At 42.8% G+C, this 57,671-nt stretch carries 50 protein-coding genes (1 of these 50 cut by a window edge); 10 read left to right on the top strand and 40 right to left on the bottom strand.

Annotated features, from left to right (window positions below; genetic code table 11):
- The 22 genes from R7Q47_RS12030 to tagH all read right to left on the bottom strand — a co-directional run.
- Positions 1 to 464 carry the start of an AAA family ATPase gene (locus R7Q47_RS12030; protein WP_248486306.1) on the bottom strand. The gene continues 2,593 nt to the left of window position 1, outside the view, so the window shows 464 of its 3,057 coding nt (coding positions 1-464); it begins with the start codon at positions 462 to 464; its stop codon lies off the left edge, out of view.
- Between the two features lie 9 nt (positions 465 to 473).
- Positions 474 to 1,607, bottom strand: coding sequence for an exonuclease SbcCD subunit D (locus R7Q47_RS12025; protein WP_248486304.1), 1,134 nt, complete (start codon positions 1,605 to 1,607; stop codon positions 474 to 476).
- Between the two features lie 359 nt (positions 1,608 to 1,966).
- The gene (locus R7Q47_RS12020) at positions 1,967 to 2,806 is read right to left on the bottom strand and encodes an NAD/NADP transhydrogenase subunit beta (RefSeq protein ID WP_248486302.1); all 840 of its coding nucleotides are present in this window, start codon (positions 2,804 to 2,806) and stop codon (positions 1,967 to 1,969) included.
- Positions 2,807 to 3,097 (bottom strand): PAAR domain-containing protein, encoded by a 291-nt coding sequence (locus tag R7Q47_RS12015; RefSeq protein ID WP_248486300.1) that lies wholly within the window; start codon positions 3,095 to 3,097, stop codon positions 2,807 to 2,809.
- A gap of 11 nt (positions 3,098 to 3,108) precedes the next feature.
- The gene (gene tssI, locus R7Q47_RS12010; protein ID WP_318089049.1) at positions 3,109 to 4,944 is read right to left on the bottom strand and encodes a type VI secretion system tip protein TssI/VgrG; all 1,836 of its coding nucleotides are present in this window, start codon (positions 4,942 to 4,944) and stop codon (positions 3,109 to 3,111) included.
- Positions 4,945 to 4,993: 49 nt separating this feature from the next.
- Positions 4,994 to 5,473 (bottom strand): Hcp family type VI secretion system effector, encoded by a 480-nt coding sequence (locus tag R7Q47_RS12005; protein ID WP_005375967.1) that lies wholly within the window; start codon positions 5,471 to 5,473, stop codon positions 4,994 to 4,996.
- Between the two features lie 208 nt (positions 5,474 to 5,681).
- A complete protein-coding gene (gene tssH, locus R7Q47_RS12000) occupies positions 5,682 to 8,249 on the bottom strand; it encodes a type VI secretion system ATPase TssH (RefSeq protein ID WP_248486298.1) in 2,568 nt (855 codons plus the stop codon).
- Positions 8,250 to 8,259: 10 nt separating this feature from the next.
- Positions 8,260 to 9,225, bottom strand: coding sequence for a type VI secretion system baseplate subunit TssG (gene tssG / locus R7Q47_RS11995; protein WP_154203878.1), 966 nt, complete (start codon positions 9,223 to 9,225; stop codon positions 8,260 to 8,262).
- Complete coding sequence (gene tssF / locus R7Q47_RS11990; protein ID WP_248486296.1) at positions 9,222 to 11,045, bottom strand: type VI secretion system baseplate subunit TssF; 1,824 nt, start codon at positions 11,043 to 11,045, stop codon at positions 9,222 to 9,224. The genes tssG and tssF overlap by 4 nt, the downstream gene beginning before the upstream one ends.
- Positions 11,042 to 11,506, bottom strand: coding sequence for a type VI secretion system baseplate subunit TssE (gene tssE / locus R7Q47_RS11985; protein WP_042520997.1), 465 nt, complete (start codon positions 11,504 to 11,506; stop codon positions 11,042 to 11,044). Before tssE ends, tssF begins: the two co-directional genes overlap by 4 nt.
- Positions 11,507 to 11,513: 7 nt before the next feature.
- The gene (locus tag R7Q47_RS11980; RefSeq protein WP_005387519.1) at positions 11,514 to 12,308 is read right to left on the bottom strand and encodes a type VI secretion system accessory protein TagJ; all 795 of its coding nucleotides are present in this window, start codon (positions 12,306 to 12,308) and stop codon (positions 11,514 to 11,516) included.
- A gap of 10 nt (positions 12,309 to 12,318) precedes the next feature.
- Positions 12,319 to 13,830, bottom strand: coding sequence for a type VI secretion system contractile sheath large subunit (gene tssC, locus R7Q47_RS11975; RefSeq protein WP_025767712.1), 1,512 nt, complete (start codon positions 13,828 to 13,830; stop codon positions 12,319 to 12,321).
- 52 nt (positions 13,831 to 13,882) lie between these two features.
- The gene (gene tssC, locus R7Q47_RS11970; protein WP_005375950.1) at positions 13,883 to 15,376 is read right to left on the bottom strand and encodes a type VI secretion system contractile sheath large subunit; all 1,494 of its coding nucleotides are present in this window, start codon (positions 15,374 to 15,376) and stop codon (positions 13,883 to 13,885) included.
- Positions 15,376 to 15,906: a type VI secretion system contractile sheath small subunit gene (gene tssB, locus R7Q47_RS11965; protein WP_005387524.1), complete on the bottom strand. Its 531-nt coding sequence runs from the start codon at positions 15,904 to 15,906 to the stop codon at positions 15,376 to 15,378. Before tssB ends, tssC (R7Q47_RS11970) begins: the two co-directional genes overlap by 1 nt.
- A 15-nt stretch (positions 15,907 to 15,921) precedes the next feature.
- Positions 15,922 to 17,037 carry a type VI secretion system protein TssA gene (tssA, locus tag R7Q47_RS11960; RefSeq protein ID WP_213867750.1) on the bottom strand — a complete coding sequence of 372 codons (1,116 nt, stop codon included), beginning with the start codon at positions 17,035 to 17,037 and terminating at the stop codon, positions 15,922 to 15,924.
- Complete coding sequence (locus tag R7Q47_RS11955) at positions 17,030 to 17,824, bottom strand: PP2C family protein-serine/threonine phosphatase (protein WP_005375947.1); 795 nt, start codon at positions 17,822 to 17,824, stop codon at positions 17,030 to 17,032. Before R7Q47_RS11955 ends, tssA begins: the two co-directional genes overlap by 8 nt.
- 9 nt (positions 17,825 to 17,833) lie before the next feature.
- Entirely contained in the window at positions 17,834 to 18,529 is a 696-nt protein-coding gene (gene tagF / locus R7Q47_RS11950) for a type VI secretion system-associated protein TagF (RefSeq protein WP_053349939.1), read from the bottom strand.
- Complete coding sequence (tssM, locus tag R7Q47_RS11945; RefSeq protein ID WP_248486281.1) at positions 18,511 to 22,029, bottom strand: type VI secretion system membrane subunit TssM; 3,519 nt, start codon at positions 22,027 to 22,029, stop codon at positions 18,511 to 18,513. The genes tagF and tssM overlap by 19 nt, the downstream gene beginning before the upstream one ends.
- A 16-nt stretch (positions 22,030 to 22,045) precedes the next feature.
- Positions 22,046 to 23,338 carry a type VI secretion system protein TssL, long form gene (gene tssL / locus R7Q47_RS11940; RefSeq protein WP_053307737.1) on the bottom strand — a complete coding sequence of 431 codons (1,293 nt, stop codon included), beginning with the start codon at positions 23,336 to 23,338 and terminating at the stop codon, positions 22,046 to 22,048.
- An 11-nt stretch (positions 23,339 to 23,349) separates the two neighbouring features.
- Positions 23,350 to 24,675 carry a type VI secretion system baseplate subunit TssK gene (gene tssK / locus R7Q47_RS11935; RefSeq protein ID WP_080276943.1) on the bottom strand — a complete coding sequence of 442 codons (1,326 nt, stop codon included), beginning with the start codon at positions 24,673 to 24,675 and terminating at the stop codon, positions 23,350 to 23,352.
- Between the two features lie 21 nt (positions 24,676 to 24,696).
- Positions 24,697 to 25,152 carry a type VI secretion system lipoprotein TssJ gene (tssJ, locus tag R7Q47_RS11930; RefSeq protein WP_318089041.1) on the bottom strand — a complete coding sequence of 152 codons (456 nt, stop codon included), beginning with the start codon at positions 25,150 to 25,152 and terminating at the stop codon, positions 24,697 to 24,699.
- An 11-nt stretch (positions 25,153 to 25,163) separates the two neighbouring features.
- On the bottom strand, positions 25,164 to 26,357 hold the full coding sequence (gene tagH / locus R7Q47_RS11925; RefSeq protein WP_238967145.1) for a type VI secretion system-associated FHA domain protein TagH: 1,194 nt from the start codon (positions 26,355 to 26,357) through the stop codon (positions 25,164 to 25,166).
- Between the two features lie 312 nt (positions 26,358 to 26,669).
- On the opposite strand from tagH, the gene R7Q47_RS11920 reads away from it, so the two are divergent.
- From R7Q47_RS11920 to R7Q47_RS11910, 3 genes are all read left to right on the top strand, one after another.
- Positions 26,670 to 28,820, top strand: coding sequence for a serine/threonine-protein kinase (locus tag R7Q47_RS11920; RefSeq protein WP_213916917.1), 2,151 nt, complete (start codon positions 26,670 to 26,672; stop codon positions 28,818 to 28,820).
- A 446-nt stretch (positions 28,821 to 29,266) separates the two neighbouring features.
- Complete coding sequence (locus tag R7Q47_RS11915) at positions 29,267 to 29,602, top strand: Hpt domain-containing protein (protein ID WP_031781126.1); 336 nt, start codon at positions 29,267 to 29,269, stop codon at positions 29,600 to 29,602.
- Positions 29,603 to 29,636: 34 nt separating this feature from the next.
- On the top strand, positions 29,637 to 29,828 hold the full coding sequence (locus R7Q47_RS11910) for a hypothetical protein (RefSeq protein WP_025767706.1): 192 nt from the start codon (positions 29,637 to 29,639) through the stop codon (positions 29,826 to 29,828).
- A 70-nt stretch (positions 29,829 to 29,898) separates the two neighbouring features.
- Here the strand turns inward: R7Q47_RS11910 and R7Q47_RS11905 are convergent, their stop codons facing one another.
- The 4 genes from R7Q47_RS11905 to R7Q47_RS11890 form a co-directional block, all read right to left on the bottom strand.
- Positions 29,899 to 30,276: an ATP-binding protein gene (locus R7Q47_RS11905; RefSeq protein ID WP_318089038.1), complete on the bottom strand. Its 378-nt coding sequence runs from the start codon at positions 30,274 to 30,276 to the stop codon at positions 29,899 to 29,901.
- A 64-nt stretch (positions 30,277 to 30,340) separates the two neighbouring features.
- The gene (locus R7Q47_RS11900; RefSeq protein WP_005387548.1) at positions 30,341 to 31,570 is read right to left on the bottom strand and encodes a PP2C family protein-serine/threonine phosphatase; all 1,230 of its coding nucleotides are present in this window, start codon (positions 31,568 to 31,570) and stop codon (positions 30,341 to 30,343) included.
- Between the two features lie 29 nt (positions 31,571 to 31,599).
- A complete protein-coding gene (locus R7Q47_RS11895) occupies positions 31,600 to 31,860 on the bottom strand; it encodes a hypothetical protein (protein WP_017820228.1) in 261 nt (86 codons plus the stop codon).
- 220 nt (positions 31,861 to 32,080) lie between these two features.
- A complete protein-coding gene (locus R7Q47_RS11890) occupies positions 32,081 to 32,695 on the bottom strand; it encodes a glutathione S-transferase family protein (protein WP_005375905.1) in 615 nt (204 codons plus the stop codon).
- A gap of 284 nt (positions 32,696 to 32,979) precedes the next feature.
- On the opposite strand from R7Q47_RS11890, the gene R7Q47_RS11885 reads away from it, so the two are divergent.
- Both R7Q47_RS11885 and R7Q47_RS11880 read left to right on the top strand, forming a co-directional pair.
- Entirely contained in the window at positions 32,980 to 33,555 is a 576-nt protein-coding gene (locus R7Q47_RS11885) for a TetR/AcrR family transcriptional regulator (protein WP_005387553.1), read from the top strand.
- A gap of 1 nt (position 33,556) precedes the next feature.
- Complete coding sequence (locus R7Q47_RS11880; RefSeq protein WP_064354658.1) at positions 33,557 to 33,961, top strand: PPC domain-containing DNA-binding protein; 405 nt, start codon at positions 33,557 to 33,559, stop codon at positions 33,959 to 33,961.
- A gap of 98 nt (positions 33,962 to 34,059) precedes the next feature.
- On the opposite strand, the gene nirD is transcribed toward R7Q47_RS11880, so the two are convergent.
- The 11 genes from nirD to R7Q47_RS11825 form a co-directional block, all read right to left on the bottom strand.
- The gene (gene nirD / locus R7Q47_RS11875) at positions 34,060 to 34,395 is read right to left on the bottom strand and encodes a nitrite reductase small subunit NirD (RefSeq protein ID WP_248486279.1); all 336 of its coding nucleotides are present in this window, start codon (positions 34,393 to 34,395) and stop codon (positions 34,060 to 34,062) included.
- Complete coding sequence (gene nirB, locus R7Q47_RS11870) at positions 34,396 to 36,915, bottom strand: nitrite reductase large subunit NirB (protein WP_318089035.1); 2,520 nt, start codon at positions 36,913 to 36,915, stop codon at positions 34,396 to 34,398.
- A 10-nt stretch (positions 36,916 to 36,925) separates the two neighbouring features.
- A complete protein-coding gene (locus tag R7Q47_RS11865; RefSeq protein WP_213969365.1) occupies positions 36,926 to 37,762 on the bottom strand; it encodes an ABC transporter ATP-binding protein in 837 nt (278 codons plus the stop codon).
- A gap of 11 nt (positions 37,763 to 37,773) precedes the next feature.
- On the bottom strand, positions 37,774 to 38,739 hold the full coding sequence (locus R7Q47_RS11860) for an ABC transporter permease (protein WP_134645734.1): 966 nt from the start codon (positions 38,737 to 38,739) through the stop codon (positions 37,774 to 37,776).
- Between the two features lie 73 nt (positions 38,740 to 38,812).
- Positions 38,813 to 40,177, bottom strand: a complete 1,365-nt coding sequence (locus R7Q47_RS11855) for a CmpA/NrtA family ABC transporter substrate-binding protein (RefSeq protein WP_053349948.1) — start codon at positions 40,175 to 40,177, stop codon at positions 38,813 to 38,815.
- A 264-nt stretch (positions 40,178 to 40,441) separates the two neighbouring features.
- Entirely contained in the window at positions 40,442 to 41,023 is a 582-nt protein-coding gene (locus R7Q47_RS11850; RefSeq protein ID WP_213961499.1) for an ANTAR domain-containing response regulator, read from the bottom strand.
- A 73-nt stretch (positions 41,024 to 41,096) separates the two neighbouring features.
- Positions 41,097 to 42,014, bottom strand: coding sequence for a dienelactone hydrolase family protein (locus R7Q47_RS11845; RefSeq protein WP_213969364.1), 918 nt, complete (start codon positions 42,012 to 42,014; stop codon positions 41,097 to 41,099).
- Between the two features lie 229 nt (positions 42,015 to 42,243).
- A complete protein-coding gene (locus tag R7Q47_RS11840; RefSeq protein WP_213914828.1) occupies positions 42,244 to 43,197 on the bottom strand; it encodes a glycosyl transferase family protein in 954 nt (317 codons plus the stop codon).
- Entirely contained in the window at positions 43,194 to 44,099 is a 906-nt protein-coding gene (gene cobA, locus R7Q47_RS11835) for a uroporphyrinogen-III C-methyltransferase (RefSeq protein ID WP_318089029.1), read from the bottom strand. Before cobA ends, R7Q47_RS11840 begins: the two co-directional genes overlap by 4 nt.
- A 20-nt stretch (positions 44,100 to 44,119) precedes the next feature.
- Entirely contained in the window at positions 44,120 to 46,783 is a 2,664-nt protein-coding gene (locus tag R7Q47_RS11830) for a nitrate reductase (protein ID WP_318089027.1), read from the bottom strand.
- A 292-nt stretch (positions 46,784 to 47,075) separates the two neighbouring features.
- Positions 47,076 to 47,510 (bottom strand): GNAT family N-acetyltransferase, encoded by a 435-nt coding sequence (locus tag R7Q47_RS11825; protein WP_031781129.1) that lies wholly within the window; start codon positions 47,508 to 47,510, stop codon positions 47,076 to 47,078.
- Between the two features lie 380 nt (positions 47,511 to 47,890).
- Here R7Q47_RS11825 and R7Q47_RS11820 point away from each other — a divergent pair, with 380 nt between their 5' ends.
- The 5 genes from R7Q47_RS11820 to R7Q47_RS11800 all read left to right on the top strand — a co-directional run bounded on the left by R7Q47_RS11820 (position 47,891) and on the right by R7Q47_RS11800 (position 54,520).
- The gene (locus R7Q47_RS11820; RefSeq protein ID WP_318089026.1) at positions 47,891 to 49,147 is read left to right on the top strand and encodes an aromatic amino acid transport family protein; all 1,257 of its coding nucleotides are present in this window, start codon (positions 47,891 to 47,893) and stop codon (positions 49,145 to 49,147) included.
- A 612-nt stretch (positions 49,148 to 49,759) separates the two neighbouring features.
- Complete coding sequence (locus tag R7Q47_RS11815) at positions 49,760 to 51,673, top strand: tetratricopeptide repeat-containing diguanylate cyclase (RefSeq protein ID WP_318089024.1); 1,914 nt, start codon at positions 49,760 to 49,762, stop codon at positions 51,671 to 51,673.
- Positions 51,674 to 51,683: 10 nt separating this feature from the next.
- Positions 51,684 to 52,025, top strand: a complete 342-nt coding sequence (locus tag R7Q47_RS11810; RefSeq protein WP_033906993.1) for a hypothetical protein — start codon at positions 51,684 to 51,686, stop codon at positions 52,023 to 52,025.
- A gap of 248 nt (positions 52,026 to 52,273) precedes the next feature.
- Entirely contained in the window at positions 52,274 to 54,052 is a 1,779-nt protein-coding gene (locus R7Q47_RS11805) for a S8 family peptidase (RefSeq protein WP_213962412.1), read from the top strand.
- A 12-nt stretch (positions 54,053 to 54,064) separates the two neighbouring features.
- Entirely contained in the window at positions 54,065 to 54,520 is a 456-nt protein-coding gene (locus R7Q47_RS11800; protein ID WP_213962411.1) for a hypothetical protein, read from the top strand.
- Positions 54,521 to 54,666: 146 nt separating this feature from the next.
- Here the strand turns inward: R7Q47_RS11800 and R7Q47_RS11795 are convergent, their stop codons facing one another.
- From R7Q47_RS11795 to R7Q47_RS11785, 3 genes are all read right to left on the bottom strand, one after another.
- On the bottom strand, positions 54,667 to 55,596 hold the full coding sequence (locus R7Q47_RS11795) for an SRPBCC family protein (protein ID WP_151515497.1): 930 nt from the start codon (positions 55,594 to 55,596) through the stop codon (positions 54,667 to 54,669).
- A gap of 137 nt (positions 55,597 to 55,733) precedes the next feature.
- Positions 55,734 to 56,975, bottom strand: coding sequence for a sensor histidine kinase (locus R7Q47_RS11790; protein WP_053303697.1), 1,242 nt, complete (start codon positions 56,973 to 56,975; stop codon positions 55,734 to 55,736).
- A complete protein-coding gene (locus R7Q47_RS11785; protein WP_151515496.1) occupies positions 56,947 to 57,615 on the bottom strand; it encodes a response regulator transcription factor in 669 nt (222 codons plus the stop codon). The genes R7Q47_RS11790 and R7Q47_RS11785 overlap by 29 nt, the downstream gene beginning before the upstream one ends.
- Between the last annotated feature and the right edge of the window lie 56 nt (positions 57,616 to 57,671).

The raw sequence follows: 57,671 nt of genomic DNA, 5'->3' as shown, positions 1-57,671 counted from the left end.
AACACCATAACTTGACGAAATTGAGTTTCATTCAAGCCAATAATATTGCTAACTTCAGTTTTAACCTGAGTCGTCTTGCTGGTGATAAGCGTTTCAGTCTCACCGAGTTCATAAAGAGCCGCAGTGTGCTTTTTAATCGTCATCCCTTCACCACGGGCCTTGGGCGCTTCCTGCTCAGGGGATCGAACAACTCGGTATTGTTTGCCGTGTAACGAAAATTCGAGAACTACTTCGGTTGGTAAGTCTTGCGCGGATAAGTCACACCGCATCTGAATACCTTGTCGCTCATTACCTGTGGTTTCACCATAAAGGGCGAAGCAAATGGCATCTAAGATCGACGTTTTACCGGAACCTGTAGGACCATTAATCAAAAATAGAGGGTTACTGCCAAGCTTCTCAAAATGAATGATTTCAGTTTTTGCAAACGGACCAAAGGCTTGCATGGTTAGTTTAATTGGTTTCATCTTTGGTCCCTATTGCTGTGATAATTGCTTAATAATGTCAGTAACAGCCTGCTCTTGCTCTTTAGACAACTGGCTATCTTGCGCCTCAATAAAAAAATCTCGGAACATATCAATTTCGCTTCGCGCCAACTTTGCTTGCGCCATTTCCTGCTCTACCCCAATTAACATGCCAGGTTTCTCAAGGTGTAAAACGTTTGGATACACTGAACGAAGTTTTTCCATTGGGTTTAAAATCGCATGTTTATCCATCAAACGAACTAACAAATAATCTTCATTCTTGGGGTCTGTTTTCCCTTGATCAATAACTTTATCCAGCTCGCCCTCTACAATACGCATTTCATGAGGAGCCGTAAGATCAATATGCTCTGCAGAAACGAATCCTTTCTTGTCCAGTTCAACTAACGTGAAACCTTTTCTCTGGTTCTGTTCACCAAAGCTATACTTCATGAGAGAGCCAGAGTAACGGATATGCTCTGCGCCTTTCTTTTGAGGCTGATGCAAATGACCAAGTGCGACGTAGTCAAAATCTAAGAAGTGTTCATGACTCACGCGATCAGAACCACCAATAGATAATGGTCGTTCAGAGTCTGACTCGATAGCCCCATCAACAAAACAGTGACTCACGAGCACGCGCTTTTGCTTAGAGATAAAGCGCTCTTTAATTTGCTCAACAAGCAATCGATGAGCCTCATCATGAGTGGATACCGAGGCTTTGTATGCAAACCTGACCTGTTCAGGGTCGTTATAAGGCATACCATAAAACGCGACCTCATCCGCAGAGTCCGTTTTTATGATGATGGGAGTGAGCATCTCTTCAAAGTTGCTAACAATATGGAGACCTGCATTTTTCATTTGCTCTGAGCCGAAACCTAGCCTTTCTGCACCATCATGGTTGCCAGATATCAATATCATTGGTGTTTCTAACTCGGTACAAATGCGTTTCACGACTCGATTTAACAGTTCTATTGCAACCGTTGGTGGCACCGAACGGTCATAAATATCTCCCGCCACTACAACCGCATCAACGGGATTGTGTTCAATATAGTTAATCAGTTGTTCGAGTACTGCTTGTTGATCTTCGAGTAGTGATACGTTGTGGAATTGTCGACCAAGATGCCAATCTGAGGTGTGGATAAACTTCATTCGAATTCACTTTCCGCCAATTCTATGAGTAGGCTTGCTTCTGTCAGAGTCCATGTACCGTTTATAAAAAGGAATGCGTCACGGGTGGGATCTCGAACAAGCCAAAACTCAAGTTATTTTATATCGGTAAGGATATCTTGAGTCGAACAGCTTTTCATGTGGTTTGTGTTCTATGGCTGGCTATTTAATCAGAAAGCGAGAAGAACACTGTAAAAACGCGGTGAGCAAAGTTATTTTGAAAAGCAAGCTGCGCCTAGTCATTGTCCAAACATCATTAAAGGGCAAGTTTCGAGTCAATCCCCCCATAACATTTGCATCACTATAACCTCAGCTACTAGAAGGAAAAGCAATAGCCAGACCTATTCGCTACGCCAATTGTATATTACTCCTACCGCATAGCCATCTGACTCGATGTCGGCTTGCAACACGTGAAAGTCTGGGCAGGGGCTGCTTCTTTGAAGCTCATCAATCACTAACGCTTTTAAAACGCCGCCACATGCACCCAATCCGCCAAGTTTGATATCAACAAATTGATACTGAGTTTGATCGGTCACCCACGGAGACAAGAATTGCATTGAGTTTAACCATTGCGGCTCTTCCTCATTAACGGATAAATACAATTGACTGAGTGGATGTTCACAACTTACTCCTAATTGCTTAAACACCTTGTCCACGGCGATGCGTTGTTGTTTGGCATCTAAATCAATTCGAACAACATCAGGCACAAGACCTGAATGTCGAAAAAAACACTTGGTTAAAATGATAGAGCTTTGAGGTTTGACATGCCCTTCTACATCGCTCGTAACCTCTATAGCCAGTATCCAAGTCGCTTGCGTTTCATTAACTTCACGATTTATCCGATTTAGTGCCATCAAAAATGCAGCTTGGCCATAAGGATAAAAGTAAATTTCAGTATTGACAGTTTGGCCAACGAAAATAGAAAGCTCGCTTATCAATGCTTTAAGCAAGCTTTTGTCTACCGAAGATGGTAAAAGAACACAGAGATTCCCTTTGATATCAACTTGCTCAAGACTCTCGCGCTCAGAGCGCACGAGGCTTAATATATGCTCATCTATTGATTGAGCAAAGTCAGGGGGTCGGATTTCCTCGGACAATCTAAAAGAATCATCAGCTATCTCGCGAACGGTGTGTGAACGGCCATTAAAGGATAGAAGATGCGTTTGAAATGCGAGTGGCATCTAGCCTCCGATTAAAACCGTAGGCATACCAGATAGAATTTTGCCACCATGAGACGTTGAATCGCCGACTCTTGCGGCTTGTTTACCGTTGATTGTTACGCTAGAAGAACCTGCTGAGATACTATCCGGAGGACCGATACAAATAAGCTTGTCGCCTTGTCTTGCCGCAGGTATCCCGCCAATCGTTACGTTTGGTGAACCAACAACGACGGGACCACCGACATGCGGTATCTTTCCTGTTTTTTTAGGGCAAAGATGAAAGCTGCCCAAAATTGCGGCTGGTTTACCCACTTTAAATCACCTTAGTTCAATGAAATTTGCCCAGCTTTAAGAGCAATAGCTGAGCCGTTAATGGATATTTTATTACCTTTGATATTGATTTCTCCAGAGCTAGACATCTGAATAGAAGCACCACCTACTTTGATCTCGACGCTCTTTCCTGCATTAAAAGACAGTACTTCACCCGTTTCATTCGAAAAGTTTTTACCTACTTTCAAGCTCGCGTTCTGACCAACCTCTTGATTAACATCATTGGTCACTTTTTCGGTTTTACTGTTTTCAACGGCGATATCAACACAGTCTTCAACTAGCATTTGGAACAGTTTTTCAGCATGAAGATAAATGTGCTCTTCACCAGGCTTATCATCGAAGCGCAACTCATTAAAATTGGATGTACCTTTTTGTACAGAGCGTGATTTATAACCACTCTGAGAACTTTGCTCTGGTAAAGCGTAAGGAGGGAGTTGACTACCGTTATATAGTGACCCCGTAACGATTGGTTGATCAGGGTCTCCGTTAACAAACTCGACGATGACCTCTTGTCCGACTCTAGGGTGAAACACCGACCCCCATCCGTTACCTGCAATATTTTGCGCAACACGAATCCAACATGAACTATTTACATCGTATTTACCAACACGGTCCCAGTGAAACTGAACTTTGATACGGCCATGTTTGTCTATGTAAATTTCACCATCTTTGTTCCCCGTAACTACTGCGGTTTGCAAACCTTTCATCTGAGGTTTAGAGTAGTTAACTGAAGGACGCAGGATTGTCTTTGAGTCAACACAACTAAACGAGACTTTGACACCTTGCGCACCGGTGCCACCTTGACCAGTCTGGTTATAAACAGCAGCAGACAAAAAAACAGAAGACAGTACATATTCTTTGCCGACTCGAGATTTATCTTCATGCTTTTTAAACTTGAAGCACTTGCCCACACTGAATGTTCTGCACGTAGCCACGCCACGACACAAATATGCATTTTGCTGTAGTGCTTCTATTGCATGCGTGTTTCTCAGTGCGTATTGATCATTGCTCTCCATTTCACCCATGTATTCAAAATACTCGCTTCCAGGTACTGTAAAAAAATCACTTTCACCCTTTGCAGTATTTTTAGGATTCGAAGAAGGCTTGAGCATGTTATAGCCTGACTTTTGACTCGCTTTAGTAGTCAGAATTTGCGTTTCATGCCAAGAAGAAATGTGGCTAGATTTCGCCGTACCTGTATCAAAATCGACTAAAAACTCAGTACCCGGCTTATAAAAACTGATGTCATCAAAAATATTGAGCGTATGGGCAGACTTAGTATGTGTAAAACAAAATGATAGCCCCTCCTCCGATAACAGACGTCGAACAAATTCAAGATCTGATTCTTCATATTGTACTTTGTATGTGTATTTAGGATAGGACTTGGTTAATTCAAAACTAAAGGCAACACTATGCTCCGATAGTACTTCAGAGATAATTTCCTTTATATCTTTATGCTGAAATATTCTGCAATTTTTTCGATATTCAGCGAAACGTAATTTAGGCTCTATTAATAATTCTATGTTTTTATAATTTTCGCCTTTATGTGTATTAGAAACCCTTTTCCCTTCTAATCTTGCAGCAGAAACATAACCATGCATATAACGAGGATTTGAAGAAACATCCTCATTATTTTCAAGGGTAATGGTAACTTCCTTACCAATAATTTCGTTTAACTCACTTCGTTGATCATTAAAGTAAGCTTTAGCACGCAATGAAAAAAGTTCTGAGATCTCTTCTCTATACTCAAACGAGTTTAGTATGATGGCATCTTTACCGAATGGGGAAGAAATTCGGATGAAATTGTTATCTTGAGTTGCTCTTTTCATTAAATACTTCTTTCAAAAAAATGCGGAGGAATATTCCCCCGCATGAAAATTACATTTGTTGACCTTTAACACCGCTGTAGCCGTATACCAATGGAGCAGAAGTGTTGTTCTTATCGTCAGTAGGAGTCACTGTCATCATCATTTCTGTGTAAGAAATTGTGATAGTTTCAACTGGACGATCGTCTTGGATAGAAACTGAGTAGTTAGAAATCATCGCATCAGTCAGTTCGATCTTCATGATCTCTTCAACCTTCTCACCCTGCTTAGTAATATGGAAAACCGCTGGTTTACCTTTACCAATCGTCGCTTCTTTAAATAAGTCAGGAGAAGAACGGTCTTGAAGTTTAGTGATAGTCAAATCATATAGACGAGTAGCGCTCGCTTCACGGTCCATCGCTGTACCAGTGTATGATGAGATCTCACGACCTACACTCCAATCTACAGATAGTAGTGTAATCAAATCTTTGTATTGCTCGGCTGTTGCCTCACCCTTAATATCTGCGTATTTAAGATACGTATTAGACTGCATGCTAATCTCCTATAGCATTATTAATTGACATATATCGTAATAATTTAATTATCTGACGTTTGGTGATAATTAGTGATTAATGTATCAAAAACTTCATTTTAAATACGCCCTGTTATATCTTTAAATAAGATTTAATTTAAGCGTTTTTTATAAAAAATAATAGTTAATATGAACCAACTCCCAATTATTATTGAGAGTGTAAAGGATGTTAAACTATTGAGACATCAAGTCCACTAGTTGTACCTTTAACAATAATTTCATCAAACGTCTTATCATTAAGAATTGCATGCAATATTTCATGAGAAATCTTCGGAAGCAATGTATTTTCTATGGTTGTTTGTACCACACGCGCACCACTCCCAGACTCATTGCTATTGTCTACAATATCATTAATTAGTTCCTCATCAAAAAACAGGTCAGCGTTATAGTGCTTACGAATACGAGTCGTAATTTTATCCAACTTTAATTTTGTTATTTCTATCAATACTTTTCTTGATAGAGGCAAATAAGGTAATACATTCACACGCCCTAAAAATGCTGGTTTAAAGTCAACCAACAAATCATCGCGTAAAGCATCTTTTAGTGCTGACGGCTCAGGCGCTAAATCAGGGTCAGAATACAAAGACATCGTCGTTTCGGTCCCTGTGTTCGCGGTCATAATAATAATAGTGTTTTTAAAGTCTATATCTCGACCTTCACCGTCTTTAATTGAGCCTTTATCAAATACCTGATAAAAAATATCTTGAACACCAGGGTGCGCTTTTTCCATTTCATCTAGGAGAATTACACTATAAGGTTTACGTCTAACAGCTTCAGTCAGTACACCTCCTTCTCCATAACCGACATAACCAGGAGGAGAACCTAATAGCAATGAGACTTTATGCTCTTCCTTAAATTCCGACATATTGATAGTCGTGACATTTTCTTCACTACCATACACTTTCTCTGCAATCGCCAAAGCCGATTCGGTTTTACCCACTCCGCTTGGTCCGGTTAGGAGAAATACACCATTTGGTCGTGTCTCATCCGTGAGCTGCGCACTCGCAGTTTTTATCACTTCAGACATGAGCTCTAAAGCGTGATCCTGCCCGACAACTCGCTTGCACAAACTTTCTTTCAAACCCAATACTGCTTGGATTTCATCATCCTGAAGTTTACCCAGCGGTATACCGGTCCAATCCGAAATAACTTCTGCGATTAGCGCTTCATTTACATGCGAAAAAACTAAGGGCTGTGAGTTAGCGGAGAGGTTATTTTCAAGCTCTTGTAACTTGTCTCTCGCAGTCTCAGAACCCTCCTGGATTATTTGGGTTCTAAGTGACTTAGCTTCACTTACCCATTCTTTTTCTTTTTCCCAAAGTACTTCTAATTCAATAATGTCATTAGATAGCGCATCAATCTCTTTTCGGACACTTTGCAGCTGCACATCAAGAGATGCTCCTAGCCGATTCTCTTGGCTAAGATGCTCATACTCAGCTTGCTTTGCTTTAAGTTTATTTCTTTTCGCATCTAGGCCTCCCGGTGTAGATGACTGACTTAACGCAACTCGAGAGCAGGCCGTATCCAAAACAGAAACCGCTTTATCTGGCAGTTGACGACCATTAATGTATCGAGCTGAGAGTTGGACCGCTGCATTGAGAGCTTGGTTAGTGATATGAACATCGTGGTGTTGTGCCATTACATCAAGTAAGCCTCGTAACATTTCAATCGCGAGCTCAGGGGCTGGCTCATCAACCTTTACGACTTGAAAACGCCTAGTTAAAGCTGCATCTTTTTCAAAATACTTTTTATACTCTGCCCACGTTGTTGCTGCGATCGTTCTGAGTTCACCTCTCGCTAATGCTGGCTTCAGAATATTCGCCGCATCACCTTGGCCCGCTTGCCCACCACCGCCAATTAGGCCATGAGCTTCATCAATAAACAATATAATAGGCTGTGGAGCGTCGTTTACTTCCTTCACAAGGTTCTTAAGCCTGTTTTCAAACTCACCTTTCATGCCTGCGCCGGCTTGCAGTAACGCCAAATCCAGAGACTTAATTGCCACATTTTGCAGAGCGGGAGGTACATCGCCATCAATGATCTTTTGCGCCAAACCTTCAACAACGGCTGTTTTTCCAACACCAGCTTCTCCGGTAAGAATCGGGTTGTTTTGTCGGCGTCTTAATAAAATATCGATCATTAGGCGAATTTCATTATCTCTACCAATCACCGGATCTATTTTACCTTCCCTAGCTTGCTCAGTAAGGTCTGTTGTAAATTGATTCAAGGCGGAACTCGCGTTTGACTGTGCTAAGTCATTCGATCTTGATTGAGGCGCATTACTTTCTTTAAAGTTCAATAAGCGAGATGGTTCTATCTTGTTTAGTTCAGGACTAATCGAACCAGCCATGTTGACTAACGTATCATCAGACAAGTAGGCAAATAAAAGATGGATGCACCCCAACTGTTCTTGATTGAATTCAATGGTTGCAGATAACAAAGCATTTTGCATAACAGTCACCGTATGAGCTGATAGCCCAGGCACCGACTGGCATCCTGTTTTGTATTTTTCTAATGCCTTTTGAATATCGGTTTCAACCTTGATTTTATCGACATCAAATTCGTCAAAAACTTCAGAGTAAATATCGTCAGGATGGCGGATAATCATCATTAACCAGTGAGACATTTCAATACTGTGATGAGTTCGGGAGCTTGCCATCGCAGCTGCCTGTTCAAGTGTTTCCTTAGCCTGAGGAGACAATCTTTCGACCAACGCTGAAAGTGAGAGTGAAGCCATTACATTTCCTTTAAATAGTAATTGTTATAGTTCGATCTTTTGTACGTTCGTGTTTTTTAAGCACAGAACCAATACCTAACTGCCCCTGCTGTTTCGATAAACAAGCTTGTGGTAGCAAACTATGTTTGGTGGTGAGCTGCCACTTCAGTTGTTTATGTTTTCCAATCAGCTCATAAGCAGCGTTCTTAATGATTGCTATATTGGGTTGGTTAGGAAGCAATTTACTAACTAGCTGTTTATCTTTTGGCAGAAATTCTATTGTTGTCCCCGCGTTGATATTCCATGCTTTCGAACCCAAAGAAGCTCCTACACCAAGTTGAGCAAACTGCCCTTCAGGCATAGTTCGGGATGCAAGGCGTGTTTGCTCTTCTTTCGTAAGGTGTAACCATTGTCCTTGAAATTCATGAACTTTTACTTGGCATCCAGATAAACATTCAAGAATACTTTTTAGTCCACCTTTACTTCTCATTGGTGAAGCAAACACACCACCATAGTGCCGGGACAGTGAACTCCCTTTCCCAGTTAATGCCGATTTACAGCTTTCTAACGGCGAACGCGCGCCCTGCGCATGCGCACGAGACTGAACAGTCAGCTGACTCAATTGCCAACATCGATAATAAAGAGATAATAAGCGATGATTGAAAATATCGTAGAAGTCCACCATAGCCGTATCGCCTTCTTTTTGGCGATGTAAAGCTAATTCACTATAGTGCTGGGGAAGCACACCTTGCTCACCCGTTAGGCCTATTAAATTGGTCTCAATCTCTAACTTGTTGTCATCTATATTTTTCAGTTCACAAAGCTGTGCATTTTCAAAACCTAATGATGGATTAACCTTTAAGTTTAGCTTTTCATGCTTCGGTAACGCATCTGTTCCTATTTGCGCCTCTGCTTGCAGAACTTCGTGTTCGATAAGATGAATCGCTTCAAACAATGGATGTTGCTTTAATTCTCGATAAAATTGTTCCGCGCTCATAACAACACCTTATCGCCAGTTAATGCGGGCCATAGGTGGAAAGACTTTCCCGTGGACTTAAGTCTTATTTCTAACTGCGTAAAAATGTTAATTTCAGCATATTGCGAGAAGTAAACAGATAAAACACTACCTAAGAGAAAGATCTGCTCTTTAGGTAAAATTTGATCAGAAACCGTCAAAATAATTTTTATACCGTGCGCAAATCCAACTTTACCTTTCTGACTAATTCTTCCTGTAGTAGGCTCAAACTCTAACTTAGTTAAAGCATCGATTACCGCTTTCGTTTCTGCTGTCCCAGAAAATGCATAGAGATTAAGGATCTGCTTCAAAGTTGCTAAACCATCTTCCTCGGTAAAATGGTTTAAAGTTAAAAGCTTAGTTAACTGCCATCGTGTGCTTTCATCCATTTCTGGCCGAATAGTTTCTGATAAAGAAACTAAACAACGAACAGATTCGAAATTGTCATTTACCTCCGGTAAAGATACTTGCGGCAGCCCACCTCCAAATGGAAGTTTCTGCGCTAAGTTGCGGTTACAGCACTCAGCTTCCACGTACATTAACCAGTTTTCCCGGCTATCCGGGCTGAACAATTGATGTTTTTTATCAACAAAAGAAATGTAGGTTTCTCTACCTGGCTCATCATACCCACCAGCCCAGTTCTTATCCTCACGTCTCATCAACCAATAAATCTCACTAGTGTTCGTATAATGCGTGTGCTCACCAGCGTGATAACATGGCAAATTGTGGTACGTTTTGTTCCAGTTTCTCAACGTTACGTCAGAAATTGAGACAACCTCATTACTTTCAGCTTCTTGGTATTGTGGAGACAAGTGGTAATCGTATTCAGTTGGTAGAATACGCTTAGGCTCCATAATACTTTTAAATAAGTTGATCACAGGCACACAGCCTACCATTAAGCTTTCTTCGTCCACTTGCTTTGGAAGCCAGTCATCGTTGGTATCAAAGTAAAAATACAGTTCGACTTGCTCTCTAAGATCTAGCTCTGATAATCCAAGTTCGGTGATATCAAAGAACATAAACTTCTCAGGAAAGTGTAAATACTCAACAAGTAATCTTGCTCCTGAAAAGCTTCTTTTACTGTATGGCACAACTTTCTCATCTTCTGAAAATCCCACTTCAGAAAGATGTCTTTTGGTTAAAGGACGAACTTCTTTGCCATCCACAACAACAGATAAACCAATTAGGTTTTGAAACAGCATTTGGTAGAGCTTAAAAGTCAATTGAGATTGACCGTTTAAATAGAAGCGCAGCCGTTCTATCCCCATTTCACCAAGAGGAGTCTCTTCATCTTGAGCCGTGAGCTGTACTTTCAAAACTGAATGAGCATTGCTTTCCCATCGTGAGCCAACTGGCTTGAAAGGCGCATTTTTAAAAACGCCAGAGGTCACATCAACAGGATACATTCTGACCGGATAACAAGTTCTAAACTCGCATTCATGATATCCAGTAGCACCGATAACAACTCGCTCGCCTTCTTCTACATCAAAATAAGAGGAAGTGGAGTTAGAACAGCTCATTTTAATGACTGACATTGACGGGATTGGGGCGTGAAAATCCGGATATAACTGTCCCATCAAAGACTCTGTAAACTGAGGGTAACTATTGTCTAAGCTTTGTCTAATCCTTGCTGTTAGAAATGCGCAGCCTTCTAACAATCTTTCTACGTGTGGATCGTCAACCTGTTCCTCACTAATACGAAGTCTCGCGGCAATCTTGGGATACTGCTCACCAAACTCTTGCCCTTTGTGACGCAAATAAGCTAACTCGCGATTATAGTACTTGAGAAACTCTTCACTCATTTTGCTCTACTCAGTTTCATACCTAAATTTACCGGCTCTACTTCAGAATTGAATCGCACTTCATGAATACTGTTATCAATTAAGCAAGTGGCATTTATCTGTAACCTCAATACCCTATCAATAGCGTTTTTCTCGTCCGAAATCTGGACATGAGGGTTCCTTAACCTCGGCTCAAACTCTTTAATTGCATCATGAACGATGTCGCAAAGCTGATTCTGCCCTTCTTGGCTGCTATAGGGCATTGAGGAAAAATCTGGCAGCCCATAGTTCAATATTGAATAACGAACCTCTAGAAGATCATCAGGAATATTTTTCCATCCAATACGACTATTCAGCATCGACTCTAGATCTCTAAGTAAGCTGCTCAACATCTGTTGCTGGCTTGCAGGGAAGTCTTTCTCATCCCGAGCGAGAGGATCACTATCTATCAATTTGTCGAGCAGAGAAACGGTTAACGACATGATATTTCTACGCTATTTGTTTCTGTTCTAATAATGTAGTCAAATCACAGATTGGAAGCGCTGAGTCACCGACTAACCAACATTTTTGACCCAAGCCAACAAAAGATTCTTGCTCACCAATCTGCTTCCAATCCGTTTCTCGACCTAACTTTTGCGCATCGGTCTCTGAGTCGACATACGTCAAAGGCATATGGCCTTCGCCTTCACCAAGTCCATCGATATCAAACTCGACAGGTCGCCAAATACTCTCTAACAAAGAAGCAGGTGCTTTAACTTCTAGCGTATGGATACTCGATATGGGTACAAGAAAATAGTTACCTGCTGTAGAAAACAGTTCAATGTAACCACCTAAACGATCATCAATATCTCTAGCATCTTCGTAGTTTGTGCCGTTTACGTTAAACCCTTTAATAGTACGATGCTCTTCAATGCGATGCGATAGACGTGACGCTTCTTCGTACTCTTGATTTCCGAGAGCAAGATTAAATCGAACAAGCTCTTTAGTTAATTCCTCATCACCTAATACTTTGGCACTAGCCGCACCATTGATAAAATCCTTTCTAGCTTGAGCTGCTTTCACTAAATGTCGTAGCTGACTTGCACCAGGCAGATACTCAGGAAACAATTTAATCGATTGCATGAGCTGAGCGTCCGCACGCTCGAAGTCCCCATCAATGCAAAGAAGCTCAATGAAGGAACTTCTCAAGCTCGCATCTTTAGGGGTTGCTTTAATTTCATCAATTAATTGCTCTAGAGCGTGTTGCAATAGGCCTTGGGACAAAGCATTTTTCCATTGAGTCATTGTTATTTCCTTACACCATGTGCTCTGGTGATAATTCGGTAATTAATTTAATGCTAGATACCATTTGATCGAGTTGAAAATGCGGTCGCAAATGGATAACTGAGTAATAATGTCCAGGAGTTTCTCTTTTCTCTCGAACTGTAATTTTCGCTTCATTTAGGGGGTATTTAGCTCGAAGCTCATCAGACGCTTCATCTGATGCGGTAGTGTACTGATGTAACCAGCGTTGAAAGTCACGCTCTAGGCTTTCTGCGTCTTGATACCCACCAATTTTGTCACGCCCCATAACCTTGAGATAATGTGCGACTCGCGATACACACAATGTGTATTGCAACATCGATGTCAGTTTTGCATTCGTTGAAATATGCTTTTCTGCGTATTGTTTGGGCTTGTAGAGAGATACATTCGAGGTCATCCCCACCATATCGGTCTCAGGTATTGGAGAAATAGAAATAAAACCGCACTCAGACAATTCTTGTTCTTTTCTCTCAGAGATTTTCAAGTTTAACGGACATCTTTCACGATCATTCTTGCCATTAACACGCATCTTGCTCCTTGTAGGAGCGACGATAATACCCTGACTGTAATCGCCTTGTTTAATCCCTCGCATATGCGTGAACCAACCATGTTCCTGAAATGCTCTAATTGATACGGCAGCAAAACAGTACGCACTACTCCCCCATAGCAAATCTCGATTGGAGTCGTAGATGTGTTCTTGAAAATTGAATTTATCATTCCGCGAGCCATCACTTTTGTATGGCTGACGGAACAAGACGTTAGGTGCAGTCAAACCAATAAATTTAGCGTCATCGTTGTCTCTCAAACTACGCCACTTTGCATAATCTTCCTGTTCAAATTGGGCCGCTATATCTCTTATCGCAGAGAGTTGAGCGAAACTATCAACACCAAACATCTCTGGCGATGCAGACATGATAAATGGGCTGAATGCTGCAGCTGCAGACTGAGAGATCTTACTCAACACAGACAGATCTCTATCAAAATAATTTTTACTAGGATCACAGCGAAGCTGATAATCTCCAACCACCACACCAAAGGGTTCTCCCCCTGCCATCCCATATTCATTTTGATAGAGCAACTTAAATAGTGCTGATTGGTCAAACTCGATGGCTTTTAAAGCATCTTTACTGATTTCATTCCATGTCGCCGTTAAAACCTTAACTTTTACAGAATCCGATGAACGAGAATCAACCTGTTCACATAAATACCTAACTCCAACCCACCCCCTTTCGAGCTGTTGAAACTCAGGATGATGTAATATTTCATTTAGTTGAGATTCTAATAGCTCATCAATGCGGTTAATTGTGTTCATCACACTATGACGAAAGCTGTCCAAATCTCTTGAACGTGTACCTTCTAGCCAAATTCGCGCTGACGATACAAGATCAGAAGATTCATTGAATCGAGTCAACCACGGGCTATCAAGTTCAGCGTAGCCTCCGGTACTGAACTCATGTTTTAGCTTGCTAGGGTCGCGAAAGTTAAGTGACACTGCTAATTCCATCTAGAACATAAAGATTGGTCATGGCTGGCCTTTCGACCAGCCAATTCGTTTCTTATCCACCTGACTGAGGGATCTTGGCCACAAGTCGCAAAGATGTAGTCAGTTCTTCCATTTGCAACCAAGGTTTCAGCCATGCTACGGCATTGTAAGAACCAGGTGCGCCAGGAATTTCCTTAACCTGAACACGAGCGTCTGCTAGAGGGTATTTCGCTCTGATCTCTTGACCACCGCCTTCAGAAGCATTGACGTAACCTAGGATCCAGCGGTTCAGCCAAGACTCAACGTCTTCTGCTTCCATAAAGCTACCAATTTTATCTCGAGCCATTACTTTCAAATAATGCGCAAAACGAGATGTTGCCATCATATAAGGTAGGCGGGCAGAAATGGCCGCATTGGCCGTTGCTTCAGGGGATTCATGGTTCGCTGGTTTTTGACAGGTTTGCGCACCAAAGAACACTGCATAGTTGGTGTTTTTGTAGTGACAAAGCGGTAAGAAACCAAGCTTACCAAGCTCCGCCTCACGTCTGTCGGTAATACCAATCTCTGTTGGGCACTTCATATCAGGGTCGCCATCATCACTCATGAAGAAATGCGTTGGCAAGTTATCCACTCGACCGCCGCCTTCTGCACCACGGATGGCAGTACAAAATCCATATTTTGAAAATGCGTCAGTTAACTTAACACCAAGAACATACGAAGAGTTCATCCAACAGTAGTCGTTATGTTCAGCGTTAACAGCAATACCTGAAACAGGATCTACTTCGAACTCTTCAAACCCAAACTCTTCGACTGGAGCGGTAGCTTGTCCGTATGGCAAACGAGCAAGGACTTTTGGCATCGTCAGACTAACGAAGCGCGAATCGGCACTCTCGCGGAACGAACGCCATTGGGCGTATTCTAGTGATTCAAATACCTTATCTAGGTCGCGTGGTTTTGACAGCTCAGTCCACTCATCAAAGCCGAATAGTGCTGGTGAAGCCGCGGACAAGAATGGAGAGAAGCCAGAAGCCGCTACATTTGACATTAGGCGTAACGACTCAATATCTTCTGGGTGGTTGGTAAACTCATAGTCTCCAATCAATGCACCATACGGTTCACCACCAGCACTACCAAACTCAGACTCGTAAACCTTTTTAAAGATCTGGCTTTGATCAAACTCAACAGCTTTGCTCAAGTCTTTATGTAGTTCTTTCTTGGTCATACTCATCATGCGAACTTTCAGAGTAGAACTGGTCTCTGAATTCATCACTAGATAATTTAAGCCGCGCCAAGAACCTTCGAGTTTCTGTAATTCTGGGTGATGCATTACTTCAGACAACTGATCAGAAATCTGCCTATCGAGCAAATTAATCGCTTCACGAAAAGTTACTGTTAGGTTTTTGTTCCAAGTAACTGTCCCTTTCATTGCTTCTTCAGCGAGCGTTTTAATCAGCTCCTCAGCACGAGAAGCTTCGGTCTGCTTAGTCGCACCAATAGCTTGATCTAAGAATGAAGTTGTCTGTTCATTAACTGTTGGATCTAACTGTTTTTCAGCTTCAGTCGTCATTATTCCGCTCCTTCAGTACTGTCTGACTTCGCTTTCTTGTCAAGATCTAACTCGCCTGCAAGTCTTGCCAGATTGTCCGTATTGTTCAAAACATCCTCTAGGATATTTTCAAGCTCTTCTGAGCGGTCAACTTTTGTCATCAAATCACGCAGTTTATTACGCGTTTCCATCAATTGGCGTAGTGGATCAACTTGATTTACGATCGCAGCAGGCTCAAAGTCTTGCATTGATTTAAAGTTTAAATCGACCTCAAACTGTGAATCGTCATTCGCAAGCTTATTCGCAACTTTAAACTTCACCGATGGATTCATTTTTTTGAGTACATCGTCAAAGTTATCTCGATCGATCTGAATAAAACGGCGGTCTTTTAATGGCTTCAACGCTTCTGTGTTTTGACCAGCGAAATCACCCATTACACCTACAACAAAAGGCAGTTCTTTCTTAAGAGTTGTACCTTCAGTTTCAACATCATAGGTAATGTGGACACGAGGCTTCCGTACTCGTGATAGTTTCGAGTGGATACTCGTCATACCATTCTCCCTTTATTAATTTTCATTTTGTTCTGCTATGCCAACCAAACGGAAGTAGCTTTTCTTTGCATCCCCGTCGGAGATAAGTTCCGCCAGTAACTCCGGCAGAGGCATCCCACACCAACGAATGATCTGTTCGATGGAGTAAGAAACTGGTGAGTGAGGTTCACTCTCTCGGAAGAAATCAGCTACTTGCTGCAATTGTCTAATTGCCTGCTCTCGTGATTTCATGTTTGTCGCTAATAATGCATCACAACTTTGTGCACTTAACGGTTGTTCAGAAGAAGATTCATCAAGATCCTCTAGCTCTTCAATCACTGCTTGTGGTTGATTAAAACGATCTCCAAGAAGGTGCTTTAATGCCGAGTGTATTGATTCAAGTCTTTTTGATATATAAGAGCTAGGAGTCACATCACCGACCGCTTCATCTAATCGCTGACTGAATTCATTAAATGATTCCGTAGCGAACTCCAAATCCGTGATTAATTCTCGATAAAACGTATCAGAAGTCGACTTAACCGTAGTTATAATTTCAGATAGCTCAACAGCCCCAAGCTCGACTCGATTTCGGCGCTTATCTTCGTCTAAGCGTTCAAGCTCTATAGCTTGCTGATATTCCCAATAGGCATAAGCTTGCTCCACGCCTAAGTCAGTCAATGGTATACAAGCAATTGGAAAAATAAGTGTTCCTTCACTATCGATACCATTGAGGCCAATAATCGCCGATATTCTTGTCTCAATACCATCTTCATCAGGCATTGGGTACAGATCATCCCAAAAGTTCTCAATTAAACTGGTTGCGAGTTTGTAGCCAACGCCCATACCACGAAAACCATACAATCGAGTTAGGGCTTCTATAAGCCAGGCAACAAATTCCAAATCTTTAGACTGATTCGTGAGTATTTCTGGGACATCTTCAATAAATACTCGCCATAAATTACTGTGGGTATAGATACTTTCTTCTTCTATAAGAGCATTACGTTCAGCGTTGCGGGCGGCCATACGCTGATCTTTCAACCGATAGTAAGCAGACTGTGGTGATACATCCTCTCTAGGATCAATACCTGTAGGATTTTCTTGAGATATAGGAGCCAACGCTTGTTCATACCAATCAAACATTTCATTACTCATAAGCTCTCCCTCTTAGAAAGACAGGTATCGTCGCGTCTTCTCTAGTTACTGTTTCGCACTCCGTTTGCGCTTGGCGAACTTTGATCAAAGCACAAGTTACGTTATCACTTGCGCCCCGAACCAAAGCCGAATGCATGAGCGCTAATCCAGCTTGGTTGACTGAGTCTGCATACAATGTCCGATGAATTTCATCACTCGTAAGTTCCTTAGAGAGTCCATCGCTACAGAGTAGAAACTGATCGCCGTCAGCCAACTGCCCTGAAACTTGATCAATAGTGACACTTTCGTCGACCCCAACAGCTCTGGTAATAACATTTGCAAGAGGGTGCGATTCGGCATCTTCAAATGCCAATAAGCCCTGATCCACTAAGTCCATGACTTGACTATGATCACGTGTTTTTTGGACAAAATTACCACTTCTAAGCTGGTAAATTCGGCTATCACCCACCCAAAGACAGTGGTAATACCCATCCTGAATAAACAACAAAACAAGTGTTGTTCCCATCGTTTTACCGTCTAAGTGATTTTGTGCGTATTGGTAAATTTCTAAGTTCGCTTCTTGAACCACTCTTCGGATATCATCGATATTAGTATTGGAGACATCCTGCATGTGGCGCGCGACTCTATCCACTAGCATCTGGCTTGCTATATCGCCAGCACTGTGTCCACCCATTCCATCGGCAACCACCCAAATATGCTGTTCTGTCATATCCAACAGAGCATCCTCGTTATAAGGGCGTACTTTTCCTGCGTGCGATTTAGCAAAGGTAAAATAGTTCCAATTCATTCTTCTATCCTACCAATTCCACTTTTTCCAGCCGCCATCAAGCATGGCTGAAAACTGACCAATTGAAGGAAATCCACTCGTAATGAACATGCATGGTTCAACCTTCGTTGAACCTTCAGTCCACCAAAAACATGGTTTACTCAATTTTTCTTTAATGAAGTAATTCAAAAGCGTGTTTTGATCAGTATTGCCGTGATCATGAAAAACTGTAGATATTTGGCTTTGATAAAGAAACTCCAGAGGCCTCACTTCACTTGTTACATTCGCAACGAGGTCATTTTTTTCTTGAGTACTCTTATGCCAAACATCAAAGACAAAGTCGTCCTCAAGTACTGAAAGAGCAAGAGCTGCACTGTCCTCGGTCCAAGCTCTGTCACCCCAATATTGCGCAGCTTCACCTTTTACGGCACGAGCTATAGTAAAGAAAAAGTATCTACCGCATGCATCAACACTAGGAATCATGCTACCAATGTAGGTTGAGTCTTCTAAATAGCTAATATCCAAAGCAAAGTGCCACACAGGAGCCGTTAAAAAGTGCTCATTCCAGCTTTCACCCAGTTGTTCCCTGCTGACTGCAATAACCGCCTGTTGCCAATCATGCCAACGCTCCGAGAAATTTTGTGATAAACCATCTTTCACAAAGTCCCCTTTTGCAGGCATTTTACCGATATAACCCCAGCCTGATGTTATAAGGTTCGTGGACATCTGAACCTCTCCATTTCATTTGACCAAAACGGATTAATGGCACTAGAAGGAATAAGCTCTAGTTGCACCTTATTTCCCTTTAAATCAATCATAACTATATTGTCTTTACGCGATTCTGGCCTTGCTTTAAGTGATTGATCCAAAAGCTTGAATATGCCCCACTCACCTTCATAGGTATGCGCAATTTCGCGTTTAGATTCAGGTGGTGTGAACACAATTCGAGTCTGATCTTGACCGGCAGGCCAACTCAACGATTTAGCTCTTGCTGGTCCATGCTTATAAACCAAATCTTGTCCACCCAACTCTAAGACAAATCGAGTAATGTGCTGGTCTAGATAAACAGGCTTCATCCCAAACTCTACGCGTAAGGAATTATCAGATTCAAAGAAAGACTGCCTGATACGTTGCGCTCTTTGAAAGACCATTAGTGTTTCTGGACGAACTCCAATTTCCTTTTCTAATCGCCAACGACTTTTCGAAGTATCCACAAACGGTTCGAGGTATTCTTGGAAGAATGCGTCAAGCGTACCTCCATAACCAAAGAATCGCTTAAAGTCTTTCAATCTAACTTCTCTGCTCGCGTTGGGCTCGAATGGATATCTGCCAGCAATAGTCCGCTGATAAGGGCGGACCACCTGTGTTACCCAAAGTTGATTTAGATGATCCTTCGAACCGCTCTCCGCAAACTTAACCGACTCTTGAGAAAGCTCACCTAGCCATTGATTAAATGGTCTCGGCAAAAGTTCTTTAGCACGAGCAAAGGAAGCTGCGACATCTTGTGTAACGGTTCCATCTAAAATACTTTTGTAGGCAATTTTCTGATTGTTACCAGAGCTTGATAAGTCACTTAAATACGAACGCAAGTTAACCATTGCTTGTTGAATATCATCAAAGTCTTGCTCACCAAGGCGTAAGATCTCTGAAAAATGCGATTCGACTTCTTTACCTGGCAGAGCAACATTGAAACCGTTTTCTTCAGGTAAATACATGTCTAGTCTATCTGCCGTATTTGAAAACTTAACTTTGGCAACTTTACCAACAACTTCAGAAGCGGCTTTTTGATTTTCTGACAATGATACTTTTGATAGAGCAACCTCTTTTTGGATTGCTCTCAACAAAGATTCGATTGGTCTTTCAACTCCAGATAAAACCCTCGCTTGCTCTGTCGCAAGTTCTAGGCTCGGAGCCTGCTTCAATTGAATATCTTCGATCAACGTTTTCCATTCATTAACATAATCTTGATAGTATCGAGACTGAACGCCTTGGATGGCACTATCTTGATCAATTTCATGGGCCTTAAGATCGTCACCATAAACCCAGTTCTCTTCCATTAGGCTTTTTACTGTACGGTTGATCTGAATCTGAAAAATGCTATGAAAACCATTGTACGTGTAGAAACCCGAAATGCCTTGTGATAGCGGTTTTCCACTAGCTCGCTCGAACTGCTCAAGCCCTTTAGGTCCCAATACATCAGTCAAGCGAAATGAAGGTACATGACTCTTAGAAAATTGTATTTTCATTCGCTGATAAGCACGTTCAGGTAGAGACATTTGAGTCAACACTTCTCGAGCACTCGTCACAGCAGCAGTGTTGTAAGTAAAGCCTTGTCCATCGTTGCCTAATAAATATTGAGTGTGCTGTAGCAAGCGTCTTCTTAAGTCTGCGTTTAGCTCACCCGGATATTGACGTTCGAAATAAAAGTTAAACCAAGCCAACACTTCATCTTGTTGATATTTGTCTGGATTGAATAACATCAAATACGTTTTTAACGTTTCGTACAAATACTCACGATGCTGTTGATTGCTCTCCATTTCTGACACCAGGCTATCAAGAAGCAAAGGGGCGAAAAATTGGGTCAAAGCATCAGAATATGCATTGTTTGCCGCCTGAGATACTTTGTCTCCTTGATAGAGACCAAACCTCTTTACAGAGTCGGCATCACCGTAGTTGCTTTGCTTTCCGAGAGGAAGCGTCATCAACCTATCTAATGTTTCTACAGCTGAAACAATATCCGCTTCAAAATCTAAACTTTGAGCGCCAATCAGTGCATCAATATGGCTAGCTTGTTCATTGGTATCGACAATTAACTGTGAGTTCCACTTATAACTCATAAACCAAAGCGCAGAAGCTCCTAGCAGTAGCGTTGTACATCCAATATAAACACCTCGACGCATCCAACCTGACTGCTTTTGATAGTGACGATTAACTGTTCCTAACAGTTGCTCTTTGAAAATAACCTTGTCAAAAAGATTCTTTACGAAATAACTATGAGAACCAGTCTGACTCTTTGCTAGAGCTAAACGATTTAACCCAAGTCCATTGGTTGATTCATTCATCAGCTTATCGACTGGTAAGCCTTCTTGAACCGAACTCAACATAAACACACCACGAATCAAGGCAGGCTCTTCAAAACTGTTTTGTGCAAAAATTTCAGCTAAAAACTCGTCAAGATTAGCTTGTAGCACTCTTAATTGCTTTGGAAATTCAAAGATAAGCGCGCGTTTATCTAAATCGTCCTCTGTTTCAAGTATTCTAAGCATACGGGCATCAAGGCGCTCCAACATGCCATGAAATTCTTTGTTGAATAGAGAAATAACGCCTCTTTCATCATCCACTTCACGAGGGAACATGAAACCAAATAATTCCTCTCGCTCTTCCTTACTTAAATCGGCAAAGAACTCATTGAAACCGGCAACTAAATCCATTTTGGTGAGCAATACGTAAATCGGAAACTGCATGCCTAACTGGTTTTTCAGTTCTTGAAGTCTCGACTTAATTGCTCGAGCATGAAGACTTCGCTCGGTTCGAGTCTGAGACATCACGCTGGCTAAGCTTATCGTAACAATCGCACCATTAATTGGTCTTTGCGTTCTATACTTTTTCAACAATCCTAAGAAACCATGCCACGCTTTAGAGTCGACCTTTTCTTGACTGTCTTGTGTCGTATACCGGCCAGCCGTATCTATAAGAACTGCTTTATTTGCAAACCACCAATCACAGTGGCGAGTGCCACCTACACCGGCAATAGAGTCAGAGCCAAGGCTGTCTCCTAATGGAAACTCTAACCCCGACTGCTTTAATACGGTTGTTTTCCCCGTTCCAGGAGGGCCAATCAATACATACCACGGTAAGTCATACAAACTTCTCTTGCCTTTGTGTGTTTTCGTCACTACTTTGACAGCTTGCTCAATACGCTCGCGCATTAAGTCAATTTCACTTGCCGCTTCTTTATCTGATTGGCTATCAACCTCAAGCAACGTTTGAATACTTTCGTCTTCTTTCACCTTCTGCTTATGCTGCTTGGTAACGTTAAATATCGCCCAAAGCAACACTAACACAAGAATAGTGACTAGCCGTTGAAAGTCACTCTTTAGGGGCTCATACCCCGCTATCGTAATAAGTGGACCAACAACCCAAATGAAAATAGAACAAGCAGCGACACCGATAAGACCGAGAAACCATCTTTGAGTAAATATTCTGCCAATTTCTTTAATACGCATCTCTATCTACCTATTATTAATTCGCGACAAGAAGGTCGATTTCAATCCGGCGGTTAATAGCTCGGTTTTCATCACTACTGTTTTCAACTAATGGTCTTGCATCCCCCAATCCCTCGGGTATCACTCGCCCTTCTAATGCACTATTCGAGATCAGTTGTTCAGACATAGCAGTGGCTCGAGCTAATGATAGGTGCCAGTTCGAGGGATATTTACTCGTGAAAATAGGCCTATCGTCGGTGTGACCAGTAACAATGATCTTGCCTTGGGTCGACTCCAATGTTCTCGCAAGCTTAGAAATAACGGGTTGGATGTAAGCGACAACATCAGCACTACCTGATTCAAATAGATCTTGAGACTTTAACGAAATTCTTACCCTGTCTTGCAGCGGCTCAACATTGATTAGCCCCTTACCGATCTCAGTTGCTAGATACATTGAAATCTTTTCTGCAATTGGCGCTGATTTTGATTCTGACGTTGCATCTTGGTTAAGTTGTTGCGGTTGAATCAAATTGACTAATTGAGAAAAGGTGCGATTGGATGCCTTATTTAGCTCATAGCTAAAATACATATATATGCAGACCAATAATGCCGCCGTTACAGAACATACAACCCAAAGAGGGGCTCTATCAGAAGCCTTTGAGCCATTCAAAATGTGTTGGTCGATACTATTACTTAGCTCCTGAGGGACTCCTCTCCCATAAGACTTAAGAGTAGCAATAACCTGTCTTCTCAATTTCCGGTGCGATTCCAGTCCATTTTTTTCTAAACGGTATTGACCCAGAAACCCGAGAGATAAGCACACATACATTAGTTCAAGCAAATCTAAGTTCGCATCTGGTTTCGCCATGCACTTATCAAGATGCTTAAAGAACGCTTCCCCACCTTGACTGCTAGCATAGAAGGAGCTGAGTAATGAATCGTGACTCCAGAATGAATGCCCACCCCAATTGGTGTTAAGGACAACTTCATCTAGTGAACAGCATAAACAATAACGAGCTGTATCAATGGTATCCAAATCAACGTCATGCTGACGTAATCGGTTCTCATAATCTCTAAGCTTTTGTGCCAATGTCTCTTTTAGAAACAACGGATCGGAATGAGTCGCTGTCGACCGAATTTGACCGATAATAGATAACAGGCCATTCGCCTCTGCTAGTAGAGAGTTATTCCCATAAGCGACCACTGAATCATTGTTCACCAATTCAGGGCTTTTTGAGATAACTACGGTATTATCCAGTGACTTTTCTGATTGTGGTTTCGATGCGGGTGCTCTTCCACCCGGTGTTGGTTTTACGATCGTTTGTTCCATACTGAGCGCGCCTATTGATTAATACTCCAAAGCTCAAGTTCAGCATTCGGAAAATGCCCTGATAGGTGAAGCGCAATACCGCCACTATCTTTTAGCCTCATCCAAAATGGCCCTTTCTTGACAACTTCGAAATAGACATAGCCCGTTTGGTAAGGAATCTGTCTCGGGACGACACTCAACGGCACTACGTTTATACCGTTGATCTGATTATTAATTAGATCGCGAATCTGTTCTGCGGGGCCAAACTTGAGTTGCGCTGGGACCAGGCGTCTTATTTCATCTGTTGTGGTATCTGCTTTAATTGCTAGCACAAATTGGCATGACTCAAGCAAGCGTTTATCTGGAAGTGGCGTCACTTGAATACCGTACTGGCGAGGCTCCAACGGAAGTTTGGTCGCAGTTTGGTCAAGAACAACACTGAGGTACTGACTGAGTATCTGATTCAACTCGCTATAGACACTTGATACATCTAAGTGATCATACGCAAGCAAACTTGGGACTCTTTTAGTTTTATTAGAAAAAGTGGCTAACTCACCAATGTAACCTTTAAGTGTCGTCGCTAATTCCAGTGGATGTAACCTATCTAACTCACTGAAATGCTTTAACTTAGCCTCATATCGGTTCAGCATTTGGAGCATAATGAAATCAACAGCAGATGCCGATGCAGATTTACCCTTAATCAAGCGCTGCGCAATAACGTCAGCACGCATCTTTGTCATCGCGATAACGTTACGTAGATAGGCTGACATAACTTTGTCGCTAAGGAGATTGATAAGCGGAGGAACGTACTCATCGTCTAGTATAACTTCCCCTTCAGGAGTTACCTCTTTGATCCTTAAGATAGGTAACTCCACATAACCCGCTAATTTGTCATTACTCGCTTTCAACTCTAGGTTAAGGGCTGCAACTTGGATGGTTTCCTCATCTTGTCCTGTAAGGTTATCTATCACGTCGATATCTTGAAGTACATAACGAGAGACGATCGATTCGCTTACATCCGAAACGTTTTTACCTGTAACACTTGAAAGAGGGAGAGTTATTTTTACTAACGTATTTTCAGTGTTTTTATCAATAAGTAGAGGCGAAACTGAATCGTTGGATATTAACGTATTAACCAACGTCATATCTGGCAAAACAGCTTCAAGATGCTCAAGTTCAATAAGACCATCTTTTAGCGCGTGTTTTTTTACTCGACATTTCCAAACTCCCCAATTGTAAGCCCCACCTAACTGATGTAAGCCCTTGAATTCTTGAGAGGTTGCGCGTTCTTGTTGTTGGAAGTGCTGGGGACGTAAAAACATTCCTTCGCACCAAGCCGTCTTGGAGTATTGCGTCATTTATAATTAGCCAACTAAACGTTATTTAACGACCAAAGACAGATCTTCTAACAATACTTGATATGTGTTGTAACCGGTCTTATCCACTTTAATGACTTGTCGCCAATTTGAGTTTTCAATATCTCGAAACGCGACGACAATGCCTAAATATTCTGTCTTTGGAGACATACTTGCTTGATATGTTTCTTTCTGACCTGGAGTTAATGAAACTTCATATTTATTCACTAAATCAGGTCCTAAGGCTTTTTCACTTTCTTCATAAATAGAAAAAAAGTCCTGGCTTTCGAAAATGGTATTTGACGTTAATTCAAATACATACACCACTACAGGAGAAGGCCTGCCGTTTGAATCAGGATTAATGTTATGACTTGCTGCTATTTCTAAATCTGAGTATGGATCAACAACTAGGTTCGCTGCTGAGCACCCAAATAAAACCATTGAAATTAATAACAAAATATATTGGTAAAACTTTTTCATCACCCTAATTCCTAGCCTTTGTTTTTTAATGCTAATTCATAGTGCTTAGCGAAGTCTTCTAAATAGAACGGAGACTCTTTATTGATAATATCATCGGATAACTTTTCATGAATATCCTCAAACCTCTTCCAACTTTGAGCATATTTTCTAGCTGGAATAACCTTATTAATAACCGTGTCTTTCGCTAAAGCATCTGAGTATATAGAAGTAGGTTCAACAAGTGACATAACACTCGAAACCGTACCTTCAACACCTTTCATTAAGGCTTGCTCATGACTTTCGATGTCATTAAATGCTTCTTTAATGGCTGCATTTGGCTTTAAGAAGCTAGCGGTTTGACGGTTATATAAGTTATGAATCGCATCTTCTAAGTTTGCAGAAAACTTTAAAGGGTTATTTTCTGACTTACGAAATGCGGTATGACTAAGTCGATTTGTTTGTTTAAACACTGCTCTGTTATGCAGTGTTTCCATTAAACCAACTAGCATCAAAGAAAATGACTCCCCCAGTTGTTCGAACCATTCCTCTCGGTTATCGCTGGGAATCATCATTGGATCTATACCCACCCCTCTAACAAAAGCCGCAAGTTCACCCCCATTGGTATCAAAGTTGGGAGTCGATAGTTGTTCTGATTGTCGGTTAACTTTCGGTAAAGTTTCAGATACGGTGCTCTGTTTTTCGGGCTTTGGGATATCAATAAAATCATCGACTAAACCAATATCTAGCTGAAAGTCAGAAGGAACACTTTCGTTTAAGAGTTCACTAGCACTAAGGCCTAGGTCAACAAATTCCTCTTCCGATGGACTTGAGACTACTTCAGGGGGGGCGCTAGAAAGACTTTTACTTGTCTCAAGACTGAATACATCTGTATCTGTTTGAATAGAAACTGAAATTTGATAATCCCCTAAGCTAACCATATCGTCATCGCTTAGTGCTATTTCATTTCCTTGACCCACAGGAGTTACAGCATTATTTACAAAAGTACCATTAGTTGAGAGGTCTTTTATCAAGTATTTGTCACCAAACTTAATCAGTTCTCCGTGGGTTCCGGATACCACTCTTTCAGGATCTGGTAGTGTCCAATCACATTGTTCAGACCGACCAAATGTAACCTTGGCATGTTCATCACTTGATTCAAACACGAACTCACTCTCAATCTCTGGAGTAAATTTGTGAAAACTTGTTATGGTTAAAACCAACTTCATGTAAACCTCGCCAAAGACCTGCTAGATATTATTTTTAATTTTATTATTAATTGCTTTCTTATTAACAGTAAGATTAATAAAAACCTTAATACTGCCATTGAAAATCATGCACGGAATAATGAATCATTTTTTTATCAAAGCAATCACGTATTGTTCAACAATTTTAATTATCCAACCAAGTTCAAATTTTTGAAACTTAGACTTTCATCAATAAAAAAACGAATGTTAGTTTGGCCGAGAAATTCTAACATAATGACTTTTCATTGAGCAGAAAGGTATATATTCCCCCATCATTTATACGGAGTTCTTGTGATGGAAGACAGTAATAAAAACAATTCTATAAATAATGAAGAAAGCGGAGATAAAACCAAAATTGTAAAGACTCAAAAACGAGACAATGCAATTAAATCAACCAAACTCACTAATAATGAAACCTCCGTTAAAAATAAAAATGAAACAAATACAAAACTGTCTCAAAAAGAAAACACTCCGTTAGTTAATAAGAAAAAAAACAATAAAGATGACTCATTAAATAATAACAAAGATGTTATTAACGAAAGCTTAATAGGAACGACCGTTAAAAATCGGTATGAAATTGAGTCGGTTATTGGGCATGGTGGGCTTTGCGATGTTTACTTAGCTAAAGATAAGATTCTTGAATCTTCAGGTTCAGAAACACCCTACGTTGCGTTAAAAATATTACAGAAAGAGTTTGCTTCTCAACCAGAGACTGCACGCATGTTAATACGTGAAGCTCAACAAACTCAAAGGTTAAGCCACCCTAATATCATTAGGGTTTTTGATTTTGGTGTAGATGGCGAAATATACTTTTTAGTTATGGAGTATATTAACGGAGAAACATTAGAGAGTTTAATACAGCGTTCTAGGCCCCATGGGCTGAAGTTTAATGCAACTTTATCAATCCTAAATCAGGTACTCGATGCACTCTCATATGCTCACTCTCTTGGTGTAGTGCACGCCGACCTAAAGCCCGCTAATGTGATTTTAACGTCTGAGGGTAACGTTAAGCTGCTTGATTTTGGTGTATCTAAAACTCATCAATTAAAGCAGGATCAATATGCGGCTAAACGTAAATCCGAAAATGTTGAAACGCTTGGTTATACTCCCAACTATGCATCACTCAACCTGTTATCCGGTAAGGAACCGAACTTAAGCGACGATATGTTTGCTCTATTTTGTATTGCTTACGAGCTATTGAGTTGCAAACACCCTTACGCAAGAACTCCAGTTAATGAAGCTCTTAAAAAGAAGATCAAGGTCTCTAAACCAACCAACATGCCTGCATCTAAGTGGCCAATATTTTCAAGCGTATTTTCAACTGGCATCATTCCGAACAAGCTGACCCCTGAACAGTTGAAACGCAAATTGAATATGCGCTATTGGCCTATCGCTAGCGGCGCGGCAGCGAGTATATTATTAGTTAGCGGCATTGTATTTGGTTATCAGCAGCAACAAGAAACCATCGCCAATTTGGAAACCGTTATTAGCAAGCAAAATGATCAAATTGCCGGACAAGAGTGGCAGCTTGATACGCCAGCAGAAAAAAGTTTGGCACTGATTGATAGTGAAAAAAGCTTACATCCAGTCGTTAAGGCTGGCTTATTACGCTTACACAAGACCTATATTCTCAGCGAGTTTGAATCTGAAATTGATCAGGTTTTGAATTCTGATGCCAACAACTACCCGAATTATGATGAAATTGAGTCCATACTTGATAAAGCAAAAACCTACTACCCTGACTCACATAAAATAGAAGTTCTTGCCTTAGATATTCAGTCAAGCAAGCACTCCACGTTACTTTCGATAGCAAGGCAAATCAACAGTCAACTTGAAAAATCTCGGTACAGTAAAGAAGACGGCAGTAAATCCATCTATGAGCTCAAGGATGAGTTAAATCAGATTCATCAAGGTTATCCTTTCACGCCAAGTTCGTTATCTAGCGATGTTTTCGGTCAGCACCTCACTGAAGCACTCAAGAAGAAAGACGCAGCTGCACTTGTTGCTCTTATTAAGGTTGGGAACACCTTCTTTTCAAACGTAGAAGAGCATCAAGAGAACTTACAGATAAGTAATGCGATGAAAGATGCAGTGCTGGAAATGAAATTATATGAGACAGCGCTAGATTCCAACAGCCCTCTACCGTTTCCAGAAGATGCCGCTAGAATCCTGTTCCAAGAAGAGTTTGAAAACTTTTATTCTCGCCTAGAAAAGGCAAGGACGACAACTCATCTCGATAACTTGGTGAAGGATGTGGATCTGTTCTCGAAAAAATTTCCTATTGGTTTTCAGGATGTTAACGATTTAAGATTCAAAACTGCTGATAAATACTTACGCTTCTCCGATATATTACTTAATAAGCGAAGGACTTCGAGCGCAAGACGCGCTATGAAGAAAGCCAACGAGCTTATGAAGCAAATAGAACAGGACTCTAAGCAAAGCTAGTAATACAAAAGGGACGCGAGTCCCTTTTTTGCCGTAGATTACTTGCCAATATGCAACTAGATTGCTAATTTATACTTGTACTTAATGAGGAGAGTTAGCCTTGACTGAAGGAATAGTCAAAGTTGGCGAACGTCTGGCGTCCGTATGTAACGATAGCCTTAAACTAGGACTGCAAGACACTTACCGACTCGGCGTTTTACGTGGAAACGTCCCATTTGCTACTTGTGTTAAAAACACGCGAGTTGAAGTTTTTTCATCCCTACATTTCGACCATTGCCGTTTGGATATAAGTCAAAATATCTTTAACAATGACTTTCTTTTTGTAAGTTTATCTCAAGCGACAAGCAAACTATTTCTGCTCAAATACTGGTTGTGCCATTCATACCTTCGGCTAAGCCTTCATTATCCGAAACATTCCTCTACCTCAACGTTTAATAGGGGTATACATGATTAATTTTGATGTTCTCAATACATACATGGATAACGACGTAGATCTGATCGTCACTGTTTTTTCTACATACCTTGAAGATCACACGAATGATATAGAGCGTATAGATGAGCTATATGCAAGCAAATGTTGGTCAGAACTCTATCTATTAGCTCATAGTTTAAAGGGCATTCTAGAGAGTTTCGGAGAAGACACCGCGGTCATTGCGTTTCAAAGAATAGAAGAAAAAACCAGAAACGATACAGCGCCAGATAGCTCAGATATAGCTATAGTTACTAAAGAGTTAGCTGCAATTAATCAACAAATCTTCACTTACTTGAAGAATATGCAATAAAGAAATTCAAGGCTTAACTGGGGGAAATATGGCAATGAATAATAGCAATTTCAGGGAGTTGATTGAGTCTCTCAAAGACTTAACACCAACTCAAAAAAGGTACTTACTTAGCCGTACAAAGATGGCGCTAGATGATGAAAGTAATATGTTAAACATCAGTGATATTCTAACACCAGAAGAGTTGGAGGCGTTACTATCACCGGCACCAACAACGAATACAAAATAACAATGATATACAACGCAACCGTCAGATTAACGCTAGGGACCAAGTGAAGCAAATCGACTTTGCTTGGTTGTTAGTTTCTCTCCCTATTCCTTTTCACTACAACAAACGTATTGTTTTCGAAACCTTTTTCCAATGTAAACAGGTCAGATAATTGAGCGACTAACATCAGTCCGCGACCTGAGGAGGACCAACTATCGTCATCCATTAAGTTAGGTGCCTCAATCTGTTTATTTTTATGTTGGATGAACGTCTTTTCATTGATCGGCGCTCCGCATTCAGAGACTCTCAGTTCCACGAAACCGGACACTTGGTCATCCCCAACCCTACACTCCACTTCAATTGGTAGGCCTTCTATTTCACTGTAAGAATGAATATAAGCGTTATTCATGAGTTCAACGACACAAAGCTCCAATGATTGAATTGCATTTAAGGGGATTTGATGACCCATCAAAAACCGAACAACGTCTTTGCTCGCACTTCGTGAGTGAGTAAGGGAGCTCCCGTAAGTTCGTTTAAATTCGCTCTTTGACATTCTTTTCCTTAAAATCGAGCCTCTCACCATGCCATTTTACCTGTAAAAGGCTGGCATCATCATCAAACTCATCTTCGTTATGCCAAGATTGTACTTTTTTAAAGACGTCTCCCACTTGGTCTTCAACTGTCAGCGTGCAAACAGCTTTTATACTCGATGCCAATCGTTGTAGTGAAAACATCTCCTCACCCTGCCTCGCTTCAATCAAACCATCCGAATAAAGCCACAATGCATCGCCCTCATCCAGACTAATTTGGTTACCGATATATTCCATCGGCTGCATTGCACCAACGATAAAGTTATCGTCACCTATCTGTTCCATCGTTTTCGTACTCGTTCGCCAAACTAAGATCCTGGGGTGGCCAGCCGTGCAATAGCTAAGTTGCCCTGATTTTGTGTTAAGAATGGCGTAAGCCATAGTAAAGTAAAGTTGACTGTTTCTAGTTTGCTGATAACGCCGATTTAGCCGTTCAATCACAGATGCAGGCTCACTTACGCAATAGCCGTCATCTCTCAACTCCATCGTGATCGAATCAGGCCCCTGACTTTGAGATAGCGTCTGTTGTATAGAAAAAGCCATCAAAGCTGAAGAAATACCATGACCAGAAACATCAAATACATAAAACGCAACATGTCGTTCATCGAGCTCCAAATACCCCAACATATCACCACCAATCTGGGAGCATGGTTTGTAGACATAGCTAAAATTTACATTCTGAATAGTTGATTCAGCAGGGAGTAGTTGCTCCATCAGATGACTAGCAGACTGTAGGTCTTGGTGAATTGTTTGATAGGCCGCATCTAGCTCTTTATTTCTCTCAACGAGTTTGTTGTGCAGTTCTAAAGTACGAAACCCCGCACGGATTCTGGCCTGAAGTTCCTCTACAGACGTCTTCTTATCTACGAAATCATCTGCGCCAGCATCAATGCCTTTCACGATCGAACTTTGGTCATTTCTAGAAGACAGTAGAACAAAGAAAATGTAACGTTCGCTAACTTTAGATTTTAATTGGCGACACAATTCAATACCATTAATTCCAGGCATCATTAAATCACTCAGCACAAACTGAATATCAGGGCGGTGGGTTAGCACCTCAAGCGCCGCTCTTCCGTCTTCAACTGCAACCACTTCATAGCCCTGCTTTTCCAATGCACTGCTGATGTAAAGCAGTACTGTTTTACTATCATCGACCAAAAGAATGGGTTTCATCTTCCTCCTTAATACGGTTGCTTTACTGGCTAACGCAAAACACTAGTCACTGACTGCTCATTTCTAAAACGGCTGTAGTCTTCGGCTAATAATTGGTGTTGATATCGAGTGTAAGACAACGCTTCATTAGAAATTAGTATCTGATGCTCTTTTTCGATTAACTGACTTTGCAGCCTTTCAATCTGTTCATTCTGCTGTGTGTAATTGAGGTACAGTGCGAATAGACCAAAAACCGAAACCATTAACAGGGCGATTAGAATATTATTGATAGTTTTCACTTGAATACTCATGACCTCTCCTTGTCTATTATTAGACTTTCCATGATGAAAGAGAGCGTCTACGGACCAAGAGCCCAAGGCTCTAAAACGCAACGAAGCAAATTGAGGTTGTTTTTCCAATTATAGGCGATAGGAGAAGAAATAAGAAAAATCTGAAAAAATTTGAATATCCTGCTGAGTTAAGAATCGGTAAGGTGGTAGCAGCGAGCTATCATCCACTCGCTGCAATACATTAACTCTGAAATGCAGGTCTAGCTAAAATTTGGTTATACCATCGAGCAATGTTTGGCGACGTCGATAGCACATCAATTTCTAGGCCTTTAATTGCGAAACTGATCAAAATAAAGCCTGTTATATCGACAATAGTAAAATGGTCTACGGCGATAAAATCATTATGTTCAAGACGCTTGTCTAAGACAGGCAGAAATTCGTAGACGCGTTGTTTTGATTCTTCGCCCCATGCTTCAACGCAACGTTCTCTGTCTCCATAAACTCCGGTCATGTTTCGAAACGCCTGAAATGCCGCATTTAGTCCTTGGAACTCCACCACACGATGCCACATTTCCACCTGAGCACGTTCAAGCTGGTTAGCACCAAACAGCGCCAGATCATTTTCAAACGCTTCATCTAGGTAGCGACAAATCGCCACACTTTCACAGATCGTCGTACCATCATCCAGTTCGAGCAGAGGCACTTTACCGTTCACGCTTTTCGATTTAAACGGTTCAGATAGGTTATCGCCCTCACGAACGTTCAGCGCAATTCGCTCAACCTCGCCACCGATTTCCTTTAGAAAAATGCTAACTCGCTTACAACTTGGAGTCATTGCGGTTTCATAGAGCTTCATTTCACATCCTTTTATCTTTTTCTAACCGATTGGTTAGGATATACTGTAGCCAGTTTATAAACGATCAGTCAAGAACTTCACTATCAAAAATTTTCAAACAGTTGTGGGTCTGTTTGCTGAGCGAGATTTTTGATGCCGTTTGTGAGTTCACATGAATTTGGAGGCTGATACCCAAGCATAGATGGGTATTCATCATATTGGTTCAGTTCGAACGCTAGAGGTTCTCTGTACCATCCCTCCAAAGCAATTTAATTACCCGATAAGCAGACCCAGGCAGGTAATTTATGGCAAGAAAAGCCAACTTCGACCGAGATGAAAAGCTTCTCGTGGCTATGGATGTGTTTTGGCGCAAGGGCTTTGCGAACACGTCTATCTCGGATCTCACCGACGAACTGAACATCAACCGCTTCAGTCTTTACAACACCTATGGTGACAAGCAACAGCTCTACTACGAAGCGCTCGATACTTACTTAAAAAAGGTCTCGCTACCGTCACTCAATGATTTGGAAAAAGACGACGCGTCTTTACCTGAGTTGGAATCGTTCCTTAAATCTTTTGCTGAGCTGCAACGCAAACGCAGCTGTGGGTGTTTTATTCAAAATGCGTTGATTGAGCACGCTGGTGAAGACGATGATGTACTGCGCAAAGGGCATTTTTTGTTTGACCATCTTATCGACATCATTGCGGATGCGCTGACCAATGCACAAAAAGAAACCTTAGTGCCGAAAACGCTGAAACCAGAAGAGCTTGCTCGTTTTGTTCTCAACAACATGCAAGGCATGCGCGTACTTGGCAAAGCCAAACGTTATGCCGACTTGGATACGGCGCTTTCCTGCTTGCTGGTTTTGATTAGGAAGTGACATGTCGATTGAAGTGATAGCAGTACGTCTTACCAAAGGCATGGACTTAAAGCTGAGCCTAGCGAAATTGGTCGAGCAGCATGGTATCAAAGCAGGCTCGATTGCTTCATGCGTTGGCTGTGTCTCTCACCTCAACCTTCGTTTGGCAGGAGCAGAGAGTACGTTAACCAAACAAGAGCCATTTGAAATCGTCTCTGTGATGGGAACCCTAACGGCTGAACATCAACACGTTCATATCTCGGTGTCTGATTGTGAAGGACGAGTTTGGGGTGGGCATTTGCTGGAAGACACAGTGATTGATACTACCGCAGAATTGATCATCCATTCTTACTCAGAACTTGAGTTCACTAGAGCGATGGACGACTCGACTGGCTATACCGAACTCCAAGTGAATCCTTCCAAATAACAAAAAGCTCCAGAGCCATACTGTGCTGTCTCTGGAGCTTTATTCGCTTTTCTCTTATGCCAATAATTTATTCATATCGAGCAAGCTAATTTCGAGGATCATTCTTCAAGTAAGTAACAAACCTGATTATCGTCGACTGTTACTTGCCACGTTTTTAGACCGTGCGATTCGTCTTCCAAACACTGCCCGCTCTTTAAGCTGAAATGCTGTTTGTACAGTGGTGACGCAACACACATCTCACCATCGATATCACCGACAATCCCTCGACTCATCACATAAGCCTTACCAATTGGGTCCCAATCTTGAACGGCGTAAACACCGTTATCAGGAATGTAGAATAACGCCACATGCTCGCCTTCAATCAATACAGTGGCACCGATAAACGGCATCAAGTCATCAAGCTGACACACTTTCACTTTGGTTAACGCTGCCATTTACACCTCCTGTTTCACTGGAATACGCTGACCGCGCACACGTTGGTACGGTAAGACTTTACTGCCCGACGTGCTGTTCAAGAAAGGACGGAAGCGTTGCAGTTTCTGAGGGTTATCCAACGTACTCTTCCACTCACATTGATAAGTATCTACGACTCGCGCCATTTGTTCATCCAAAGAATCACATAGATTCAGAGAGTCATCCAAAATCACTTGTTTAAGGTAATCTAGGCCCCCTTCCATGTTCTCCATCCACACAGACGTGCGCTGCAAGCGATCAGCGGTGCTGACGTAGAACATCAAGACTCGGTCAATCATGGTGATCAACTCTGGTTTGGATAAGTCGGATGCAAACAAATCAGCGTGTCTTGGTCTCATGCCGCCATTACCACACACATATAGATTCCAGCCGTTTTCAGTGGCGATCACCCCAATGTCTTTACTTTGCGCTTCTGCACACTCGCGAGTACATCCCGATACGGCAAACTTAAGCTTATGGGGCGCTCGCAATCCTTTGTAGCGGTTCTCTAACTCAATAGCTAATCCGACCGAGTCATCAACACCATAGCGACACCACGTAGAACCGACGCAAGATTTCACGGTGCGCACCGATTTGCCGTAGGCGTGCCCTGTTTCAAAACCAGCATCAATCAAGGTTTGCCAGATTTCTGGGAGTTGCTCTAATTGCGCACCAAATAAATCCACACGCTGACCGCCAGTGATTTTGGTGTATAGATCGTATTGCTGAGCGACTTCGCCTAGCACGATGAGTTTGTCTGGTGTGATTTCGCCGCCCGGAACACGAGGTACAATCGAGTAAGAACCATCTTTTTGCAGGTTAGCCATAAAAGCATCATTAGAATCTTGCAGAGATTGATGTTGAGGCTCCATGATGTGTTCATTCCACAAAGAAGCAAACACAGATGCCGCCGTCGGCTTACAGATATCACACCCATGCCCTTTGCCATGCAGTGCAATTAAGGTGTCGAAGTCTTTGATTTGTTCCACTTGGCAAATATGAAACATCTCTTGGCGACTGAGCTCAAAGTGCTCACAAAGATGGTTGTTAACCTCTACCCCCATGGCTGCCAATTGAGTATCCAATACCGACTTCACCATATTGCTACAGCCACCACAGCCTGTACCGGCTTTGGTGTTAGCTTTAAGGTCTGTGAGGTTGGTGGTTCCGGCTTGAATCTCGGCAACTAAGTCGCCTTTTGTGACGTTGTGACAAGAGCAGATGATAGCGCTGTCTGGCATCTCTCCATCAAGCATTCCGGTATCAAACAGCAGGTTCGCTGCGTGGTCTGGCAGGACCGTTTTTTTCAAATAACACTGTAAGAGCGCATCGTAGTCACTGTTGTCACCAACGAGAATCGCACCAAGCAATTGGGTGCCGCTCGCATCAACCACCAGCTTTTTGTAGATGCCTGCGACCGCATCTTGCAAGACCATTTCTTGAGCGCCTTCGGTTTGCATTTGTGCATCGCCGATAGACGCCACATCCACCCCAAGCAGCTTGAGTTTGGTGCTCATGTCTGCGCCTTTAAAACCTTCGCTTGGCATACCAGTCAAGACATCGGCAGTAGTTCTCGCCATGGTGTAACCGGGTGCGACTAAGCCAAAGATCTTCTGCTCCCAAAGAGCACATTCGCCAATCGCATAAATATTTTCATCGCTGGTTTGGCATTGGTTGTTAATCACAATACCGCCTCGCTCGCCTACTTCTAGCTCAGCCATTTTTGCCAGCTCATCTTGAGGGCGAATCCCTGCGGAAAAGACAATCACATCCACTTCGAGAGGATCTTTGTCTTTAAACACCATGCGATGCTTAGCCGTTTCACCATCGCAGATTCGTTCCGTACCCGTTGAGGTGTGAACGGTTAGCCCTAGCGCCTCAATCTTCTCTTTTAGCACTAAGCCAGCACCATCGTCTAACTGTACGGGCATCAGGCGAGGTGCAAACTCAATGACGTGAGTTTCTAGCCCCAACAGTTTGAGTGCGTTTGCCGCTTCTAAGCCCAACAAGCCGCCGCCAATCACTGCGCCTGTTCTTGCACCTTCACATGCCTTTTTGATTTGTGAAAGGTCATCAAGCGTGCGGTAGACAAACACGTTATCGCGGTCTTTACCTTCAATTGGCGGCACAAATGGGTACGAACCAGTAGCGAGCACAAGTTGGTCGTAACCCAGCACATCTTCACCATCAAGCAGAAGGCGCTTTTGTTCTCTGTCGATGCCTGTTACTTGGCTGCCAAGTACGAGTTGGATGCCATGCATGTCGTACCATTCTTGGTTACTCAGCATCAAATCATCATGAGATTTACCCGCAAATAAAGAGGACAACTGTACACGGTCATACGCGATAAAACGCTCTGCACCAATCACGGTAATTCGGTGCTCCAAATGCGCGTTTTTCTGCACTAATTGCTCGACGAGGTGTTGCCCGACCATACCGTTGCCAACCACAACGATGTGGCTTAATGCGTTCTTTACTGGAATCGTTAAAGGACTGTTCATCGCTATCTCCTTATGCCGTTTGCGCTGCGGTTTTGGGTTTGTCTTCTTTCGAAGCAGGAATCTCGACTTTGGATTGCTTCTCGTAAAGGAACTTCAGCACCGCTTGTCGACACTTCTGATACTGCGCATCATCCGCCAGTGCGACACGCTCACGAGGGCGAGGTAGATTCACTTCTAACACTTCACCAATGGTTGCTGCCGGTCCATTAGTCATCATCACGATTTTGTCGGATAGCAGCACCGCTTCATCCACGTCATGGGTAATCATGATGACGGTATTGTTTAGCTCGGCTTGAATCTTCATCAGTGCATCCTGTAAGTGCGCACGTGTTAACGCATCCAACGCGCCAAATGGTTCATCCATCAGCAAAACCTTTGGTTGAAGTGCCAGTGCTCTCGCAATGCCGACTCGCTGCTTCATACCGCCCGAGATTTCATCCGGCTTTTTGTGCGCAGCATGCTGCATTTGAATCAACTCCAAGTAGTGATTCACTTGTTCCTGAATCCACTCTTTGCCCTTTTTGACGGCAATTTGTTTTACAGCTAACTCAACGTTTTGATACACGGTTAACCAAGGCAATAATGAATGGTTTTGGAACACCACTGCGCGGTCAGGTCCCGGCCCTGCCACCTCTCGTCCATCGACGATCACGCCGCCGTCTGTTGGCATGTGTAGCCCTGCGACTAAGTTCAATACCGTTGATTTACCGCAGCCAGAGTGACCAATTAGGGATACAAACTCACCTTTATTGATTTGTAAATCGACGTTCTTAAGCGCGATGAACTCGCCATCTGGCGTTGGGAATCGCATCCCTAAACGCGTTAGATCTAATAATGCTTTTTCCATGATCTTTTCCTTTATCTCAACGCTTGTTGTTTATTCCAAGACAGCCCCTTTTGAAGTTGCAGCATGCCTCTATCGAGCATCAAACCGATAAAACCAATAGTGATGACTGCCACCATGATGCGACCCAATGATGCCGAACTGCCGTTCTGGAATTCATCCCAAACGAACTTGCCTAACCCCGGGTTCTGAGCGAGCATTTCTGCCGCAATCAACACCATCCAAGCGATACCTAAAGAGAGACGTAAACCTGTGAAGATCATTGGAATGGCAGAAGGTAATACGATGGTGCGGATGTGCTGCCACCACGAAAGTTGAAGCACTTTACTCACGTTGATTAAGTCTTTATCAACGCTTGTTACACCCACAGCGGTGTTAATCAGCGTCGGCCATAGGCTACACAGCGCCACAGTGATCAGAGAGTTGATGAACGACTTAGCAAACATCGGGTCATCACTCACATAAGTGGCACTTACAACCATAGTGACGATAGGCAGCCAAGCCAAAGGTGATACGGGCTTGAGCAATTGAATGATTGGGTTGAACGCTTGATACAGCCCTTGATTAAGACCAAGCACGATGCCAAGCGGAATCGCGATGACCGTCGCCAGCAAAAAGCCCGCAGTCACAGTCACTAAGCTTGTTATGATTTGGTCGAAGAACGTCGGCTTACCTGTGTAAGGACGAATCTTCACTTCCGCGTCCGGATTCTTGGCTAACTTCGCAGCATTGCGTTTTTCCTGACGTTCGATAAACGCTTGTTCCTTTTCTCGCTCTTGCCAATGGTCATCGACAAGGTTGCTGAACTGCTGAAAAGTTTGCACAGGCCCCGGTAGCGTACCTAATGAGGTTTGCACTTCTCTCGCCGCCAAGTGCCACATTGCCAAAAAGATCAGCAAGCCAATGACGGGCAAAAGCACCAGCCGACTTCGGTTCACTACCTGCTTAGCAGGAAACAGGGAAATGACATTACTAGACATACTCACTCCTAAGAAATTTACATCCTTGTTGCCACAAGCGAATCCCCCTCGCCTGTGGCGTTTATCGTTATGGTTAAACCTTGTCTTTTCCTTTAAGCCCGATAGAGAACTTCTCTAGATATTTATTTGGCTCGCGACCGTCATAAACGATGTTGTCGATAAAGTGTGTTTGTGGCGCACGGAAACCATCTTCAGCACTAAAATCTGGGAAGTCTTTTTTGCTCAACACACCATCTTCAATTAGCGCTTGAGCTGCTTGTTGGTAGATATCTGGACGGTAAACCTCTTTCGCCACATCCATGTACCAATCATCGGATTTCTCGCTTGAGATTTGTCCCCAACGGCGCATTTGAGTCAGATACCAAATCGCATCGCTGTAATACGGATAAGTGGCGTTATGACGGAAGAACACGTTGAAGTCTGGCACGTCTCGTTTGTCGCCTTTCTCGTATTCAAATGTGCCGGTCATTGAGTTGGCGATAACTTCAGCATCGGCTCCAACGTATTCGCTTTTTGATAGCATCTTCACTGCGTCTTGGCGGTTGGCATTGTCGTTTTCATCCAACCAATGTGCCGCTCGAATCAAGGCTTTCACTACGCGAATGTGCGTGTTTGGATACTTCTCAGCCCAAGCTTTGGAAACACCAAACACTTTCTCTGGGTTGTTCTTCCAGATCTCGTAATCGGTCACGACTGGCGTACCAATACCTTTGAATACGGCTTGTTGGTTCCATGGTTCGCCTACGCAGTACCCTTTGATCGTGCCCGCTTCCATTGTTGCTGGCATTTGTGGTGGCGGTGTAACACTCAAAAGAACGTCAGCATCCAACTGGCCACTGTTATCGCCTGAGTCTGGTGCGTAAAAACCTGGATGAATCCCACCTGCCGCTAACCAGTATCGCAACTCATAGTTGTGCGTCGATACAGGGAACACCATCCCCATGTTGAACGGTTTGCCTTTATCCAGATAGCTGTCGACCACAGGCTTCAGTGCATCCGCTTTGATTGGGTGAACTGGCTTGCCATCTGGTTGCTTTGGAATGTATTGCTTCATCTGCTCCCAAGTATCATTGGAAACCGTGATTGCGTTGCCGTTCAAATCCATACTGAACGCAGTAATCACTTCTGCTTTTGTGCCAACACCAATCGTTGCGCCCAATGGCTGACCAGCAAGCATGTGCGCGCCAGCAAGCTCACCGTCGATGACTCGGTCTAAAAGCACCTTCCAGTTTGCTTGCGCTTCTAAAGTGACGTACAAGCCTTCGTCTTCAAAAAAGCCTTTCTCATAAGCAACCGCTAGCGGTGCCATATCGGTTAACTTAATAAAACCAAACTTCAGGTCTTCAATTTCTGGTTCACCCAACTCTGCCTTTACGCTGACCGTGGTGAATACCGATAACGAAATTGCTGACACTTTCAGCATCGAACTCCATTTCATTGGTTTGCTCCCATAAAAAAGCGCCACTACTCCGAAGAGCAGTAGCGCCGTTGCTAAGTCTACAATTACCGCCGTTGATAATTGAGATAAGCGATTCAACAATAAACCCAATTCTACTAATCCAATTACTGTGCCAACTTATTTTTCACAGTAAATACAATAAATTAGTATATCTTGCCGTTTGTTATTCCCTGTTATTGCTTGCTGATAGTGCAACACGCACCACGTTAGAAAACGCACTCTAACCCCAAAGTGGTAGAACAACTAATCAAGCACCTCCAAAGTAGTTATCAAATTCTTGGCAACTTGTGCGAGCGTTTGGCTCGATTGCATGGCTGAATTTCTAAGTGCTTTATAAGCCTGTTCTTCATCAACGCTGTGCATCTTCATCAGCAGACCTTTGGCTTTTTCCACCAGCTTGCGCTCTTCAATCTTATGGGTCAGCGATTCAATTTCCGATTGCATACTTTCGAATTTCGCTCTCACTAGTGTCGCATGTTCAATCCAAGGCTGAAGCGCAAACTCACTATCGTGCGGCATGAGCACATAGTCCATTTTTTCTGATAAACGATTGATATCATTGGATGATAATTGCTTTAAGACGATAAGAAGTGGTGCCGATTTTCTGCGGCAGAAATCGACGATCAAACGCAGTTCTGCCGTTGGCTGCTGCCATCCAACCACAACGCTTGCAGACGGTTCTCGCTGCATAAGCGTTTCTAGTTGTGCCAATTGGCAGCCGATGATGTTGTCGTAATCTTTGCTCAATGAGCCGGACAATCGAGCCTGCTCTTGGAGGCTATCACAGCATACTATGATGGGTGTTTTTGACGTTGATTGAGTCATGCACATTCCTTGTTTATATCTCACTCACTAAGAGAGACATAACAAGGAATGTGCCAACTAAAGTAGACGCGTTTTAACTAGAGGCGAGATGTTCTTTGAAGAAGCCGAGTGTACGCTCCCAAGCGAGTGCTGCTTCTTCCGGTGCGTAGCGTGCTGTTGAGTCGTTATGGAAGCCGTGGTTGACATTCTCATACATTAACGCTTGATACTGTGCGTCGGTTGCGATCAATTGCTGCTCATAAGCAGGCCATGTGTCGTTAACACGCTTATCGAGCCCTGCAAAGTGAATCATTAACGGTCCTTTGACTTGCTTTTGGATCTCTTGCGCAGCTGGTGTTCCATAAAAAGGCACACCTGCATCGAGCTCTTCAGGCATTACCGCTGCAAGCATATTGACAATGTATCCACCGAAGCAGAATCCAACCGCGCCCAATTTACCGTTGCCGCCCTCGTATTGTTTGAGGAAGTTAGCGGCTGCAATAAAGTCTTGTTCGATCTTGGCTCTGTCCATCTCTTTCTGCATGGCGCGACCTTCATCGTCGTTCCCCGGATAGCCGCCGAGTGGATAAAGTGCGTCTGGAGCGAAAGCAATAAAGCCATCTTTTGCAAGTCGTCTTGCGACATCTTTGATATAAGGGTTCAGACCTCGATTTTCATGAATCACCAACACTGTCGGCGATTTTAAGGTCTTCTTTTGTGGCACAACCAAATAGCCGCGACCTTCTCCATGCCCATTTGGAGATGGAAAGGTTTCGTAAGTTGCTTTGATGTCAGGATCGTTAAATGAAACTTGTTCTGCCAATGCGTAATTCGGGGTTAACGCATCGACCAGTGCTGTCATGCTAAAGCCAAGCACCGCAAGGCCACCCAGCCTATTTAGAAACTCACGGCGCGAGATTTTTCCGTGGGCGTATTCGTCGTACCAATCGAAAGCTTCTTGCGGGATCGGGTGGGAAGCCTTTTCACTAGGAGTGGTATGCTTTAGAACCATTATCCATGTCCTCTGTGTCTTACCATATGGGATTTTCTCATTCTCAAAAGCGAAGCGAGAAACGAACGCGATTGAGGCTAAAACTGCGGTTTCACCACTCTGATACGGAGCAAGGTGGTGAAACACATCATTGGCGAGCTAGGATCTTTTACCTTCTTCAAACAATAGATAATGGATTCAGATTCAACAACTTTGCGTCGTTGGTTTTACATTAATTGACAATAGTGCGTTATTGCAGGCCGCAATAGGCTTGCCAGTAAGAGAAGGCGCGTTCGAATGCTTTTTCCCTGTCGTGCATTTGTGCAAACAAGACCACTGTCATTGTGGCAAGAACCGTATTTGCCATTTGGTTCATGTCATCTTCTGACGTCCCAAACGGGCAGTTCGCAGGCATTGGCACCTCAGACAGCATTTGCTCCGTCCAGTAGTGCGATGTCACGCCGCTTGTTTGGCTTAACCATAATGTTTGGCTTACTTTCGGGTTGTATTCTGACTCACCCGATTGTCCTTTGAATGACACAACAGCGTGAGCGGTTTGACCAATCTCGTATTCGACTTCAGCATGAAGTTGTTGGAACCCAGGATGGAAGCTACCACGAATACCAATCGTTGCTTGCCCCGGGTTCAATGCTCGAACCACGGTATTAATCGGCGTTCTAAGCCCATAACGATTCTTCCAACCAATCATGGTTTCTGCTTGAGGAGCAAACGCACTCAGCGGCAGATACACAATGTTTTGTGTTTCTAATACACGCTTTGCGTCTTCTGCTGATTCCGCTTTCGTAATAGCAAATTTGTCGAGGTAGTCTTCAGCGTGTAAACGACCAGATTGACGGTCGTGATAGCCGTGCATCAGCACTTTATGACCATTATCGGCGAGGATCTTGGCTGCCAACAGGTGCCAAGGCTGCCCTGCCGCTTCACGTTTGCCTGCATAACATGGCCAGTCAATGTCTGCACCAATAGCTGGCATGCGGGATTGGAATGCTTTCACAAAGCCAGCGATTTCTTGTTGAGTTTCGTTCTGTACACGGATCAGCATCAATAGCATTGCCATCTGATCGTCGTCGCACTCACCGTTTAGGTATTCATCCATAACTCGAAACGCTTGGTCAAAGTTCAGTGGTTTTCTACCACGTTCGCCACGACCGACTGTTCTAATACATTCCAAAATGCTGCTCATATTCCCTCGTATTCCGTCACTGACTGTACGGTTTCTATTAGTTGTTCGCGCAGTTTGACAACTTCTCCCATCACAATCAATGCTGGGCTCACGCCTTTAAGTGTAATTGATAAATCATTGAGCTGATTGAGTTGGGTAACATGAACTTGTTGTTGAGGGCTGCAACCATGAGTAATGATCGCGACTGGGAAATCTTCTCTCAAACCAGAGCCTATTAAACCCGTTTGTATTTGCGATGACTTTTCTAACCCCATATAGAAGACTAACGTTTGTCCGCTTTGCATCAGTTGGCTCCACGCCTCAAATGCACCTGTTACCACTTGCCCCGTCACAAAGGTAACGCTGCGAGCTACGCCACGATGAGTCAGCGGAATCAAGCTGTTTGCTGCACATCCAATCGCAGCAGTAATACCGGGGATGACTTCGTAAGCGATTGAGTGCTTGACGAGTGCTAATGCTTCTTCGCCTCCACGGCCAAATACGAATGGATCTCCCCCTTTTAAGCGCACAACTCGCTTTCCTTGTTGAGCGAGCGATACCATCAAATCACAAATTTCTTCCTGACCAATGCTAGGTTGTCCGCATCGTTTGCCCACGTAAATCCAATCGGCTTGTGGCGAAGCCAACTCCAAAATATCTTTGTTCACCAAACGGTCGTACAGCAGAGCCTCTGCCGACATAATCGCTTTTACAGCCTTCACGGTTAACAAGTCAGGATCGTGCGGCCCTGCTCCGACAATCGAGACAAAACCTTTGTGGTTCGCGTCGAGGTCTATTGAATGGTCTTCTAAAAGTTGGTTCAGTTTGCTTGCTTGATCATGCTTAGAAAAACGAGACGAGCGTTCTTGTTTCTGACTCGCTTGTCCTTTCTTAAACCAAGACTTTTGATAAGGCGCTTCCATGTGCTTATCCTCTTTATGACTTACTTTATTTGAATAGCCAAACTTTGCTGGTTCGCTTGCTGTTTGCCCTTTTGATGCTGATGGCTGTCGACCATTTGCCTGATTTGAGAAACGCACGAGCCACAGTTAGTGCCGCATTTGAGTTTGTTTTGAAGTTGAGTTAGTGAAGTGCAGTCTTGTTTCTCCATCGCGTCATGTATTTGTTTATCGGTGACACGGAAACAACTACAAACCAGTTTTGCACTGCTTTGCGATTGAGTGATGGTAAGCAGTTGCGATAGCTCCATCGGTTTGCCAATCAAGCCGGTAAAGTTGGTGTAGTCGGTCTGAATCGGTTCACTAGACACCACTAAAACAGAACGAATGATACGAACGTCTCCAACAAGGTCGTAATCCACCGCGAGCCAACCCTGGGCAATATCTATCGTAATTCTGCGGCTCTTTTCCGTTCGACAAAAACTCTGCTTCTTTGGTCGCTTATCATGTGCAAAGCGCCAAATACCCAAATTGCTTTCTGCTTGAAATGCGCTGTAGAGAAATTTACCGGAATCAAACTGTGTACCGATGAACATACCGTAGGTTTTTACCGCCGCATCTTGCACTTCAACATAAGATGACTTAAACGCAGGTTGCCCAGAAATAGGGTCTTTTGCGCTGTTTACTATCGCGTTAACGCTGCTTTCACCGCCATATCGACCCGCCCAGTGCATTGACATAAACAGCTCCTGAAAACCTAAACCTTCATCAATGGCAACTTTGGCATAAATACCGGTGTTTGAAGTAGGCTGGAACAGCTTGGTGAGTTGTCCTGCTTTTAAGCGATTTTGAGTAGCAGAGAGTGTGTTCATGTACACGGTTGGTTCTAACTCAGAGGCGGCAAGGTGTGCGATATGCCCTGTGCGCGTCATAGTATGCCATTGATCGCGTTGCCTGCCCGTATTGAGCCACCAGCCTTTTGTTCTTTCTAAACGCGTTGGAGATTCACTGGTCACGACAAAACGCGCTTTACCATCTGGGTGCGAATAGATGCCATCAGCAAAAGGACGCTCTCCTCCCCATTGTGTCGGCACCCACTCTTCGTATTCTTGCTCGGTTAAGTTGGCGTATTGAGAAAGATCTAGCTTCAATGGCGAATCTGCATTCATGCCTGTCATCGCGGCATATTCTCTGAATACCGCCCGCTCAGAAGTAAACGCAAAGCCATTTTGTGTCTTTTCCAATGCACACAAAGCTTGTCCAACTTGGCTTATCGCCCACCAATCTGATTTTGCTTCACCGGGAGGCGTTTGAAACTGACGCTGCCTTGAAAGTCGACGCTCAGAGTTGGTCACCATGCCTTGCTTCTCCCCCCAACCAGCGGCGGGCAGCAATAGGTCCGCGTAATGCGCAACATCCGAATCCGCTGTGATATCGGAAACAATCACAAACGGACAAATCTCTAGTGCTCGTTTTACCAATTGGTTATCTGGCAAAGAGACAACAGGATTGGTTGCCATGATCCACAGAACTTTAATCTCACCACGTTCTACCGCCTCAAACAGTTCAACGGCTTTTAAACCGGGCTGAGTGGCAATTTCTGGTGAATCCCAGAACGCCTGCACTTGCTTAATAGACTCTGCGTCAAAAGCACGATGAACCGCTAATTGATTTGCCAAACCACCCACTTCTCGTCCACCCATCGCATTCGGTTGACCTGTAATAGAAAATGGCCCGCAACCTGACTTGGCAATTTTACCTGTCGCCAAGTGTGCATTAATAATGGCATTGCCTTTATCGACACCATTTTCGGCTTGGTTAACCCCTTGGCAAAACAACGTGATTGCGGTTGGGCTTTGTGCAAACCATTGGAAGAATGTCGTGAGTTTTTCTTCTGAAATCCCAATGGAAGACGTTAGATTAGTGACATCGTAACGCAAGTCAGAGACTTCTTCTTTAAGTGTATCAAACCCGTCGGTATAGGAATTTATGTATTCAGAATCAATACATTGCTGCTCAATAAGAAACTTAAGCAGCCCATTAAAAAGTGATACATCCCCATCGTTTTTAATCGATAGATGCAAATCGGCTTGCTGTGCAGTGACCGTTTCACGCGGGTCAATGACCACTAGCTTGAGGTTAGGATTGTTTTCTCTCGCTTGTTGAATACGTCGGAATAAAACAGGATGCGTCCAAGCGGTATTAGCACCGCAAATTATCAATAGCTCAGTCTTATCAATATCGTCGTAATTGACGGGAACGACATCTTCACCAAATGCTCGTACATGAGCCGCAACCGCCGAAGACATACACAAACGGGAGTTAGTATCGATGTTAGCGCTGCCAACATAGCCTTTCATGAGTTTGTTGGCGACGTAATAGTCTTCCGTCAACAACTGACCAGAAACATACATAGCGACGGAATCAGGTCCAAACTCCGCTTTCGCTTGATGAATCTTTTCTGCAATCAGATCCGTGGCTTGTTGCCATTGTACTTCTTGCCCTTGAGGTCGCTGCTTGGTGACAAGCTTTGGATACAGCAAGCGCGAAGGCATATTCAAACTCTCTGCCAGCGCGACGCCCTTTACGCACAGTGATCCCGCATTTGCAGGATGACACGCATCCCCAACGATTCCTTTCGCATTGACCTCGACACCACATCCAACACCACAATAGGGACAAGTGGTTTTTTTGCATCCTTGCGACATAACACCTCCAGTGCGATTCAGCCCAACTTACTAGCAAAAAAAAGCCTCTCCCGAATCGAGAGAGGCAGCAATGCCTTTAACGCTGTTAGTACATTTTCAAAAAGTAATACCCTATACCGCTCTCGCCTGCTATTGAGAGCGGCGCATCGAGTTATCGATGAACGTTTATGTAAAGCAAGTGAGGTGCCAAGATTAAAAACCTTTACTATACAAAAGGTTAGCTTAAAACCAATTATAGCAACGTAATGCTACGCACTGATTGTGTGCAAATTTCGGTCATTATCGTGCAGAATTACTTTACTAATTCCATGACTAACCTGGATTCTTCGTCACCAAAATAATGCGCTTCTTCTTCTAACGTTTTAAAGCCAAGAGAGAGGTATAAAGACAATGCAGGTTGGTTCTTAGGATCGACAGTCAATTTCACGCTTGAGCCTAACTTCAACGGCGCAATAACGTTTTCTAGGAGGGAACGCGCAATACCTTTACCTCTATGTTGAATATCGACGGCCAATGACATGATCCAATATTGATGTGCATTTGTGCTAGTCGTTAGCAATATATACCCTGCGACCTGCTCTCCCTCTTTTGCTACCAGTAAGCTCTCTCCCCAACAATCAAAAGCTTGCCGAAAGAAAAATTGAGGATAGGCGTGTTCTCCAAATAAAGTATTTTCGAGCTTATATATGGCAAATAAGTCCTCTTTTTGCGCAGACAAGATGTCCATTCAATGACCTCCTTCTTTAACATGAATGGCAGCAGTATACCTAAATCTCATCTAAATGACGGGACACAAACATCTCAATTAAGTGCTTAAGAAATGTAATATTCTTCCTGAAAATTAGGCCTAACTCACTTAGAACATACATCCGTGATTAAGTTTTAACCGCAAAATCAAAAACCACACAAGATGAAAATTTCAATACATACAACCATTAAATACATTAAAATTAAGAACTTTATTCTGGTTTATTGAAAAATTCATAGTTGGATAATTTACAACCACCCCAAGTCCACAGCATTATTCACCAAGCTTCGCATGTGATAATAAACACTAAAACCTTTACCATTTTCAGCATTATTATTTTTATAAAAGCGAGTTTTAAAGTGAAAGAATCTCGAAATTCCTTAAATCCTAGTGAAATAAACACAACCACAGCTTGGTCAAAACATGATACACATTGGGTTCTTAGCCTATTTGGAACGGCCGTTGGCGCAGGCATCCTGTTTCTGCCAATTAACCTTGGGATTGGTGGTTTTTGGCCTTTAGTCGCGATGGCAGTACTTGCTTTTCCAATGACCTATCTTGCGCACCGTGGCTTAGCTCGTTTTGTACTATCTTCTAAGATCAAAAACGCAGACTTCACTGATGTAGTGGAAGAGCACTTCGGCGCAAAAGCAGGCCGTTCTATTTCACTGCTGTATTTTCTTTCGATCTTCCCGATCCTGTTGATATATGGTGTTGGAATAACAAACACAGTAGATAGCTTCATGGTAAATCAGGCTGATATGGCTTCTTTATCTAGACCTTTGCTTTCTGGCGTACTAGTGTTTGCACTAATTGCTATTATGATGGCGGGTGAAAAAGTAATGCTACGGGCCTTTGCCATTATGGTGTTCCCACTTGTTGCCATTCTTGCCTTTCTATCATTTTACTTAATACCGAACTGGACCATGCCTGTCATGGATGTGCCAGAAGCGTCAGCTTTTGCTAGCACTATGTGGTTAGCAGTTCCTGTAGTGATTTTCTCGTTTAGTCACGCAGCTGCAATTTCAAGCTTTGCAAATGTACAACGTCGCCATTACGGTAAGCAGGCAGATGCCAAATCCGAAGTTATTCTTCGCCGCACTAGCATCATGCTGATTGCCTTTGTTCTTATTTTTGTATTTTCCTGTGTGCTAACACTATCACCTGAACAATTGGCTCAAGCAAAAGAACAAAACGTATCCGTATTGTCTTACCTAGCGAACGCAACCGATAATCCATTTATTGCAACACTTGGTCCTTTAGTAGCGTTTGTTGCTATCACTTCATCTTTCCTTGGGCATTTTTTAGGTGCGCGTGAAAGCTTAAATGGTTTAATTACCAAGCATTTTAACCTATCTGAGAAGCGTGTTGATCGTATCAGCGTGGCAGCACTGTTCTTCTCAATCTGGGCGGCGGCGATCATGAACCCAAGTATTCTTGGTATGATGGAAGCATTGTCAGGGCCTGTTATTGCAATGATCTTATTTATTATGCCAATGTTAGCGGTGTATAAAATCGAGGCGATGAAACAATATCGAGGAAATGTCTCTACTTACTTTGTTCTAGCAGCAGGCATTGTGGCGGTAAGTGCATTGATTTTTAGCTTCTTCAGCTAATAACTAAAGACTAGCTTGGATTTTCAGGGGAATACCTTACACAAGGTTAAGGTGATTCCCTGAATTTTCTTACTCTTTAAAAGGTAATCATCGTTACCCTTGACTCTTAAATAAGAGCGAAAACACCCGCAATCATAAGTACTGAAGCGATGCAGGTACGGCCGATAATGCCGAAGTGCGAAGGTTGAATCATTTCATTATGCATAGTTAATCTCCTATTTATTATAAATAGCCATTTTTTATTGGCTTAATAACACTATGTCTAATATCCAGTTTTTTAACAACCCATACAAACATTAAATATTTATGACAGAAACGTAATTTTTTACACTTCACCCTGATTTCGAGCGATGAATCCGCGGCTTAAATCATTAGATTGAGTCCACCGAATATGCTCACTTACCTTCCATCGTTACCCTACCTATGCCATCTTCCAATCATTACATAAGTTTTCAATAGATTTTGTTTTTATAAATCATAATATTATAGAGATCCTTCTCGTATCTCACTCCCAAAACACTTTGCCACTGGGAATCCATCCGCACTTAACCAACAAGAAATGGTAGACTTAACTGGTATTCGGTTAAGAGATCACATTTTATTAATACGCTCATGCACTTCTCAATTAAAACACTGGCTTGCGCACTTTGTACTGCACTTGGACTTTTCTTGCATCCCACCAACGTACTGGCGAGTACCGAAAAGCAAGCTTATCTGGAAGAACACATTTCAGCAGAAAGCAAGCCCATGTTAAAACTCTACTTTCGCTCGATGGGTAAGCCGCGATCAATTCAAAAAGATGAGTTAAATACGCCACAGCATGCATCAGCGGAGTCTCTTGCTCTGTATTACTTTGCACGAAAGTACCTTAAGCGTTACGAAGGCGTTCCATTACCGAAAGATATGCCCGATTTAATCGAATTCGGTAAAAAGCACCATTTGGAATGGGTCGTCGCTGAAGCACAGCTCAATAAAGCTGTAACAATGATTGAGCAAGACGATAACTGGAACGCAGAATTGTTACTCCATGACGTTGTTTCTACAGCCCGTGATCTTGGTTATCTAGCATTAGAAGGCCGTGCTTACCGCTGGTTAGGCAATCTAGAAGTATCTCGAAATCAACTACGCAGTGGCCTAAAATATTACCGCAATGCCTATGTGTTATTAGAAAAAACAGTATTTGAAATACAAGTCGCGATGACACTGAACAACATTGGGACGGTCTACATCGACGCATCAGATTGGGCTCGGGCCAACAGTTACCTAACGCAAGCTCTCGACACTTACCTAGAGAGCGAATATCAATACGATAATAGCTTTTTTATGGGGGTTATCTACGCAAACCTTAGCATCGTTCACTCGAGCCTCGGAGATAACAAAAAAGCGGAATATTATTTCAATGAAGCCATTCGACTTTCAATGCAAACGGGGTCGGACACAGTCAAGCACCACTCTTTATCCAGCTTTTCACAAATGTTGAGCTCGGTAGGAAAAATTGATGATGCATTAATGGTCGCACAGCGTTGCGTAGACCTGCCCATTCCAAAAAATCTAGAAATGCTAAAAACGTCTTGTTACGAGGCATTTGCAGAGGCTTACCTCGCAAACAAACAATACGATAAAGCTATTACAACAGCGCTTAACGTTCTAGAACAAACCAAGTCAACCAGTGAATTAGAGCTGCGGCAGCGTATTGATATGCTTTCGGTACTGGTAAACGCTCATCAAATTCTTAATGACTATGAAGCTGCTTTTCATTATTTAACCCAATTAAGAGAGCTAGAGGCTGAGTTTTCTCATCATATTCATGGTGAAGAGATGATTAACATTAAGTTTGATCTCGAAGCTAAGTTAGCCCAGAAAGAACTCAAATTGCTAGAAACAAAAAATGCGCTACAAGCGTCTGAACTGCGTTCGCAGCGCTATCGAGAAATGTTCTACTTTATCGCTATTACGGCAATTGGTGTCGTTGGTTTTCGTTACGTACTGCGCGTTAGACGTATTAATAAAGCACTCACTCAAGAAAATACTACCGATCCGTTAACTCAACTGCATAACCGTCGCTATCTTCACATTTGGCTGGACAAAATGGCTCGTAGAAGCCCAGATAGAACATTTGCCTTAGCAGTTTTAGATGTTGATCATTTTAAAACCTTTAATGATCAATATGGACACGATATTGGCGATAAAATGCTGACTCATATTGCCACGCTATTTAATGAATCCACTCGCTCTGGTGACCTACTCATTCGTTGGGGTGGAGAAGAGTTTGTCCTATTATTCGAAGTACAGCGAGCTGAAGATTGCGCTAAGTTTTTGGAGCGATTGAGATATACTGTTGAAAACACGCCATTGGTGGTTGACTCTAAACCATTAAGCGCGACAATTTCCCTTGGAGCAGTGGACAAACTGTCGGCACAAACAATTAAACAAGAATGGGATCAGTGGTTTTTCTTGGCAGACCAAGCTTTGTATGATGCGAAGCAAGCTGGCAGAAACCAGTTCATCATTCACCCTACATCATAAAAAAGCACACATGAAAAAAAATCTAATCATTATTACTTTTGCGCCTCTATTTCTTATGGCGTGCAGTAATCAGCAAGCATCTCAACTGGGAATGCGCAGCAGCAGTGTCAATGTATATGCCCAGCAAATGAGTAACACTCAACTATGTGAAACTCTCTACTACAACCGTGCAACCAACCAAACCAAAGTGGCGATTGGTGCTGAGTTCAATCGACGTGGATTAAACAAAAAGTGGTGTGATAAAGAATTCGATAAGTTGTACATTAAAAAGTGGATTGATAACGTGCTGCCTAAAGAAAAAGCCGAACCTAAGAAACCAATGGCAACTATTCAACCCGCTTCAACTAAATAACTCCCCTCTTGAAGCAGACGGTACACTCGTATTTTCTGCTTTTCACTTTTCACGCATGCTCGATGCGACATATAAAAACCTCATGGTTTCAGTAAATTAACAAAGACTTATGTTGTCCATCGAACTTTTAATGTAAACAAGTTGTAAATGGTTTTCGTCCTTATTCTTTGTCGTTAGCTTTGTTTGTTCCTGTTAGCGGAATATGAAACAGGAACTAAAAAATTCCAAACAAAGACATGAGGTCAAAAATGGAAATACGCATTAATCGCCTATTTGCTGCTATGTTGGCAGTAGGCATTGCACCTGCCGTCTCGGCGTTTGATCCACTCTATTCTGAACAATGGCACTTAGACAACACGGGGCAAACTGCGTTTGCGACTAACCCTGCTGTTGCTGGGAACGACTTAAACACTAAGCTCACTCAGGCAATGGGGATTGCAGGTGTTGGTGTGAAAGTTGCCGTCATTGATTCTGGAGTGCAGATCGATCACCCCGACCTTGCAGGTAATATAGTTACAGGTAGCAGAAACTTCGTCGAAGACTCTTCATTCCCACCAAGTTATCCGGTTGATACTAATGGTCATGGCACTGCTGTAGCCGGTTTGATTAGCGCCGTCGGTAACAACGGTGAAGGCGGACGCGGTGTCGCTTCTCACTCTTCCCTCATTGGTTTTAACTGGTTAGCCAACCAGACATTAGAAGGTTGGTTAATCTCCCATGGCATGGACCCCGCAACACGCGATGTTCGCGTATTTAACCAAAGTTACGGTTTCAGCCCTATAAACCCGATTACTTTTGATGAAAGCGACCCTCAACTAAAACTTGAAATGGACGTGATGAAAAACGTCAGCGAGAGTAACGCCTGGGGTCGAGGTGCTGTATTTGTAAAGTCAGCAGGTAATGGTTACCGCTATTTCAATGCAGGGCGATTCTTCGTATTGCCAAGTAACTTCTTTGCTGGTGGAGACAATCAAGGCTTACCGATGCACAACTCTGCTCAGTCTTATGATAACGCCAATTACTTCAATTTAGTCACTAGTGCACTACGAGCGGATGGTACGCGAGCGAGTTACTCATCGGTGGGTTCGAACGTGTGGGTTGCAGCACCAGCAGGTGAATATGGGCAAGATTTCCCTGCTATGGTCACCACTGATTTAATGGGTTGTGAAGAAGGGCAAAATACCAGTGAAGGCCTTGGCATTAATGGGTTACACGGCGGAACGGAGCTCGATCCGAACTGTAACTATACCAGTACGATGAACGGAACCTCATCGGCTGCGCCAAACACATCGGGTGCCATCGCGGCAATCATGTCAACCAACCACGCTCTTTCTGCTCGTGATGTACGTGCTTTACTAGCGGAGACAGCAAAAGTAACGGATAAAGCGCATCCAGGCGTACAGCTTGAATTTACTAACCATAATGGTGAACAGGTTAGCTACGAGGCTATTGCTCCTTGGCAGAAAAACGCAGCAGGCGTAGATTTCCATACTTTTTATGGCTTCGGCGCTGTAGATTTAGATGAAGCGATGCAACGTGCTCGCATGACGAATCGTGTTTTACCAGCTCAAAGCATTACGCCATGGGTTCATAACGCTACAGAAGTAAGTGTACCCGATGCAAGTCTAGTTGGTGGTTCTTCAAGTATCGCCATTGCCGATGAGCTGACAGTAGAATCCGTTCAAGTGACATTGACATTGGACCACGCTCGTCTGCCCGACTTAGCTATCGAGCTCATTTCGCCATCAGGGACTCGTTCCGTTTTGCAAACACCGCGCAATGGTCTTGTTGGTCAATCTCTTGATCCAACGATTACAGGCTACAAAGATCAATTAATGTTGTCTAACCAATTTTATGGCGAAGATGCAAAAGGCGAATGGACGTTGCGAGCAATAGATACGAACGGCGATGAAGTCTATTCTTACATTGCATATTTCAACTCTTCCACCATCTATGACGTTCCGATGGCAAACAACGCTCAGCCCGGTGTTATTAAGAACTGGTCGATGCGCATATTTGGACACTAAGGAGTCAATAACATGAAATACAAATCATTTTCTATGCTGGCTCTCGTTATCATGACGTCGAGTGTATACGCTGAGCAACAGCTCTCTCAACAACCTGCACCAGAACTGTTTGTGCCATCAGAAGCGGTTGAGATTAATGGCCAAGATTATCGAAAAGTGCAAACTGGCACTGTTAGAACCCTATCTAAAGACGTAAAACTTCAAGCGGGTGATGAGGTGTTTAAGAATGCGTTTAGTAACGTATCCAAAGCCACTGGACTGGTTTATATCACCGTAAACAATCCTAACGAAGCGAAAGCAGTCGCCAAAGAGTTAAAATTAGAAGTTATCTTCGCAGAGGGGGAATCAGCGGTGTTAAAAGCATCTCAAGATCAAGATCTGCTAAGTATTAGCGACTACCTAAACGCAGACAGCCGGGTAAAAGCGTCTAAAATTGAACTAAACAGCGGTAAATACCGTGCACAATAATTCTCTAACAAGAGAAGTTGGCCTGTAAAACCATGCCTCAGCGATTGCTGAGGCATTTTTATGGGTAGGAACAGATACGCTATTATTCTTTAGTAACATTTCGCATAACTAGTATGATACCTAAACACCCTACTCGCCTGCGCCTGTCATTTCTTAAACAAAATAATTTCCGTTCTTAGCTCTTCTTCCGTGGTTTCCTTCGGACTATTCAGGTAGCGTTCGATTCCTAAAGGACTGGTTTTGACTTTCATACCACTCTGACGAACCAAGTTCATCGCTAAAGCCCATGCATTTCCCAAAAACTGATATTCACCTCGGTGTTCAACGACAAATGTTTCACTCTCAGGAATGGTACCGGTAACCGCCCCTTGAGGCGCTGGTACTGAGTTATGAAGAGGAAAGCAAGTGATAAACTCGAATGTACCTTTCTGCATATCCATCGACTCGTAATAACAAAACAATTCACCATTCACGGATAGGGTTTCGTCACTAATTAACTGTTCTAGTTGCTGAACATGCTTCTCAATTACCGAACCTAATTCCTGCAAGCTAGCCACACCCTTGATCCCAATGTAATGAATTTGAGGCAACGTTCGGTTACCAATTTCGGCTAAGTCTGAATGCACTCTTCCGGTTTCAAGCTTACTTTTAAGCATGCGTAACCCACGTTGATAATCCATCTCTATCATCGACTTAAACATACTTTTCAGAAAGAACAGATACCAAGGGACGCGAGATTGCATTTGCCATTCGACTAAACAGCCATTTTGTGACGGCGTCACGATTAGAGTCACCTTTCCATGGCTCTTGATTGGGCGAAAGAAATGTAGCTCCATATCTAATCGATGCTCTTGAGTACTTTCCAGTACAATCGCGCCAGTCCCAATACGCTGACCATTCCATTGATAACCAGCTCCAACGTGGCCCTGATTATCACTGAATGTCAGCTCGCAGCTTGGTTCAAGAATGACCCATGGTGACCAGCTAGGCCAGTTATTGAAGTTCTTGAGATAGCCAATAATTTCACTTTGATTCTTATTAATTTCAATACTTCGGCTGACCTGATAAGAGAGCATAACGGTTCCTCGAGTTTCCGCTTCACTAACTTCAGTCTAATTCAAATTCCAGTTTTTTCTTGTTTGACTGCGGGTTAGATGCGTACGACAAGAAAAATCCAGAGCGTTAATTCTCACTTGAATCAATACGCGCAAAGCTAAGAGCAGAACTCCACTTTTGCACTAAATCGAACACCATCATCGTCCAGTACTAACGCCCACCCCATCCGTTCACATATTCGTTGTACGATAACAAGCCCACAACCATAACCAGCATTGTACGTCTCGTTGCCATCGTGACGGTTTAGGATCTTAAGCGCATGACCTTTCAACTCAATTTCAATATCTCCCACACTATAGCTAAAAGCGTTTTTAATCAGATTGTTGATTACAATGGTCACAAAACTCTCCGGTGCATTCACGACACCACTATGTTGTTCGTGCAAAGCGTAGTTCGAATCTTGCTTGGCAAATAAAGGCGCTAGCTCTTCCAACTGTTTTTGTAAACAAGTGAGAAGCTGATGCTCTCCGTAATGCTGAGGCTCTATTTTCTCTTTACCAAGTAAGAGAAACGCTTCTGTCAGTACACGCATCTCGTCACAAGCTGACTGCATCCTCGTGATGGCTTTTTGCGCAACTCGAGGTTGATCAGGAATACGCGTCAGAATGTCTGTTGAGCCTTTAATCACCATGATTGGCGTTCTCAACTCATGCGATGCAAAACGGCTAAATTCTTGTTCTCGTTTGAAATAGCCCGCGATATCGTTCTTATTATCCAGCAAAGTCTGCTCTATCTGGCGTGTTTCGCTGAACTTAGTTTCAACTTGGAAAGCGGGTTGATCCGGTGACATTTGGCTAATTTTGTCTTCAATTTGCGCTAATGGCCGAGACAATATTCGAACCATGTAAATGCCATACCCAACCATGACAAATGAAAACAAACCACCGAGCAGCAGCGTAAACTGATGCAGCGAGCTTTCGTATTCGTCCAAGTAATCATCTGAGTCATCTTGAAACACAATGTACATAAGCCCCTTCCCTGAGGGGTGTTTCAATACAACAAAGTGTTTATCTTCTTCACCAAGCAGGTATTCGTAAAAACCAGGTGAAGTAAAAGAGAGCAACCAATCGGGTGTCGGTGCTTCACTCCAATATGAGTTGAACTCCAATACGTTTGGCAATGGCGCATCCCAACCCTGTTTCTCGAAATTCTCACTATAAAGCGCAGCTTCAGTATCGAGCCAGTGATGTAAACTCAGCACTTCCAGTTTGTTTTCTGCCACATAAATCAGCGACCAAAAAAGAGTAAACATCACAAACGTCATGACCCCAAAACCCCAACGGATCTTGCGATAAATGCTTGGATATTCGTTATGCTTTAAGTCGGTAACCTTGTCCATGAATAGTCTCTAATCGTGATTCATCAAAACCTTTGTCTAGTGCGGTTCTTAAACCATAAATATGGCTACGAAGTGCATCACTTCCAGGTGGTTCGTCTCCCCACACACTATCGATCACTTCTGTGCGCGAGACCGCTGCTGGAGCACGTTGGAGGAGCAATTTTAAAATTTTAGTTTGAATTCGACTCAGCTTAATTTCTTTGTCTTTTCTCGTTACTTTTCCTGTACGCGCATCTAAACAAATATCTGCAAATTTGAGCGTTCCGATATCTTGTCTTGGACCACGATTAGCCAAAGCATGAACACGCAAACTGAGCTCTTCCATCGCAAATGGCTTCATTAAATAGTCATCTCCCCCCGCTTTAAAAGCCGCGATTTTGTCATCTAGCGTATCTTTTGCCGTTAGGAAAAGAATTGGCGTTCCACATAACTTATCTTGTCGAAGCTTCTGTACCGTACTGATGCCATCGAGCTTCGGCATCATGATATCCATGATAATTACATCGTAATGATTTTCCTCGATTAACTTAATCGCAGCCTCTCCATGAAACGCACAATCGATAATCATGCCTTCGAGCTCAAGATAGTCTGCAATCGTCTCCGAGACGTTATGGTTGTCATCTACAATTAAAATTTTCATAAAATCACATTTCTTCACGATCTCTTCACGATATGCCCAATAAGATACAGGCAATT

The sequence above is a fragment of the Vibrio sp. Vb0349 genome (assembly GCF_033338975.1).
The sequence above is the reverse complement of the archived record's forward strand: the minus strand, read 5'-3'. Positions and strand labels throughout refer to the sequence as shown.

Excerpts from the sequence above, each read along its gene's own strand:
- R7Q47_RS11790 (WP_053303697.1), bottom strand. The coding sequence starts at position 56,975 with ATGGACAAGGTTACCGACTTAAAGCATAACGAATATCCAAGCATTTAT.
- R7Q47_RS11855 (WP_053349948.1), bottom strand. The coding sequence starts at position 40,177 with ATGAAATGGAGTTCGATGCTGAAAGTGTCAGCAATTTCGTTATCGGTA.
- R7Q47_RS11895 (WP_017820228.1), bottom strand. The coding sequence starts at position 31,860 with ATGAGTATTCAAGTGAAAACTATCAATAATATTCTAATCGCCCTGTTA.
- R7Q47_RS11865 (WP_213969365.1), bottom strand. The coding sequence starts at position 37,762 with ATGGAAAAAGCATTATTAGATCTAACGCGTTTAGGGATGCGATTCCCA.
- tssK (WP_080276943.1), bottom strand. The coding sequence starts at position 24,675 with ATGACGCAATACTCCAAGACGGCTTGGTGCGAAGGAATGTTTTTACGT.
- R7Q47_RS11915 (WP_031781126.1), top strand. The coding sequence starts at position 29,267 with ATGATTAATTTTGATGTTCTCAATACATACATGGATAACGACGTAGAT.
- R7Q47_RS11955 (WP_005375947.1), bottom strand. The coding sequence starts at position 17,824 with ATGAATTGGAACTATTTTACCTTTGCTAAATCGCACGCAGGAAAAGTA.
- R7Q47_RS11845 (WP_213969364.1), bottom strand. The coding sequence starts at position 42,014 with ATGGTTCTAAAGCATACCACTCCTAGTGAAAAGGCTTCCCACCCGATC.
- R7Q47_RS11795 (WP_151515497.1), bottom strand. The coding sequence starts at position 55,596 with ATGCTCTCTTATCAGGTCAGCCGAAGTATTGAAATTAATAAGAATCAA.
- tssH (WP_248486298.1), bottom strand. The coding sequence starts at position 8,249 with ATGGCTTCACTCTCACTTTCAGCGTTGGTCGAAAGATTGTCTCCTCAG.
- tssB (WP_005387524.1), bottom strand. The coding sequence starts at position 15,906 with ATGACGAGTATCCACTCGAAACTATCACGAGTACGGAAGCCTCGTGTC.
- tagH (WP_238967145.1), bottom strand. The coding sequence starts at position 26,357 with ATGAAGTTGGTTTTAACCATAACAAGTTTTCACAAATTTACTCCAGAG.
- R7Q47_RS11885 (WP_005387553.1), top strand. The coding sequence starts at position 32,980 with ATGGCAAGAAAAGCCAACTTCGACCGAGATGAAAAGCTTCTCGTGGCT.
- tssG (WP_154203878.1), bottom strand. The coding sequence starts at position 9,225 with ATGAGCGCGGAACAATTTTATCGAGAATTAAAGCAACATCCATTGTTT.
- R7Q47_RS11880 (WP_064354658.1), top strand. The coding sequence starts at position 33,557 with ATGTCGATTGAAGTGATAGCAGTACGTCTTACCAAAGGCATGGACTTA.
- tssM (WP_248486281.1), bottom strand. The coding sequence starts at position 22,029 with ATGCGTATTAAAGAAATTGGCAGAATATTTACTCAAAGATGGTTTCTC.
- R7Q47_RS11910 (WP_025767706.1), top strand. The coding sequence starts at position 29,637 with ATGAATAATAGCAATTTCAGGGAGTTGATTGAGTCTCTCAAAGACTTA.
- R7Q47_RS11920 (WP_213916917.1), top strand. The coding sequence starts at position 26,670 with ATGGAAGACAGTAATAAAAACAATTCTATAAATAATGAAGAAAGCGGA.
- tssF (WP_248486296.1), bottom strand. The coding sequence starts at position 11,045 with ATGAGTGAAGAGTTTCTCAAGTACTATAATCGCGAGTTAGCTTATTTG.
- R7Q47_RS11980 (WP_005387519.1), bottom strand. The coding sequence starts at position 12,308 with ATGACTCAATGGAAAAATGCTTTGTCCCAAGGCCTATTGCAACACGCT.
- R7Q47_RS11850 (WP_213961499.1), bottom strand. The coding sequence starts at position 41,023 with ATGACTCAATCAACGTCAAAAACACCCATCATAGTATGCTGTGATAGC.
- nirB (WP_318089035.1), bottom strand. The coding sequence starts at position 36,915 with ATGAACAGTCCTTTAACGATTCCAGTAAAGAACGCATTAAGCCACATC.
- R7Q47_RS11860 (WP_134645734.1), bottom strand. The coding sequence starts at position 38,739 with ATGTCTAGTAATGTCATTTCCCTGTTTCCTGCTAAGCAGGTAGTGAAC.
- tssL (WP_053307737.1), bottom strand. The coding sequence starts at position 23,338 with ATGGAACAAACGATCGTAAAACCAACACCGGGTGGAAGAGCACCCGCA.
- R7Q47_RS11785 (WP_151515496.1), bottom strand. The coding sequence starts at position 57,615 with ATGAAAATTTTAATTGTAGATGACAACCATAACGTCTCGGAGACGATT.
- R7Q47_RS11830 (WP_318089027.1), bottom strand. The coding sequence starts at position 46,783 with ATGTCGCAAGGATGCAAAAAAACCACTTGTCCCTATTGTGGTGTTGGA.
- R7Q47_RS11890 (WP_005375905.1), bottom strand. The coding sequence starts at position 32,695 with ATGAAGCTCTATGAAACCGCAATGACTCCAAGTTGTAAGCGAGTTAGC.
- cobA (WP_318089029.1), bottom strand. The coding sequence starts at position 44,099 with ATGGAAGCGCCTTATCAAAAGTCTTGGTTTAAGAAAGGACAAGCGAGT.
- R7Q47_RS11805 (WP_213962412.1), top strand. The coding sequence starts at position 52,274 with ATGGAAATACGCATTAATCGCCTATTTGCTGCTATGTTGGCAGTAGGC.
- R7Q47_RS11810 (WP_033906993.1), top strand. The coding sequence starts at position 51,684 with ATGAAAAAAAATCTAATCATTATTACTTTTGCGCCTCTATTTCTTATG.
- R7Q47_RS11800 (WP_213962411.1), top strand. The coding sequence starts at position 54,065 with ATGAAATACAAATCATTTTCTATGCTGGCTCTCGTTATCATGACGTCG.
- tagF (WP_053349939.1), bottom strand. The coding sequence starts at position 18,529 with ATGTCCACGAACCTTATAACATCAGGCTGGGGTTATATCGGTAAAATG.
- nirD (WP_248486279.1), bottom strand. The coding sequence starts at position 34,395 with ATGGCAGCGTTAACCAAAGTGAAAGTGTGTCAGCTTGATGACTTGATG.
- R7Q47_RS12020 (WP_248486302.1), bottom strand. The coding sequence starts at position 2,806 with ATGCCACTCGCATTTCAAACGCATCTTCTATCCTTTAATGGCCGTTCA.
- tssC (WP_025767712.1), bottom strand. The coding sequence starts at position 13,830 with ATGGAATTAGCAGTGTCACTTAACTTTCGCGACCCTAGCAAGCTAAAA.
- R7Q47_RS12025 (WP_248486304.1), bottom strand. The coding sequence starts at position 1,607 with ATGAAGTTTATCCACACCTCAGATTGGCATCTTGGTCGACAATTCCAC.
- R7Q47_RS11825 (WP_031781129.1), bottom strand. The coding sequence starts at position 47,510 with ATGGACATCTTGTCTGCGCAAAAAGAGGACTTATTTGCCATATATAAG.
- tssE (WP_042520997.1), bottom strand. The coding sequence starts at position 11,506 with ATGTCGTTAACCGTTTCTCTGCTCGACAAATTGATAGATAGTGATCCT.
- R7Q47_RS12005 (WP_005375967.1), bottom strand. The coding sequence starts at position 5,473 with ATGCAGTCTAATACGTATCTTAAATACGCAGATATTAAGGGTGAGGCA.
- R7Q47_RS11840 (WP_213914828.1), bottom strand. The coding sequence starts at position 43,197 with ATGAGCAGCATTTTGGAATGTATTAGAACAGTCGGTCGTGGCGAACGT.
- R7Q47_RS11815 (WP_318089024.1), top strand. The coding sequence starts at position 49,760 with ATGCACTTCTCAATTAAAACACTGGCTTGCGCACTTTGTACTGCACTT.
- tssA (WP_213867750.1), bottom strand. The coding sequence starts at position 17,037 with ATGAGTAATGAAATGTTTGATTGGTATGAACAAGCGTTGGCTCCTATA.
- R7Q47_RS11905 (WP_318089038.1), bottom strand. The coding sequence starts at position 30,276 with ATGGGTCATCAAATCCCCTTAAATGCAATTCAATCATTGGAGCTTTGT.
- tssI (WP_318089049.1), bottom strand. The coding sequence starts at position 4,944 with ATGAAAAGAGCAACTCAAGATAACAATTTCATCCGAATTTCTTCCCCA.
- R7Q47_RS11900 (WP_005387548.1), bottom strand. The coding sequence starts at position 31,570 with ATGAAACCCATTCTTTTGGTCGATGATAGTAAAACAGTACTGCTTTAC.
- tssJ (WP_318089041.1), bottom strand. The coding sequence starts at position 25,152 with ATGAAAAAGTTTTACCAATATATTTTGTTATTAATTTCAATGGTTTTA.
- tssC (WP_005375950.1), bottom strand. The coding sequence starts at position 15,376 with ATGACGACTGAAGCTGAAAAACAGTTAGATCCAACAGTTAATGAACAG.